General features: G+C 43.5%; 57 protein-coding genes, 1 tRNA gene, 1 rRNA gene, 1 pseudogene and 2 riboswitches (1 of these 62 only partly in view). Of the genes and pseudogenes, 19 read left to right on the forward strand and 41 right to left on the reverse strand.

Features of this window, described 5'->3' with window-relative positions; all coding sequences use genetic code 11:
• Positions 1-94: ribosomal RNA gene (locus tag FB592_RS00005) — 16S ribosomal RNA — on the reverse strand; the annotation flags it as partial.
• 464 nt (positions 95-558) lie between these two features.
• Positions 559-660: riboswitch (TPP riboswitch) on the forward strand.
• Positions 661-759: 99 nt separating this feature from the next.
• On the opposite strand from FB592_RS00005, the gene thiT reads away from it, so the two are divergent.
• Positions 760-1,338: an energy-coupled thiamine transporter ThiT gene (gene thiT / locus FB592_RS00010; protein WP_003228966.1), complete on the forward strand. Its 579-nt coding sequence runs from the start codon at positions 760-762 to the stop codon at positions 1,336-1,338.
• A 41-nt stretch (positions 1,339-1,379) separates the two neighbouring features.
• On the opposite strand, the gene FB592_RS00015 is transcribed toward thiT, so the two are convergent.
• From FB592_RS00015 to FB592_RS00025, 3 genes are read right to left on the reverse strand one after another with little or no spacing between them, the layout of a single operon-like run.
• Positions 1,380-1,901: a GNAT family N-acetyltransferase gene (locus tag FB592_RS00015; protein WP_141949140.1), complete on the reverse strand. Its 522-nt coding sequence runs from the start codon at positions 1,899-1,901 to the stop codon at positions 1,380-1,382.
• Positions 1,902-1,918: 17 nt separating this feature from the next.
• Positions 1,919-3,448 carry a flotillin lipid rafts scaffold protein FloT gene (gene floT, locus FB592_RS00020; protein WP_015384468.1) on the reverse strand — a complete coding sequence of 510 codons (1,530 nt, stop codon included), beginning with the start codon at positions 3,446-3,448 and terminating at the stop codon, positions 1,919-1,921.
• Positions 3,449-3,468: 20 nt separating this feature from the next.
• On the reverse strand, positions 3,469-3,993 hold the full coding sequence (locus FB592_RS00025; protein ID WP_032727091.1) for an NfeD family membrane protein: 525 nt from the start codon (positions 3,991-3,993) through the stop codon (positions 3,469-3,471).
• A 167-nt stretch (positions 3,994-4,160) separates the two neighbouring features.
• Here FB592_RS00025 and FB592_RS00030 point away from each other — a divergent pair, with 167 nt between their 5' ends.
• Positions 4,161-4,649 (forward strand): DinB family protein, encoded by a 489-nt coding sequence (locus tag FB592_RS00030; protein WP_003242867.1) that lies wholly within the window; start codon positions 4,161-4,163, stop codon positions 4,647-4,649.
• Positions 4,650-4,654: 5 nt separating this feature from the next.
• Here FB592_RS00030 and FB592_RS00035 read toward each other — a convergent pair whose 3' ends face one another.
• The 3 genes from FB592_RS00035 to betB all read right to left on the reverse strand — a co-directional run bounded on the left by FB592_RS00035 (position 4,655) and on the right by betB (position 8,018).
• Positions 4,655-5,233, reverse strand: a complete 579-nt coding sequence (locus FB592_RS00035; protein ID WP_141949141.1) for an MOSC domain-containing protein — start codon at positions 5,231-5,233, stop codon at positions 4,655-4,657.
• Between the two features lie 87 nt (positions 5,234-5,320).
• Positions 5,321-6,529: a choline dehydrogenase gene (gbsB, locus tag FB592_RS00040; protein ID WP_014477776.1), complete on the reverse strand. Its 1,209-nt coding sequence runs from the start codon at positions 6,527-6,529 to the stop codon at positions 5,321-5,323.
• A 16-nt stretch (positions 6,530-6,545) separates the two neighbouring features.
• Positions 6,546-8,018: a betaine-aldehyde dehydrogenase gene (gene betB, locus FB592_RS00045; protein ID WP_141949142.1), complete on the reverse strand. Its 1,473-nt coding sequence runs from the start codon at positions 8,016-8,018 to the stop codon at positions 6,546-6,548.
• A 198-nt stretch (positions 8,019-8,216) separates the two neighbouring features.
• Between betB and gbsR the strand changes: the two genes are divergently transcribed.
• The 4 genes from gbsR to ktrB all read left to right on the forward strand — a co-directional run bounded on the left by gbsR (position 8,217) and on the right by ktrB (position 11,879).
• Positions 8,217-8,759, forward strand: a complete 543-nt coding sequence (gene gbsR, locus FB592_RS00050) for a transcriptional regulator GbsR (protein ID WP_080529716.1) — start codon at positions 8,217-8,219, stop codon at positions 8,757-8,759.
• Between the two features lie 196 nt (positions 8,760-8,955).
• A complete protein-coding gene (gene bslA / locus FB592_RS00055) occupies positions 8,956-9,501 on the forward strand; it encodes a biofilm surface layer hydrophobin BslA (protein ID WP_003243556.1) in 546 nt (181 codons plus the stop codon).
• Between the two features lie 144 nt (positions 9,502-9,645).
• Positions 9,646-9,794, forward strand: a riboswitch (cyclic di-AMP (ydaO/yuaA leader).
• A gap of 72 nt (positions 9,795-9,866) precedes the next feature.
• Positions 9,867-10,535 (forward strand): potassium uptake protein KtrA, encoded by a 669-nt coding sequence (gene ktrA / locus FB592_RS00060; RefSeq protein WP_141949143.1) that lies wholly within the window; start codon positions 9,867-9,869, stop codon positions 10,533-10,535.
• Positions 10,536-10,541: 6 nt separating this feature from the next.
• Positions 10,542-11,879, forward strand: a complete 1,338-nt coding sequence (ktrB, locus tag FB592_RS00065; protein ID WP_141949144.1) for a Ktr system potassium transporter KtrB — start codon at positions 10,542-10,544, stop codon at positions 11,877-11,879.
• 35 nt (positions 11,880-11,914) lie between these two features.
• Here the strand turns inward: ktrB and FB592_RS00070 are convergent, their stop codons facing one another.
• The 3 genes from FB592_RS00070 to FB592_RS00080 all read right to left on the reverse strand — a co-directional run bounded on the left by FB592_RS00070 (position 11,915) and on the right by FB592_RS00080 (position 14,831).
• Positions 11,915-12,178 carry a YiaA/YiaB family inner membrane protein gene (locus tag FB592_RS00070; protein ID WP_003222348.1) on the reverse strand — a complete coding sequence of 88 codons (264 nt, stop codon included), beginning with the start codon at positions 12,176-12,178 and terminating at the stop codon, positions 11,915-11,917.
• Positions 12,179-12,286: 108 nt separating this feature from the next.
• Positions 12,287-13,135 (reverse strand): exo-glucosaminidase LytG, encoded by an 849-nt coding sequence (gene lytG, locus FB592_RS00075; protein ID WP_141949145.1) that lies wholly within the window; start codon positions 13,133-13,135, stop codon positions 12,287-12,289.
• 160 nt (positions 13,136-13,295) lie between these two features.
• Positions 13,296-14,831, reverse strand: coding sequence for an MFS transporter (locus FB592_RS00080; protein WP_141949146.1), 1,536 nt, complete (start codon positions 14,829-14,831; stop codon positions 13,296-13,298).
• Between the two features lie 493 nt (positions 14,832-15,324).
• On the opposite strand from FB592_RS00080, the gene cdoA reads away from it, so the two are divergent.
• The gene (cdoA, locus tag FB592_RS00085; protein ID WP_141949147.1) at positions 15,325-15,810 is read left to right on the forward strand and encodes a cysteine dioxygenase; all 486 of its coding nucleotides are present in this window, start codon (positions 15,325-15,327) and stop codon (positions 15,808-15,810) included.
• Positions 15,811-15,916: 106 nt separating this feature from the next.
• Here the strand turns inward: cdoA and FB592_RS00090 are convergent.
• The 3 genes from FB592_RS00090 to FB592_RS00100 all read right to left on the reverse strand — a co-directional run bounded on the left by FB592_RS00090 (position 15,917) and on the right by FB592_RS00100 (position 18,185).
• Positions 15,917-15,989, reverse strand: a tRNA-Ala gene (locus FB592_RS00090).
• Positions 15,990-16,095: 106 nt separating this feature from the next.
• Positions 16,096-16,926 (reverse strand): undecaprenyl-diphosphate phosphatase, encoded by an 831-nt coding sequence (locus FB592_RS00095; RefSeq protein ID WP_014477785.1) that lies wholly within the window; start codon positions 16,924-16,926, stop codon positions 16,096-16,098.
• A 92-nt stretch (positions 16,927-17,018) separates the two neighbouring features.
• Positions 17,019-18,185: an AI-2E family transporter gene (locus FB592_RS00100; protein ID WP_021480467.1), complete on the reverse strand. Its 1,167-nt coding sequence runs from the start codon at positions 18,183-18,185 to the stop codon at positions 17,019-17,021.
• A gap of 181 nt (positions 18,186-18,366) precedes the next feature.
• Between FB592_RS00100 and iolU the strand changes: the two genes are divergently transcribed.
• Positions 18,367-19,353, forward strand: coding sequence for a scyllo-inositol 2-dehydrogenase (iolU, locus tag FB592_RS00105; RefSeq protein WP_141949148.1), 987 nt, complete (start codon positions 18,367-18,369; stop codon positions 19,351-19,353).
• Between the two features lie 40 nt (positions 19,354-19,393).
• On the opposite strand, the gene rhaA is transcribed toward iolU, so the two are convergent.
• The 10 genes and pseudogenes from rhaA to mcpB all read right to left on the reverse strand — a co-directional run bounded on the left by rhaA (position 19,394) and on the right by mcpB (position 33,894).
• Positions 19,394-20,668 (reverse strand): L-rhamnose isomerase, encoded by a 1,275-nt coding sequence (gene rhaA / locus FB592_RS00110; protein ID WP_038828467.1) that lies wholly within the window; start codon positions 20,666-20,668, stop codon positions 19,394-19,396.
• A gap of 25 nt (positions 20,669-20,693) precedes the next feature.
• Positions 20,694-21,008 carry an L-rhamnose mutarotase gene (gene rhaM, locus FB592_RS00115; protein ID WP_021480470.1) on the reverse strand — a complete coding sequence of 105 codons (315 nt, stop codon included), beginning with the start codon at positions 21,006-21,008 and terminating at the stop codon, positions 20,694-20,696.
• Positions 21,009-21,025: 17 nt separating this feature from the next.
• Positions 21,026-22,483, reverse strand: coding sequence for a rhamnulokinase (gene rhaB / locus FB592_RS00120; protein WP_141949149.1), 1,458 nt, complete (start codon positions 22,481-22,483; stop codon positions 21,026-21,028).
• A gap of 4 nt (positions 22,484-22,487) precedes the next feature.
• Complete coding sequence (gene rhaR, locus FB592_RS00125; protein ID WP_009968057.1) at positions 22,488-23,264, reverse strand: rhamnose catabolism operon transcriptional regulator RhaR; 777 nt, start codon at positions 23,262-23,264, stop codon at positions 22,488-22,490.
• A 57-nt stretch (positions 23,265-23,321) separates the two neighbouring features.
• Positions 23,322-25,391 carry a bifunctional aldolase/short-chain dehydrogenase gene (locus FB592_RS00130; protein WP_003244479.1) on the reverse strand — a complete coding sequence of 690 codons (2,070 nt, stop codon included), beginning with the start codon at positions 25,389-25,391 and terminating at the stop codon, positions 23,322-23,324.
• Between the two features lie 137 nt (positions 25,392-25,528).
• Complete coding sequence (locus tag FB592_RS00140) at positions 25,529-27,517, reverse strand: methyl-accepting chemotaxis protein (protein ID WP_038828460.1); 1,989 nt, start codon at positions 27,515-27,517, stop codon at positions 25,529-25,531.
• Between the two features lie 112 nt (positions 27,518-27,629).
• Positions 27,630-28,580 (reverse strand): methyl-accepting chemotaxis protein, encoded by a 951-nt coding sequence (locus tag FB592_RS21255; RefSeq protein ID WP_369877620.1) that lies wholly within the window; start codon positions 28,578-28,580, stop codon positions 27,630-27,632.
• A pseudogene (mcpA, locus tag FB592_RS21260) lies at positions 28,575-29,618 on the reverse strand (methyl-accepting chemotaxis protein); the annotation flags it as partial. The pseudogene mcpA and the gene FB592_RS21255, both read right to left, overlap by 6 nt.
• A 122-nt stretch (positions 29,619-29,740) precedes the next feature.
• Positions 29,741-31,729 (reverse strand): methyl-accepting chemotaxis protein TlpA, encoded by a 1,989-nt coding sequence (gene tlpA / locus FB592_RS00150; RefSeq protein WP_085185966.1) that lies wholly within the window; start codon positions 31,727-31,729, stop codon positions 29,741-29,743.
• 176 nt (positions 31,730-31,905) lie between these two features.
• Positions 31,906-33,894 carry a methyl-accepting chemotaxis protein McpB gene (gene mcpB, locus FB592_RS00155; RefSeq protein ID WP_003243461.1) on the reverse strand — a complete coding sequence of 663 codons (1,989 nt, stop codon included), beginning with the start codon at positions 33,892-33,894 and terminating at the stop codon, positions 31,906-31,908.
• A 157-nt stretch (positions 33,895-34,051) separates the two neighbouring features.
• On the opposite strand from mcpB, the gene FB592_RS00160 reads away from it, so the two are divergent.
• A complete protein-coding gene (locus tag FB592_RS00160; RefSeq protein WP_003228904.1) occupies positions 34,052-34,789 on the forward strand; it encodes a protein-glutamine gamma-glutamyltransferase in 738 nt (245 codons plus the stop codon).
• 13 nt (positions 34,790-34,802) lie between these two features.
• Here FB592_RS00160 and FB592_RS00165 read toward each other — a convergent pair whose 3' ends face one another.
• The 7 genes from FB592_RS00165 to FB592_RS00195 all read right to left on the reverse strand — a co-directional run bounded on the left by FB592_RS00165 (position 34,803) and on the right by FB592_RS00195 (position 39,938).
• On the reverse strand, positions 34,803-35,057 hold the full coding sequence (locus FB592_RS00165) for a hypothetical protein (RefSeq protein WP_038828455.1): 255 nt from the start codon (positions 35,055-35,057) through the stop codon (positions 34,803-34,805).
• A 256-nt stretch (positions 35,058-35,313) separates the two neighbouring features.
• Complete coding sequence (locus tag FB592_RS00170; protein WP_003243483.1) at positions 35,314-35,712, reverse strand: secondary thiamine-phosphate synthase enzyme YjbQ; 399 nt, start codon at positions 35,710-35,712, stop codon at positions 35,314-35,316.
• Positions 35,672-35,806: a hypothetical protein gene (locus FB592_RS00175; protein WP_003243642.1), complete on the reverse strand. Its 135-nt coding sequence runs from the start codon at positions 35,804-35,806 to the stop codon at positions 35,672-35,674. The genes FB592_RS00170 and FB592_RS00175 overlap by 41 nt, the downstream gene beginning before the upstream one ends.
• A 25-nt stretch (positions 35,807-35,831) precedes the next feature.
• Complete coding sequence (locus FB592_RS00180; RefSeq protein ID WP_141949150.1) at positions 35,832-37,496, reverse strand: glycoside hydrolase family 13 protein; 1,665 nt, start codon at positions 37,494-37,496, stop codon at positions 35,832-35,834.
• Between the two features lie 126 nt (positions 37,497-37,622).
• A complete protein-coding gene (locus FB592_RS00185) occupies positions 37,623-38,912 on the reverse strand; it encodes a hemolysin family protein (RefSeq protein ID WP_038828450.1) in 1,290 nt (429 codons plus the stop codon).
• A 43-nt stretch (positions 38,913-38,955) separates the two neighbouring features.
• Positions 38,956-39,633, reverse strand: coding sequence for a zinc metallopeptidase (locus FB592_RS00190; protein WP_003228889.1), 678 nt, complete (start codon positions 39,631-39,633; stop codon positions 38,956-38,958).
• A 41-nt stretch (positions 39,634-39,674) separates the two neighbouring features.
• Positions 39,675-39,938, reverse strand: a complete 264-nt coding sequence (locus FB592_RS00195) for a YuzI family membrane protein (protein WP_015483620.1) — start codon at positions 39,936-39,938, stop codon at positions 39,675-39,677.
• Positions 39,939-39,984: 46 nt separating this feature from the next.
• On the opposite strand from FB592_RS00195, the gene mstX reads away from it, so the two are divergent.
• Both mstX and kbfO read left to right on the forward strand, forming a co-directional pair.
• Entirely contained in the window at positions 39,985-40,317 is a 333-nt protein-coding gene (gene mstX / locus FB592_RS00200) for a biofilm formation protein MstX (protein ID WP_021480479.1), read from the forward strand.
• Positions 40,314-41,300: a potassium channel protein KbfO gene (gene kbfO / locus FB592_RS00205; protein WP_003228881.1), complete on the forward strand. Its 987-nt coding sequence runs from the start codon at positions 40,314-40,316 to the stop codon at positions 41,298-41,300. The genes mstX and kbfO overlap by 4 nt, the downstream gene beginning before the upstream one ends.
• Here kbfO and FB592_RS00210 read toward each other — a convergent pair.
• From FB592_RS00210 to FB592_RS00230, 5 genes are all read right to left on the reverse strand, one after another.
• Positions 41,297-41,701: a YugN-like family protein gene (locus FB592_RS00210; RefSeq protein WP_003228878.1), complete on the reverse strand. Its 405-nt coding sequence runs from the start codon at positions 41,699-41,701 to the stop codon at positions 41,297-41,299. The genes kbfO and FB592_RS00210 overlap by 4 nt on opposite strands.
• A gap of 58 nt (positions 41,702-41,759) precedes the next feature.
• A complete protein-coding gene (locus tag FB592_RS00215) occupies positions 41,760-42,131 on the reverse strand; it encodes a hypothetical protein (protein ID WP_015251349.1) in 372 nt (123 codons plus the stop codon).
• Between the two features lie 58 nt (positions 42,132-42,189).
• Positions 42,190-43,542: a glucose-6-phosphate isomerase gene (locus FB592_RS00220; RefSeq protein WP_003243401.1), complete on the reverse strand. Its 1,353-nt coding sequence runs from the start codon at positions 43,540-43,542 to the stop codon at positions 42,190-42,192.
• Positions 43,543-43,653: 111 nt separating this feature from the next.
• Positions 43,654-44,826 carry an iron-containing alcohol dehydrogenase gene (locus FB592_RS00225; RefSeq protein WP_032726782.1) on the reverse strand — a complete coding sequence of 391 codons (1,173 nt, stop codon included), beginning with the start codon at positions 44,824-44,826 and terminating at the stop codon, positions 43,654-43,656.
• 103 nt (positions 44,827-44,929) lie between these two features.
• A complete protein-coding gene (locus tag FB592_RS00230; protein WP_141949151.1) occupies positions 44,930-46,093 on the reverse strand; it encodes an iron-containing alcohol dehydrogenase in 1,164 nt (387 codons plus the stop codon).
• Between the two features lie 229 nt (positions 46,094-46,322).
• Between FB592_RS00230 and FB592_RS00235 the strand changes: the two genes are divergently transcribed.
• The gene (locus FB592_RS00235) at positions 46,323-46,559 is read left to right on the forward strand and encodes a DUF378 domain-containing protein (protein ID WP_003220771.1); all 237 of its coding nucleotides are present in this window, start codon (positions 46,323-46,325) and stop codon (positions 46,557-46,559) included.
• A 78-nt stretch (positions 46,560-46,637) separates the two neighbouring features.
• Here the strand turns inward: FB592_RS00235 and yugI are convergent, their stop codons facing one another.
• From yugI to FB592_RS00250, 3 genes are all read right to left on the reverse strand, one after another.
• Positions 46,638-47,030, reverse strand: a complete 393-nt coding sequence (gene yugI / locus FB592_RS00240; RefSeq protein WP_003228864.1) for a S1 domain-containing post-transcriptional regulator GSP13 — start codon at positions 47,028-47,030, stop codon at positions 46,638-46,640.
• A 201-nt stretch (positions 47,031-47,231) separates the two neighbouring features.
• The gene (locus FB592_RS00245; protein ID WP_003228862.1) at positions 47,232-48,392 is read right to left on the reverse strand and encodes an aminotransferase; all 1,161 of its coding nucleotides are present in this window, start codon (positions 48,390-48,392) and stop codon (positions 47,232-47,234) included.
• Positions 48,393-48,893 carry an Lrp/AsnC family transcriptional regulator gene (locus tag FB592_RS00250; protein WP_009968070.1) on the reverse strand — a complete coding sequence of 167 codons (501 nt, stop codon included), beginning with the start codon at positions 48,891-48,893 and terminating at the stop codon, positions 48,393-48,395. It lies immediately after the preceding gene.
• Positions 48,894-49,040: 147 nt separating this feature from the next.
• On the opposite strand from FB592_RS00250, the gene FB592_RS00255 reads away from it, so the two are divergent.
• Positions 49,041-49,862: an alpha/beta fold hydrolase gene (locus tag FB592_RS00255; RefSeq protein WP_103804304.1), complete on the forward strand. Its 822-nt coding sequence runs from the start codon at positions 49,041-49,043 to the stop codon at positions 49,860-49,862.
• 24 nt (positions 49,863-49,886) lie between these two features.
• Here the strand turns inward: FB592_RS00255 and FB592_RS00260 are convergent, their stop codons facing one another.
• On the reverse strand, positions 49,887-50,147 hold the full coding sequence (locus tag FB592_RS00260) for a YugE family protein (RefSeq protein ID WP_070547695.1): 261 nt from the start codon (positions 50,145-50,147) through the stop codon (positions 49,887-49,889).
• 86 nt (positions 50,148-50,233) lie between these two features.
• Between FB592_RS00260 and patB the strand changes: the two genes are divergently transcribed.
• The 3 genes from patB to kapB all read left to right on the forward strand — a co-directional run bounded on the left by patB (position 50,234) and on the right by kapB (position 53,241).
• The gene (gene patB / locus FB592_RS00265) at positions 50,234-51,397 is read left to right on the forward strand and encodes a cystathionine beta-lyase PatB (RefSeq protein ID WP_103804306.1); all 1,164 of its coding nucleotides are present in this window, start codon (positions 50,234-50,236) and stop codon (positions 51,395-51,397) included.
• A 125-nt stretch (positions 51,398-51,522) separates the two neighbouring features.
• Positions 51,523-52,809 (forward strand): sporulation sensor histidine kinase KinB, encoded by a 1,287-nt coding sequence (gene kinB, locus FB592_RS00270; RefSeq protein ID WP_103804308.1) that lies wholly within the window; start codon positions 51,523-51,525, stop codon positions 52,807-52,809.
• 45 nt (positions 52,810-52,854) lie between these two features.
• Positions 52,855-53,241 (forward strand): kinase-associated lipoprotein KapB, encoded by a 387-nt coding sequence (gene kapB, locus FB592_RS00275; protein WP_141949152.1) that lies wholly within the window; start codon positions 52,855-52,857, stop codon positions 53,239-53,241.
• A 26-nt stretch (positions 53,242-53,267) separates the two neighbouring features.
• On the opposite strand, the gene kapD is transcribed toward kapB, so the two are convergent.
• Positions 53,268-53,885, reverse strand: a complete 618-nt coding sequence (gene kapD, locus FB592_RS00280; RefSeq protein ID WP_014480688.1) for a 3'-5' exonuclease KapD — start codon at positions 53,883-53,885, stop codon at positions 53,268-53,270.
• 75 nt (positions 53,886-53,960) lie between these two features.
• A complete protein-coding gene (locus FB592_RS20995) occupies positions 53,961-54,164 on the reverse strand; it encodes a hypothetical protein (RefSeq protein WP_003243502.1) in 204 nt (67 codons plus the stop codon).
• Between FB592_RS20995 and FB592_RS00290 the strand changes: the two genes are divergently transcribed.
• From FB592_RS00290 to FB592_RS00300, 3 genes are all read left to right on the forward strand, one after another.
• Positions 54,067-55,275: a multidrug efflux MFS transporter gene (locus FB592_RS00290; protein ID WP_221626016.1), complete on the forward strand. Its 1,209-nt coding sequence runs from the start codon at positions 54,067-54,069 to the stop codon at positions 55,273-55,275. The two genes, FB592_RS20995 and FB592_RS00290, sit on opposite strands and share 98 nt — an antisense overlap.
• Before the next feature lie 92 nt (positions 55,276-55,367).
• The gene (locus tag FB592_RS00295) at positions 55,368-57,242 is read left to right on the forward strand and encodes a transglycosylase domain-containing protein (protein ID WP_141949153.1); all 1,875 of its coding nucleotides are present in this window, start codon (positions 55,368-55,370) and stop codon (positions 57,240-57,242) included.
• A gap of 20 nt (positions 57,243-57,262) precedes the next feature.
• A protein-coding gene (locus FB592_RS00300) for a thiol-disulfide oxidoreductase DCC family protein (protein WP_141949154.1) crosses the window boundary here: on the forward strand, positions 57,263-57,453 show its start. Its footprint extends 223 nt past the window's final position; the window shows 191 of its 414 coding nt (coding positions 1-191); it begins with the start codon at positions 57,263-57,265; its stop codon lies off the right edge, out of view.

Here is a 57,453-nt window from a genome sequence, read left to right on the forward strand (position 1 = left end):
CATCAGGGAGCAAGCTCCCATCTGTCCGCTCGACTTGCATGTATTAGGCACGCCGCCAGCGTTCGTCCTGAGCCAGGATCAAACTCTCCGATAAATGGATCACAGGTTAAGTTCACCGCATCCTGCGGCGACACCTGTGTGGCCTGCGTCGTGCAGGCCCTAGTTTGACTGACTACGCACATCGCTGTGCGATTTATAAAAATGAATTAACAGGTACGTTTTGTCTTGTTTAGTTTTCAAAGATCATTTCGTTACTTCTCAATGAAGCAGCTTTACTAATATAACATTCATCTTCTTTTTTGTCAACAACTTTTTTCAAGTTGTTTTGAAGCATCTAGTTTGTGTCCGCTGTGCATCAGCGACGTTTAATAATATAACACCTGTATTTATTTATTGCAATAGTTTTTTTAAAAAATCTATAAAACAAATAAACTATAATCCTCGCCATGATTTCTAAAGCGTGTGTATCATATAACTTTCTTAAAAGAACATATACATCAGTCATGTGATCTTGTTGTTTTTTTCATTTTCTTGTATAGTAGAAACGAACTAAATACTGATGACCACAAGGGGAGCATTAAAGCTGAGAGTGAGCGGTTTCGTTCTGACCCTTTGAACCTGTTAGTTAACGCTGGCGTAGGGATGTGGCAAAGTCAAATGAATTGCAGATCGTAAAGCAGTGCGTGGAACTTTTCTCATCCTTCCGCGTGCTGCTTTTTTGTTGTCCTTTTGGTTGTCTGTCAATGGAAGGAGATAGATATGAATCAATCTAAGCAACTGGTTCGCCTTATTGAAATTGCCATTATGACAGCGGCAGCCGTTATTTTAGACATTGTCTCAGGAATGTTTCTTAGCATGCCTCAAGGAGGCTCGGTCTCCATCATGATGATTCCGATCTTTTTAATTTCGTTTCGCTGGGGTGTCAAAGCAGGTCTTACTACAGGTTTGTTGACAGGTCTAGTACAAATAGCAATCGGAAACTTGTTTGCTCAACATCCTGTACAGCTATTGTTAGATTACATTGTCGCTTTCGCAGCAATCGGCATAAGCGGCTGTTTCGCTTCTTCTGTCCGTAAAGCCGCTGTATCAAAAACAAAAGGGAAATTGATTGTTTCAGTGGTCAGCGCAGTTTTTATCGGCAGTTTGCTGCGCTATGCCGCGCATGTCATTTCAGGAGCTGTGTTTTTCGGCAGCTTTGCTCCAAAAGGAACACCGGTATGGATTTATTCTTTAACTTATAATGCGACTTACATGGTACCTTCATTCATTATTTGTGCAATTGTCCTATGTTTATTATTTATGACAGCACCCCGTTTGCTTAAAAGTGACAAAGCGTAAAAGTAACAATCCCCCAGCGAATTCCGCTGGGGGATTTTTCGTTATCTGTTAAGAAGTGTTTTTAAAGCTGAAAGATCCGGCCAGCCAAGACCTACTTCTTTCAGCCTTACTCCGGCAATTTCAAAGTTGTCCTCCGCTACTCTTTCAGGTGAATAGGCCTGATAAAATATAATCGAGGGATTCTGCTCAATAACCCAAACAAACATACTTGAAAAACCATGTTGATGCAAAAACTCCGCTCCTTTTGCTAAGAGCGCCCTGCCTGCACCTTGCCGCTGGCGCTCTTCCAGAAGATAAATAGCGTATAACTCGCCGTCATAGCCTTCTTGTTCAGAGCGAATAGGTCCAAATGAAGCAAAGCCGAATACTGAACCCATTTCGTCCTGAGCAACAAATACTCCTTTTAACGAGCGACTTTTCCATTTGTCTTCAAATTCCTTATAGTTCAGGCTGTTTAAATAATCAATCGGGATAGTTTCGTGGTATGTTGTCCTCCAGCTGTCTACATGCACTTTTGCAATGTCCTTTATATCCTCTAACTTCGCTTCACGTACAGTTACCATACGGTTCTGCCCTTTCCTTACTCTGATTTTTGGATCGTTTTGGCTTCTTTGATTTCATTTGTTAATTCATTAATGCTTTGTTTTACGTTTCCTTTTCCTGAAAAGTTCTCAAGCATTTCTTTTACATCAATTCCTGAGGATGCTTTTAAACTTTCTTGCAAACTTGACATTAAGTTCGTCGCATAGCTGGTTACTTTGTTTGCTCCGCTTGATTCACCGCTTCCTCCTGTATCGACAACGGTGATTTTATCAATATTTGAAAGAGGTGCGGCTGCTTGTTTCGCGTATTCCGGAAGCATTTTGACAATCATATCGAAAATCGCCGCCTGCCCGTACTGTTCAAAGGCAGCCGCAATTTTCTCTTTTGCTTCCGCTTCTGCAAGACCTTTCAGGCGGATAACCTCTGCTTCTGTCTCTCCTTTCGCTTTTTCCGCTTCTGCTTTTGCTAGCCCGTCAATTCTTACTTTTTCCGCCTCAGCCTTTGCCATTGCTTCTATACTGTACTTCTTGGCATCGGCTTCCGCGAGCTGTTTGGCTTTCTCAGCTGCTGCGGACTGCTCAACAGAATAACGGTCTGCATCGGCTTTTTTCTTTACCTCTGAGTCGTATTGACGTTCACGGCGAAGAATTTCTTTTTCTTCTAGTTCTATTTGTTTTTGGCGTTCGATAATTTTAACCTGCATTTCCTGCTCTGTGACTTGCTGGCGCGCTCTGGCAGTCTCTAAATCATATGCTTGGTCGGCATTCGCTTTTGCCGTATCTTGTTCTCTGCGAAATTCAGCCATTTTGAGCTGATTGAGTTTTTCAGCTTCAGCGATTTCCGTCGCCCGTTCAAGTTCTGATTTTTTTGCGTCTTTATCGGCTTCTGCCCGCTTAATTCGAGTTTCTTTATCAGCCTCTGCTGTTGCGATATCAGCATCGCGTTTTACTTGGGCAATTCTCGGTTTCCCTAATGATTCAAGATAACCGTTTTTATCACGAACATCTTTAATGGTAAACGAGACGATTACAAGCCCCATTTTCGCGAGATCCTGTGAAGCGACACGCTGCACCTCTTGAGAGAATTTTTCTCTGTTTTTATAGATTTCTTCTACTGTCATTGAGCCGAGAATGGAACGAAGGTGGCCTTCTAAAACCTCCCGCGCTTCCTGCTCACGGTCGTCTTTTGATTTCCCTAAAAATTGTTCGGCTGCTGTAGCGATTTCTCCTATAGAACCGCCGATTTTAATAATCGCAGTTCCATCGGCCATTACTGGCACTCCTTGTTCTGTATAGACTTCAGGTGTCGAAACATCGAGTTTGCTTGATAATAGGCTTAGCGGCTCTGCCTGCTGGAAGACGGGAAGGACAAAGGTTCCTCCGCCGCGGACGATTTTAATACGGTTGCCGCCTTCATCGACATGAACATTTTTATTGCCCAGATAGCTCCCCGTTACAATTAACGCTTCATCAGGCCCTGCTGTACGATACTTCGTAATAAACACAGCTATTAGTGCAATTAATAAAAAGAATACAACTCCGATGATCATTATAATCGGCATTGTCATATCAAATTCCTCCTTGTATATTAAATGGGTTCATGCGGAGTAACCGAAAGAACTCCGTTGTTAATATCTACGACTAACACCGTTGTCCCGTAACTGATCTGCTGATTATCAAAACTGACCGCTGACTTTGAAATGGTCCCGCCTATCCCTTCTATGACCACTTCACCAAACCCGTCAACCGGCACAGCTGTAATCACTTTACCGAGTCTTCCTCTGAGATCATCTTCTCTATATGCCAATGATTCTTCTGCAGATGATAATGGTACCAGTACAAAGATGTGAAGCAATACCACCAGCATGATCGAAAGGATGCAAGATAAAAGCGCAATCAGCAAGCTTGACAGAGGCAATACAAGTTCACCTATATATCCGCCCGCTGAAAAACATGTGAAAAATGAGAGCACTAATGTCGGATTAAGAAACGGAATGCCTTCTGACAGTCCTGCAAATACATCTCCGAAAAACAGGAATAATAGCGTGAGGCTGCCCGCAATAATAAGCGTATAAAGATAAATTGTTTGTATAGGTACTCCAAATAACTCCAATTTCCTCATCCTTTCTTCATCAATGCATTGATGAACGGCCGCCGTTACCATTTATACGAGACACCACGGGAAAGGTTTCAAAATTTTAAGACAAATAACCCATTTGAAGTGCTTTATAAATGATAATTGCTTATATATATGGTAATGTCATTTTAGGAGGAGATATGATGAGTATCTTTAATGAAGCCAGATTAGAAACGTGGAACGAATTGAAAGGACTTTCTGACGAAAAGCTGAACCAAAAGCCTTCTGCTGAAGAATGGAGCATACGGGAAGTTCTTGACCATTTGAAAAAAATCGATATGACCGCACAAAAAATGTTGAAGGAACGTGTAAAGGACGCTCCGATTAAAGAAATTGAAGAAAAACCGCTTGAGGTAGCACAGGACAGAAATAATAAACGGAAAGCCCCGAGTCATCTTGAGCCTGCGCATGATTTTATTTCAGGCAGCCAAATGAAACGTGAGCTTGATGTGGTAAGAGAGCAGCTGACTGCTGCGATTGCCTCTCTGAAAGAAGAAGATTTTGAAAGAGTGCTTCCGCATCCTGTGTTTCAAGAGCTGACTGTCAGACAGTGGATCGATTTTATCGGCCATCATGAAAAACGGCACCTCAGCCAAATGAAAGAAATTAAAGAAAAGATAGAAAGGGCCTGATTTCATCAGACCCTTTCTGCTTTTCGTTTGACTTTTCGCTGATAGGAATGAACTTCTATTTCATCACCTGTGTAAACAGCACCAGGTCTTTCCACAATACAGACAATCCCTCTAATGCCCAGTGCGTGGCGGACGAAAGCCGGCGCCAGCTTCGGTTTGTCCGGATAATAAGACTGAATGACTTCTCCCGGCTGGATACACGGATCATTTTCGCCCTCACACAGCAGAGCCGCTCCGCTCGGAAAAATAATCCGGCTTCCTTCTTTTAATGAAGTAAGATCTTGCATACCGCTGACTGCCACATTCGCCCCGAGCCATTCCGGCAAAATTCTCGGCACTCCCATTTTTAAAGCGATTTCGTTGCATTCCTCTATTGAAACAATTGAAATTTGTCTGCGGTTGAAAATTTCAGTCCCTCTTGAAAACATTGGTTCTCTGGCTCCCGCTTTTTTGGTCAGGCCAAAATGCAAATCGCCGGGGATGCCGCCATAATCAAAATCAAGCTTGTCCATTTGCTTTGTTACGAAGCTTTCTGTATCTGCGATATATAAGCCTTCCGCTTTTGCAGTCATACGCTTCCACATCAGCTGGCACCTTCTTTCTTATCTAAAATTTCCACCTATGCTTCATTATCCCAAAAAATCCCGCTCTGTAAAGGAGCGGGATTTTGATTATACCGTTTTAGGCGTAAGGTTAAAGCAGCGCTTGTAGATCCAGTTGTATGCTTTTTCATTTAAATCTCTAGGGTTTCCGAAGGTTTGCGGATCTTTCATAGCTTCTTTAGACAAGCGTTCGATCATATCAGGTGATACTCCCTGCTCTTCTAAAGTCGGCACTTCTAAATCTTCGACCAGATCATACATCCAATTGACAGATGCTTTCGCAGCTTCTTCTGTTGTCATCTTGCTTGTATCAATACCGAACGCTTTCGCAATACGCGCAAACTTCTCAGGATAGCCCTTCCAGTTGTATTCCATGACAGGGCCCATCATCGCCGCTACACATTGGCCGTGAGCGACTGGGATAATACCGCCAAGCGTTTGGCTCATCGCATGAGCCGCGCCCGCTGATTCACTTCCGTAAGAAAGACCGGCAAGCATCGCAGCCTGCGCCATTCCGTACCTTGCTTCCAGATCCTCTCCGTCAGCAAATGCCCTCTTAATGTAATGAGCGGCATACTCAATCGCCATTAAGGCAACCGCATCCGTGATTGGCTGTGCAAATTTCATTGTATAGCACTCAATGGCATGGGCGAGCGCATCAATTCCCGTCATAGCTGTTACATGCGGAGGCATTGAAACATGAAGCTCAGGATCAATGATGGTCAAGTGTGCTGCAATCAGCGGACCGCCCGTGTTGAATTTGAATTCTCTTTCTTCATCTGTGATAACCGCCCATTGGGTTACTTCTGATCCTGTTCCAGCTGTAGTGGGAATTGTCGTCAGCGGAGGAATGCGGTTTTCCAGCGGTTTTTTCCCATCTGCCGCTTCATAATCAAGCACGCTTCCTTCGTGAGTTGCTTCTACTCCGATTGCTTTTGCTGTATCCATGGAGCTTCCGCCTCCGACTGCCACCAAACCATTACAGTTCTCTTTTTTGTAAAGCTCAGATCCTTCATTCACCAGACGGACAGGCGGGTTTGGCTCAACTTTATGAAAGAGCACCACTTCAATGCCTGCTTCTTTAAGTGATTCGATTACAGGATCAGCAACACCGGCTTTATAAATCCCTGGGTCTGTGACAAGGAGCGCTTTTGAAACGCCCAGTGCAGCTACTTCCTCACCCGTATGCTTGATGGCTCCGATTCCATGCTTAATCACAGTCGGAATTTCAAATGTGTGGAATTTCTGCATGCTTTCTACCTTCATATTTAATGTCATCATCAATCTCCCCCTCTTATGAATTAAACCAGTTAACCGCTGCCGGTTTTGTATTGCGGTATACATGTTTGACTTCTGTGTATTCTTCAAGGCCTATTTTTCCAAGCTCGCGTCCGAACCCGGATTGCTTATATCCGCCCCATGGCGCTTGTGCAAAGTACGGATGAAAATCGTTGATCCAAACGGTTCCCATTCTCAAGCGGGCAGCTACCCGTTCGCACTTTTCAATGTCTTTTGACCATACCGCTCCAGCCAAGCCATAGATGGTATCATTCGCAAGCTCGATTACCTCTTCTTCAGAGCTGAAGGTTTCGACTGTCAATACAGGACCGAAAACCTCTTCCTGAACGATTCTCATGTCAGAATTACAGTTTGAGAAAATAGTAGGTTCATAGAAAAAGCCGTTTTGAAGCGCAGGATCTTCCGGGCGTTTGCCTCCTGTCTCCAGCTTCGCGCCTTCCTCTATTCCGATCTCAACATATTTTTCTACCTTTGCCCTGTGCTCCGCCGAAATAAGCGGACCGCTTTCTGTCTCAGCATGAAAACCGTTTCCGAGTTTTATGCGTTTTGCCCGTTTGACCAGCTCCGCCAAAAGTTGATCATGAATGGCATCCTCAACAAGCAAGCGGGAACCTGCAGAGCATACTTGGCCGGCGTGGAAAAATACAGCGTTTAAGGCCTGATCAACCGCAACTTCTAAATCCGCGTCCTTGAAAACAATATTTGGGTTTTTCCCGCCAAGTTCAAGGGCGATTTTTTTGACGTTTCCGCTTGCCGCCCGCATGATTTTTTTGCCTGTTTCAATTCCGCCCGTAAATGAAATCAAATCGACGTCTTTGTTTACGGCAAGCTCGTCGCCCACTGTGGCTCCCGGTCCAAGAACAAGATTTGCGACACCTTTTGGAACACCGGCTTCTTCCATCAGCTTAAAGACTTTGATTGTCGTCAGCGGCGTAATCTCACTCGGCTTCATGACGATTGTGTTTCCTGCAGCCAGTGCAGGGGCGATTTTCCAGCTCGCTTGAAGGAGCGGATAATTCCATGGAGTAATCTGGCCGCAAACCCCGATTGGCTCCCTAATAATTTTGCTTTCTGAATCAGGAATCGGAGATGAAATGATCTCTCCGCCATCTTTGTCTGCCAAGCCGGCGTAATATTGAAAAACATTGGCGATATCGTCCATATCGGCCTTGCTTTCTTCGAGTGTTTTTCCTGTATCAAGAGATTCAAGCTCAGCCAGCTCCTCAAGATCGCGTCTGATTAATTCCGCAATTTTCAGAACAATTTTCCCGCGTTCAAGCCCGGATAGCGAAGACCATTCTCCTTTGTCAAATGCTCTGCGTGCGGCTGCGATTGCTTTGATGGCGTCCTCTCGCCCTCCCTCGCTTACAGTTGCAATTTCTTCTTGATTAAATGGGTTGATAATACTGCGGATCTGTTCTTTTTCGGCACTGATCCATTCTCCGTCAATGAATAATGTTTGACTCATATAAGCCTCCTTGACGTAAATAAAGTTTGTTAAATAAAAATTTAATGTTTTTAACAACCTTAATCTAACATATGGTTTTTAAACTGTCAAAGTCCCATTTCAATTTTTCTTTTTGACTTTTCCTCATGTTTCGTTAAGATAAAGAACATAAAGAAATAACTTAACGAATTTAATTTTCTAAAGGAAAAGAGGGTCAGTATGGATGAAAATCCAGAATTTGCAGCTATAGAACAGGCTCGGGATCTTGTTATTGACTCCATTGCTGAAACGATGGATCTTTACGGAATTACCCGCAGTGTCGGGATTTTATATGGGACGATGTATATGAGGGATGAGATGACGCTTGACGAAATGCGTGAGGAGTTGCAAATGAGCAAACCAAGCATGAGCACAGGCGTCAAAAAGCTTCAAGACTTAAATGTAGTGAAAAAAACATTTCACCGGGGCATCCGCAAGCATACATTTGTGGCTGAGAAGGATTTCTTTAAATTTTTCACAAATTTCTTTCCACCTAAATGGGAGCGGGAGGTTCAAGTGAATGTAGCAGCGATCGAGGAAGCTCAAGCTGATTTACAAAAGGTTTTAAGCAAGGAAGATCTCAATGATGATATCAAAAATGAAGCACTGCAGTTATATGATCAGCTGGAAAGCTCTAAAGCTTACTATGACTGGCTGAAACGGCTTGCTGAATCGGTGCAGACCGGAGAAATTTTTAAATTTATACCGATCGAAACAAAGTAAAGCAAAAAACGCCTGGGAAACCAGGCGTTTTTTGATGTAACTACTACAAATTTGAAAAATACGGGAAAAACACCCCATTTACTTCCAAAATATTTGATGGTAATTTTATGTAGGTAAAATTTGTATTTGGCCTTTCAGAGGAGGTGAAAAGCGGGCAGGCCTGTTTAATTTATCATTTTTTAGGGGGAATTTTGTTATGAAACGCAAATTATTATCTTCTTTGGCAATTAGTGCATTAAGTCTCGGGTTACTCGTTTCTGCACCTACAGCTTCTTTCGCGGCTGAATCTACATCAACTAAAGCTCATACTGAATCCACTATGAGAACACAGTCTACAGCTTCATTGTTCGCAACAATCACTGGCGCCAGCAAAACGGAATGGTCTTTCTCAGATATCGAATTGACTTACCGTCCAAACACGCTTCTCAGCCTTGGCGTTATGGAGTTTACATTGCCAAGCGGATTTACTGCAAACACGAAAGACACATTGAACGGAAATGCCTTGCGTACAACACAGATCCTCAATAACGGGAAAACAGTAAGAGTTCCTTTGGCACTTGATTTGTTAGGAGCTGGCGAATTCAAATTAAAACTGAATAACAAAACACTTCCTGCCGCTGGTACATATACTTTCCGTGCGGAGAATAAATCATTAAGCATCGGAAATAAATTTTACGCAGAAGCCAGCATTGACGTGGCTAAGCGCAGCACTCCTCCGACTCAGCCTTGCGGTTGCAACTAATGTAAAAGACCGGTTAACGCCGGTCTTTTTTGCGTTTTACCCTCCCCTTTTTCTCTAATCCCCGTTATCTTTTTTCTGGTTTAAAATTTAAATTGACAAACACTAGAAACAGGAGTAAATTCTTGAGTGTTCAATTTCATACAGTCTCTTTTACCGCTTAATCAAACACGAACGGGGGAACCAACGATTGGCTGTTTTATTAACAGCCTTGGGGTGAATCTTACTAAGTAAGAGGGGGTACTCTGAATCCCTAATCCGACAGCTAACCTCGTAGGCGTATACAGAGAGGAGGTCTATTATCGGCCATTCTTTGCAATGGTCTTTTTTGTTTCAAAAACGTTAATTCACTAAGGGAGATATGAACATTGGGAAGAATTAAAAATAAGCAATTTGCCGTGATCGGGCTGGGCCGGTTTGGCGGCAGCATTTGTAAAGAACTTCATAGAATGGGGCATGAGGTCCTTGCGGTTGATATCAACGAAGAAAAGGTCAATGCATATGCTTCTTACGCCACTCATGCGGTAATTGCCAACGCCACCGAAGAAAACGAATTGCTTTCATTAGGAATACGCAATTTTGAATATGTGATTGTTGCCATCGGAGCAAATATTCAAGCGAGTACGCTGACCACCCTATTATTAAAGGAGCTTGATATTCCAAATATTTGGGTGAAGGCTCAAAACTATTATCATCACAAGGTGCTTGAAAAAATCGGCGCTGACCGGATTATTCATCCTGAAAAACATATGGGAGTTAAAATCGCACAAAGCCTTTCAGACGAAAATGTTTTGAATTACATTGATCTATCTGATGAATACAGTATTGTCGAGCTGCTGGCTACGCGCAAGCTTGATTCAAAATCGATTATTGACCTGAATGTAAGAGCAAAGTACGGCTGCACGATCCTGGCCATCAAACATCATGGAGATATCTGTCTTTCCCCCGCGCCTGAAGACATCATTCACGAGCAAGATTGCCTGGTGATCATGGGCCACAAAAAGGATATTAAACGTTTTGAAAACGAAGGGATGTAGACAAAGGTGACACTTCAAAAGGATAAAGTGATCAAATGGGTTCGGTTTACACCGCCTCAAGTGCTTGCCATTGGTTTTTTCCTTACCATTATCATCGGGGCTGTCCTATTAATGCTTCCGATTTCCACTACGAAGCCATTGTCATGGATAGATGCCCTTTTTACTGCGGCTTCCGCTACAACTGTTACAGGGCTTGCTGTTGTCGATACCGGTACTCAATTTACGGTATTCGGGCAAACAGTTATTATGGGGCTGATTCAGATTGGCGGGCTTGGATTTATGACATTTGCGGTCTTGATCGTCATGATATTAGGAAAAAAAATCGGCTTAAAAGAACGAATGCTCGTCCAGGAAGCCTTAAACCAGCCGACAATCGGCGGTGTCATTGGCCTTGTCAAAGTCCTGTTTCTGTTTTCGATCAGTATTGAATTGATAGCAGCACTCATTTTATCCATCCGGCTTGTACCTCAATACGGCTGGTCATCCGGCTTGTTTGCAGGTTTGTTTCACGCAATATCTGCTTTTAACAATGCCGGGTTTTCGTTGTGGCCTGATAATTTGATGAGCTACGTTGGCGATCCTACAGTAAACCTCGTGATTTCTTTCTTATTTATTACAGGAGGGATCGGATTTACAGTTCTGTTTGATGTGATGAAAAATCGGCGTTTTAAAGCTTTTTCTTTACATACAAAGCTCATGCTTACAGGAACGCTGATGTTGAATGCGATTGCTATGCTTACGGTCTTTATTTTAGAATATAGCAACCCCGGCACGCTCGGCCACCTGCATATAGTGGATAAACTGTGGGCGTCCTATTTTCAGGCAGTGACGCCGAGAACCGCAGGCTTCAATTCTCTAGATTTCGGAAGCATGAGAGAAGGAACAATTGTATTTACTTTATTATTGATGTTTATCGGAGCAGGAAGCGCATCAACGGCGAGCGGCATTAAGCTGACTACGTTCATCGTGATTTTAACATCTGTTATTGCTTACTTGAGAGGTAAAAAAGAAACGGTTATTTTCCGCCGTTCCATCAAATATCCGATTATCATTAAAGCTTTAGCTGTGAGCGTCACCAGTTTGTTCATCGTGTTTTTAGGGATTTTCGCCCTGACGATCACAGAACAAGCGCCATTTCTTCAAATTGTGTTTGAAACCTTTTCCGCATTCGGAACTGTCGGCCTTACGATGGGGCTTACTCCTGAACTGACAACAGCTGGCAAGTGTATCATTATTGTCATTATGTTTATCGGAAGAATTGGTCCTTTAACGTTCGTGTTTTCATTCGCAAAAACAGAGCAATCAAATATCCGTTACCCTGACGGCGAAGTGTTTACAGGGTGATATCAAAAAATCCGGCGTGCAGTCGCCGGATTTTTTTATGATTCGATATGAGATTGATTTTGTCTTTTTTCCTGTTCCGCGATGATTTCGTTATCCTCCGCGTTATCACGGGTCACTTTTTGTGTAAGAATCGCACCAACTGCTACAAGTATCATAACAGCGATGTAATAACCTTTTTCATTGAGTTCCAGGTTATCAGCATTATAGAGTCCGATACTAAACAAAAATACTCCCGCAAAAAAAGTAAAATAAGCTAATACTGTAAAGGCAACCGTGTTTCTGCGTCTATATTTCTGCACCTTTGTTCCCTCCCGAAAGCATAGTTAAAAAGTGATAACTTCCGTGGAATATTATACCTCAAATTCCCCGTAATGGAACAAAGAATTAAAAATACCAGTAAAAAGGGCTTAGGTTGTCTCCTTTATTTCAACAGCTGAATCATCAATCCAGCCGATAAGTTTATCATTGATTTGGAATTGGTACCATACAGACTGGCCTTTCTGTTTTTTAGACACAACCTTTATGTCTTTGCCGACGTAAGATTGGGCAGAGGTAAGCCTTATGGACCGATCATCAGTAGAAGGCTTGGACCATACGTCTTGAACGGCACTGTCTTTAATAGAGGCGTTTAAATCCACAGATTTGAGGGATGGATTTACCTCATCGTACTCATCTAAATCGTATTTTTCCACAATAGCGCTGATTTTGTCAGCATAGTCAGGATCTGTAGCATATCCTGATGTTTGCAGGGCGGTTGCCGCTTCCTTATAATTCCCTGCCTCAAGCACCGGTTTATACTTCTTTTTATTCCACGATGTGCCACGAACGAACAATTGGGCGTGATCATCCATAGATTCAAAAAACGTGCTGTATTTTCGAAACTTCGCGCGAATGGTTTTTCTTTTCCCTTTTTCAACTTCGTCCGTTTCCATCGTGACATGATGGCCTTTATAATTCCCTTTTACGCCAAAAAGGTTGTTGGCCTTAGCAGCCAGTTCACTGTTCCCCCAGTCCGATTCGAGAATGGCCTGAGCAATTGTGATGCTGGGGAGAACATGGTATTTTTCATACAAAATTTGGGCATGTCCGGACAGACTGTCTATAAATACTTGCTGTTCATCGATTTCTTCAGTTTCTTTGGATGTTTCAATCGGTTTTGATAAAGTTGTCGCTAAAACAAACAGAGCTAGCGGAATCGATACAATGAAAAATAGTGAAATCAAGAGTTTACGTTTTTTAAGTTTTTTACGGGCCATGAAAACCTTCCTTCGAATTAAAAGATTACGAATGTAAAAGAATCTACCTTTTAGAATTTTACTTGCACTTCTAATATTTTTCAATTCTTTAGGGATAAAGTTGGGAAAAGATTGCAAAATAAAAACCTTTTCGCTCAATGAAAAGGTTTTTACCATGTTTCTATTTTTGTAAATTTCTGAGTGCATTACGATATTCCGTATCATTTATTACTTTATATGATTTGACAGTTGCCTTCGACAAACCTTCTGCTGAAACGGCCGGTTTTTCCGGAGCTGTTTTCGCTTTATCATGTGGTTTATGTGCCAGCTTGTGCCCCATTCCAGTGGCATTCATACAAAATGACAGGCAGACGAGCAGCACGCTAAGGATAAAAGAAATGAAGAAGAGATCATGATAAGCAGTCATCATAGAATCCTGTACCGAACCGCTTTGTCTGGCAGCATCTTTTTTCGTGAAAAAGCCGATGAGAATAGGAACTCCCATATAGACAAACAATCTTAAAAACTGAACAGCTGTCATTCTCTTGACCAAATCAGGCAGCGGGCCTCCCATGGCAGCTCCCATCAGCCCTGCGGCGACTGTCAGGCCTGTTCCCGCTGCAAGCATGATAAACAGTGCCGCGAACATATAAAGAGATGATCGATCCTGCATATGCAGCCATTGAAAATTCACAAAGACGAGAATGAGTCCGCCGATAATACCGAGCATCCCTGGTCCGACTTTATCGTATAACAGAGCGCTTAAAATGGCCGCGATCGCCACTCCGATTAAAAGAGTCAAGTTTAAAAATATGAGATGCTCCTGAGAAATATCATACATTTGACGGAGCAAGCCTTGAAAAGCAGACAGGCTGACAGCTACCGTTATCGTCCCTGCAGCTATGATCAATAAGCCAAGCACCGGTTTTGGCAGCAGCATCAGTTTAATAGATATGAATGGTTTTTTCACTTTATATTCCACAATCAATAGACCAATGAGCAAACATAACGTCACCCCGAAACCAATCCATACATAACCCGATGACAGCCCCCATTTTTGCAGAAAAATGAATGAAACCGCTGAGGCTGCGGCAAGGAAAACAGATAAAAGAATTCCCGCACGATCAAGCGGCTGTTCTTGATCCGACGCTCCGTGATGCTCGTCATGAAGAAAGAAATAGCTCACCGCGACACCGATCAGGGACAAGGTGCCAAAGATGAAAAACAGCCATCTCCAATGCCCGCAGCTTGTTGCAATGGTTCCCAGGATTGTGCCGATGATAACAGAACCATAGAATCCCCCGATCAGCACAAGCAGTGCATAGTTCCTGCGTTCAATCGGGAATGACAGTACAAGCATTGGAATCATAATCATCAGCATGACGCCTGTTGCCGCTCCCTGTAAAAAGCGCCCTGCCGCCATCCATGCAATATCGCCTGAACATGCGATGAGCAGTGAGCCTAGTATAAAAACAGGTAATGAAGCCAGATAGACGGGACGAGCACCGAATTTTTTCCTCAGCAACGGTCCTGCCGGAACTAACAAGGCAAAGGCCATATTGCCGATCAATATCGGATTTACTGATGTGAAGACACTTGTTCCAACCGCTTTCTGAACAAGGCCTTGAACTGACGACAATGCCGTGTTAGACATCAATCCCGGCCCGACCGCTAAGACGGCGAGCAAAGAAATCACCCAATAGTGTTTTGTCTTCATGTTGTCATTCCTTCCTATATGAATACATGCGAAACACATCATTTTTTGAAAACAAAAGAAGCTAATAGATTTTGCATACCATTAGCTTTCATTCTAATATTCTCCCTTTCAGGGGAAATGATATTATTTTATTATAATTATGTGAATGAATGAGCATATAATCAAATATTATTTCAAATCGATTGTGTTTTGTCAATGGAGTAAATTTCAAGCACAACATAGAAATCTTGAAAGCTTTTCCCCGATATTGTGTCTAGAACTGCACTTATGAATCCCTGCTCGTTCCCTCAAGCGAATTAAAGCAGACCGTTTTAACCCTTTCAACCCACTAATAAACTCGGATAAGTTGGTGATAAGACAACATTTTGGCCGCACATTTTTTTGTGTTTACTGGGCGTTTGCCGCCTCTAAATTGTATATGGGTAAATACCATGAATTAACCTATGAAATACCAATGTAAGGAAATTCTAAATATTCCGGGAGGCAAAAACGAATGGAACTGTATGAGTGTATCCAAGACATTTTTGGCGGCTTGAAAAATCCATCGGTTAAAGATTTAGCAACGTCTTTAAAACAAATTCCAAACGCAGCAAAATTGAGTCAACCGTATATTAAGGAACCAGACCAGTACGCTTACGGCCGAAATGCCATCTATCGAAATAATGAATTGGAAATTATCGTGATTAACATTCCGCCAAACAAGGAGACAGCAGTACACGATCATGGTCAATCCATTGGTTGTGCAATGGTGTTAGAAGGAAAGCTTCTTAATTCTATTTATCGCTCAGCCGGCGAACACGCAGAACTCTCCAATTCATACTTTGTCCACGAAGGAGAATGCCTTATTTCAACCAAAGGTTTAATTCACAAAATGTCCAATCCAACATCTGAACGAATGGTGTCTCTTCATGTCTACTCCCCTCCTTTGGAAGACATGATGGTCTTTGAGGAACAAAAGGAGGTATTGGAAAATTCATGATTGACAGATAAGCTGCTCACTTTGACTTCGCTCAACTGGAGGATTCAGAGAATGAAACCTTTTCCTCAAAACAAAAAAACCCTTATAGAATAAGGGTTTACAGGTATGGAGCCAAGGGGGCTCGAACCCCTGACCTCTACGCTGCCAGCGTAGCGCTCTCCCAGCTGAGCTATGGCCCCGTATGTAACGTCATGTTTATTATAGATGATTTTATTTTGAAAAACAAGCTGTTTCCTCTTGAATTGACAGAAAAAATAAGGCTCGTAAAAGAGCCTTATTTTCGACTTACATCATGATCAAAAGTAAAATCACACCGAGAATAATTCGATAGATTGCAAATGGGACAAGTTTGATTTTGTTAATCAGCCTTAAGAAGAAACGGACGACAAACAGTGCGACCACAAAGGCACAGATAAAGCCGACGATGAAAAACGGCATCAGATCCGAGCTTAAGCTGTCCCAATGCTTCACAAGGCTTAGAAAGCTGGCTCCCATCATGATCGGCATCGCCATAATAAACGTAAAGTCGGCTGCAGCTCGGTGGTTTAATCCGAGAATAACACCGCCGGAAATGGTTGAACCCGAACGCGAGAAACCCGGCCAAAGGGCAAGACATTGGAATAAGCCGACGGCTATCGCCTGTTTATAGGAAATGCGGTCGAGTGTGTCTGTCGCTGTTTTCCGTTTATTGACCCAGTCAGCAAAAAGCATGAGGATTGCCCCGGCAATTAAACCGATGGCCACAGTTTTAACGGAAAATAAATATTCATCAATGTAATCTTCAAACAAAAAGCCGAGAACAGCTGCAGGCACGAGTCCGACGGCAATTTGGGCAATGCTTAATTTATGTCCCTGTTCCTGGTCGCTTGTAATATTTTTTTTCAAGCCCAGTAAATTTAAAATTCGGTCTTTAAACACGATAGCTACTGCTAAAATGGAGCCTAGCTGAATAACCACCTTGAATGAGTTAGCAGCTTCTTCTGACATCAGATTACTTGATTTAAGCCAGATGTCGTCTACTATGATCATATGTCCTGTCGAAGAAACCGGCGCGTACTCTGTTAATCCTTCTACGATTCCTAAAATGGCGGCTACAAACAATTCCCATAGAGTCATGATTTTGATTCTCCCCATTAGACATTTATTTTTTTACATAACGGGAGCTTCCCATAAATGGAAAGCCCGTCTTATATAACTATAAACGAAAATCACACTTTATGACCCGACGTATTTTCATTTTTTTCTTCATCGTATAAATGTGACTGCATTTTAAACCAGTCAAATAAATGTGTCGTAATGACTTTGGCAACTGCATAGCCAGGAATGGCAAGAATGATTCCAACAACACCAAACAGCTTGCCGGCTGTTAACAGCAGAAAAATAATCGTAATCGGATGGATGTGAAGGTTTTTTCCCATAATTTGCGGAGAGATCAGCTTCCCTTCAATCAGCTGAACAATCGTCCAAACGATCACCAGCTTAAGCAGCATGAGCGGCGATGTCACTATGGCAATGATAATCGCAGGCGTAATGGCAATCGTTGGCCCTAAATATGGAACGATGCTTGTGCAAGCCGCAATGACTGCAAGCAATGAAGCATAATCCAGCCCGATAATCAAATAACCGATAAACAGCAAAAACCCGATACAGAAGCTGACAATGATCTGGCCTCTGATATAAGAGCTTAACCGATGATTCATTTCGCTTAAGACTGTATATGTCTGTTCTTTCAATCGAGTCGGCACAAACTTCAGTATGTAGACCGGTAATTTTCTTCCGTCTTTTAGCAAATAAAATAGAATAAACGGAACCGTGACGATCGAAATGATAATCTCAGTCAGTGCGCCGATAAAATTCCCAACACCGGTAAAGGTGCTGTTCACGATCGTCGCTGCCTGATCCGAAACCTTTGTAGCAAGATCAGATATATTAATGTTCATCGTTTGCTGGGCCTGATTGACGAAGTTGCTGCCGATCAGCTGTTTCGTCTGATTTTCTACGACGTCCACATATCTCGGGATATTGTCAATTAAACTCATAATTTGTTCTTTTAAGAAGGGAATGATCGACACGATCGTGATCGTGATCAGCCCGATAACTAATAGGTATAGCAGCAATATAGAATAGATTCTTCTTATTCTTCTTCTCTCCAGAAAATCGACGACTGGGTTTAACAAATAAAAAACAATGCCTGTCAAAATAATCGGAAGTGATATCGTTTTGAGCAGAACAATAATCGGGGTGAAAATAAATGATGTTTTTGTAAATACTAGAATATTTAAACCAATCAGCAGCAGCACAAGCAAAAATAAAACAAACTTATTATCCAAGAAGAATCGCTTGAATCTGCCGCTCCATGTTTGCAACGTCTCCACTATCGTTCCTCCGTCATACATAGTTTAATTAAATTGTACACTATCGTCCCTATAATGAAAAATAAAAACCGTTAATTGCTGGAAAAGCTTTCTCGGTTTTAACATTCTATTTATATCTATCATGTGATTTTGTTCTTTTTAAGCTATAATTTAGCTATATCATGCAAAAGGAGCGATACGAGTGATACGTTTTGCAATAGTAGGAACCAACTGGATTACAGACCGCTTTCTTGAGTCAGCAGCGGATATCGAAGATTTTCAGCTGACTGCTGTTTATTCAAGATCGGCTGAACGCGCTGGCGAGTTTGCTGCTAAACACAACGCTGCGCATGCCTTCTCAGACCTTCAGGAAATGGCGGCGAGCGATTGCTTTGATGCCGTATACATAGCGAGCCCGAACGCTCTTCACAAGGAACAAGCCGTTCTCTTTATGAACCATGGCAAGCATGTGCTTTGTGAGAAGCCGTTTGCTTCGAATACAAAAGAAACAGAAGAGATGATCTCAGCGGCTAAGGCAAACGGCGTTGTTCTCATGGAAGCAATGAAGACCACTTTCCTGCCGAATTTCAAAGAGCTGAAAAAACACCTGCATAAAATCGGAACTGTCCGCAGATTTACCGCAAGCTACTGCCAGTATTCCTCACGATATGACGCGTTCAGAAGCGGAACTGTTTTGAATGCGTTTCAGCCTGAGCTTTCCAATGGGTCATTAATGGATATTGGCGTCTATTGTATTTATCCGGCTGTTGTGTTGTTTGGCGCGCCGAAGGATGTAAAAGCAAACGGATATGCTTTATCCTCCGGAGTGGACGGAGAAGGAACTGTCATTCTGTCTTACGACGGGTTCGAAGCTGTTCTGATGCATTCCAAAATCTCTACTTCCTATGCCCCGGCTGAAATCCAGGGTGAAGACGGGACGATTGTAATCGATACGATTCACCGGCCTGAACGTGTTGAAATCCGCTACCGGGACGGCCGCCTTGAAAACATCGCGATCCCTGATCCTAAACCGGCGATGTTCTATGAAGCAGAAGAATTTGTCACGCTCATAAAAGAGAATAAGCTGGAATCTGAAGAAAATACATTTGAACGGTCTTTGACCACCGCAAAAATTATGGAAGAAGCAAGAAAGCAAATGGGGATTGTATACCCTGCTGATCAAGCTTAAAAAAATCCGCCCGCGTGCAAATGCCGCGGCGGATTTTTTATTAGACAATCGGAGAAGATGCCTTCCTTTTTAAAAGCACCTGTTGCTCATATTCATTGATGTCATGAAGCCATGCCTCTTTTACCGGAACGCCCATTTGCTCACAGTAGGAATCCCAGATGGCTCCGAAAGGATATGTTTTGAATTCCTCCATCAGGGCCAGCCTTTCTGTATAGCGGCCCTCTTCTTGCAATTGTTTTAAATATCCGTTCGGGAGAAGCAGGGCATACAATAAAGCTTTGATCATATTTCTCGTTCCGATGGTCCAGGCGGCTACACGGTTAATGCTGGCATCGAAAAAATCCAGACCGATGGCGACCTTCTCAAGAGCATGATTTCGTACAATTTCAAGAGCGATTTCTCTCAATTCATCATCCAAAACCACTACATGGTCGCTATCCCAACGAACAGGCCGCGATACGTGCAAGGCAAGCTTGTCTGTGTAAAGCAGCATGGACGAGATCTTGTTTGATACCGTCTCAGTCGGATGGAAATGGCCTGTATCAAGTAAACAAAGCTTATGATTCATCAAAGCATAAGCTAAATAAAATTCATGAGATCCGACAACATATGATTCGGAGCCAAGCCCGAACAGCTTGCTCTCGATTGAATCAAGATTGTGATGTTCACTGATCTCCTCTGCGAAGATCCGATCCAGTGATTCTTTTAGTCTTTTACGCGGTGTCAGCCTATCACTCGGGATATCCTTATAGCCGTCGGGAATCCAAATATTCGTCAAGCAAGGTGTTCCTAATTCTTTCCCGAAGTATTCCCCGATACGGCGGCAAGCGATGCAATGCCTGATCCAAAATTCTCTGATGTCCGGATCAGGGTGTGAAAGGGTGAGTCCGTCAGCCGCTTTCTCATGCGAAAACAAGGTTGGATTAAAATCTAAACCGAGACCAAGGTTTTTTGCCCATTTCACCCAGTTTTCAAAATGCTGCGGCTTCAATTCGTCACGTTCTACCGCTTCCCTGTTTGTTTCTGCGTATATCGCATGCAGGTTTACGCGGTGCTTTCCAGGAATGAGAGAAAGAGCCTTCTCCAAATCTCTTCTTAATTCTTCAGGAGTTTGCGCTTTTCCGGGATAATTGCCAGTCACGTCAATTCCGCCTGAAAGCTCGCCCTTATTTACTTCAAAGCCTTCAATGTCGTCACCCTGCCAGCAATGGATCGAAATGGGCACTTGCTCTAATTGCCGAAGCGCCTCTTCAACATCAATTCCCCATTTTTCATATGCCTGTTTTGCACTGTCATAATTGGCTTTTATGGTCATACGGCTCTCTCCCTTTATCAGTTTTTCAATCCAAATAAAAAACTTCCTTTAGATCTATCGCAACAGGACTGAAATCCGAATTTGTTTTCATTAATGGCGCCATCGATTTCCACCATCTTTGGCAAACTTCCGTGTCCGCCATCTTTCTCCATTTCTCTTCATCCTCTATTTCTAAATATGCAAAAAGCCGGCCTGTTTCCTCATCTAGAAAAATGGAATAATGGTGGGCTCCATGAGCTTTGAGTGCTTCTGCCATCTCAGGCCAAATGTCATCATGCCGCTGGTTGTATTCTTCGTACTTGTCTTGATGGACAAACATGATACTGGCTTTTCTTTTCAAACCTTTTCACCTCTTCATCATTTAGATAGCGCTTTCAAAACGGTTTGCTGAAAGGACTGAATGATGGTGCTTCTGTCAATGTCTTTAGGTGTAAACACTTTGATCGGAAAGGAATTTCTGACGACTTGCCGGGCTTCTTTTATGTCTTTGACTTCTTTGGCAGCAATCATTTGCATCAAAAGATTTCCGGTGGCAGTTGCCTCTATCGGCCCTGCATATACCGCTTTTCCACTCATGTCTGCCGTTAATTGATTTAAGAAATCATTCCGGGCTCCGCCGCCGATGATATGAAATTGCTCGATCGGTTTTTCTGTGATTGTTTCGAGCTCTTTGATGGCTATCGCATAGATGATGGCTAAATTGCTGTAGATGCAGCAGGCAAGTTCGCCTGCAGTACGGGGAATCTTTTGGCGGGTTTGTCCGCAATAATGTTGTATTTCCTTTATCATGTTTTCTGGATTCAGGAAACGTTTATCATTTAAGTTTATAAATTGCTGGAATGGTTCTGTTTTTTTGGCTTCTTCTGCAAGCTGCTGAAAAGAATAATCTGCTTGTAGCTGCTGTTTGACTTCTTGTATCACCCACATGCCGATAATGTTTTTGAGAAAGCGAATGGTGTTGTTTGCGCCGCGTTCATTTGTATAGTTGTTTTCTAAAGCAAGATCAGTTATTATCGGTGTTTTGTTTTCAACCCCGATTAACGACCATGTTCCGCTGCTGATATACGCCCAGCCATCATGTACGCCTGGCGCCGCAATGACGGCCGAGGCCGTATCATGTGTTGCGACTGTCATCACCTTGCACGCCGGGAGATCATAATCCGGGAACCACTCATTTCTTAGCTTCCCGAGTTCACACCCCGGTTCAGTGAGCGGCGCAAATTGCTGTTCCAGAACAGACACGGCTTCAAGCAATTCAGGATCAAGATTTCCCGTTGAGACGTTTAAAAGCTGTGTTGTGGACACGTTTGTGATTTCCGTTACAGCTTTTCCGGTTAAACAATAGCCTAAATAATCAGGAATCATCATAATTTTGTCTGTCTTTTTCAGCAGCTCACGGTCTTCTTCAAACAATTGATAGATCGTGTTGAAAGGCTGAAATTGTATTCCTGTTTTTTGATAAATTGCGGCTTTTGAGAGGGTATGTTCCAGTTTGTCTATTGTGTGATCTGTTCTTCTATCACGGTAGGAGATTGCTTCCCGCAACCGATCGCCTTTTTCGTCCAGTAAGACATAATCAACTGCCCAAGTATCAATGCCTACGGTGCAGTGTTCATACCCAAGCGTCTTTACTTTTTGCAGTCCTTGCAGGATTTGTTTTAGCAAATGATCAATATCCCATAAGCAATGCCCGTCTCTTTGACTGAAACCGTTAGCGAACCTGTGAATCTCTTGTATGTCAAGCTTCCCTTCATTCAGTTCACCTACCATGATTCTCCCGCTTGATGCGCCTATATCAATGGCAGTATAAATCATCCTTTCACCCTCTCTTCGAAAGAGGAACAGCTGTCACCTTCACCTTTTTGTCCTCAAGAGCTTTTACCGATGCCGGATCAAGTCCAGAATCCGTAATAAGGCGGCTGACATCTTGCAGCGAGGCGATATGTGAAAACTCGCGGTTCCCCCATTTGCTTGAATCGGCCATCAAAATGGTCTGGTCCGACCTTTCGATCATCCGTTTTTTGAGCAGCGCCTGCCACTCATTTGAATCACTCATCCCGTTGTGTACGTCAAATCCCTTACATGACAGAAAGGTTTTATTGACATGATAGGTCTCAAGTGAACGCTCTGCTAACGGGCCGGCAAACGATAATGATTTTTCCAGCAAAATGCCGCCTGTTGAAATGACTGATATGTTTTCTTTATTGCTGAGTTCAATAGCTGCTTTCATTGAGTTTGTAATCACGGTGAGCTCAATGTCAGGGAGTATTTTCGCCATGTACCAGGCAGTTGTGCTTGCATCGAGAATGATTCGGTCTCCGCTTTTTACATATTTGGCCGCTTCGTGAGCGATGGCTTTTTTTTCGATGACATTCGTAATTTCCCGTTCAGAAAAATGAATTTCTGATTCCTTCTGCTGAATACTGACCGCTCCTCCGTGGCTCCGGCTCAGTTTATGTTCTTTTTCAAGCTTTTCAAGATCACGTCGAATGGTTTCCTCTGTGACTGAAAATATGTCACTTAATTCGGAAACGCGGATGCTTGAACGCATATTTACTATTTCCACTATTTTTTGCTGCCGTTCTGCTACTAGCATCGGTAACGCCCTTCCTCATATCGTAGTCCGTCTTATATTTTTTATCATAACATATTTCTAACGCGTAAAAGCAGCAGGGACGCCGCCGTCTACCGTGATCATGCAGCCCGTTGTTTTTTCGGCTTTGGAAGAAGCGAAGAATGCAATGGCTTCGGCAATATCCTCCGGGTAAATATTGACGAGCAATGCTGTCCGTTTCCGGTAATGTTCCTCCAGCTGATCCGGTTCAATCCCGTACGCCGCGGCTCGTTCCTCACGCCAGCTTGAACCCCAGATTGCCGATCCTTGAAGAACTGCATCAGGCAAAACGGAGTTGACCCTAATGCCGAATTCTCCGCCTTCTGCTGCGATGCATCTTGCTAAATGGGTTTCAAGCGCCTTAACAGAGCTGTAGGCAGAGGCGTTTTTTCCCGCATAAACCGAATTTTTCGATCCGACAAATACCATGCTTCCGCCTCTATTTTGATGTTTCATCTGTTTAAACGCTTCACGGGCTACAAGGAAATAGCCTGTTCCTAAAACATTCATATTAAGATTCCATTCTTTTAGACTTGTTTCGTCAAATGGGCTTGATGTGGCCAGCCCGGCATTATTGACGACGATATCAATGCCGCCGTAAGCAAGCGCGGCTCGTTCAAAAGCTGACTGTACGTCTTCCTCCTTTGTCACATCCATTTTGACAGCCATTGCCCGTCCTTTTCCGTATGCATCGTTTATTTCCCCGGCAATTTTCTGTGCGCCTTCTATATTCAGATCAGCTACGATCACGTGCCCTCCCTCAGCTGCAAATCGGCGGCATGCTGCACTGCCGATTCCGCCGGCTCCTCCAGTTATCAGCGCTACTTTTCGGGAAAATTCTGCTTCCGGCGGGGCCAGCGTGAGTTTATATAGTTCGAGCGGCCAATATTCGACATGGTAGGATTCATTTTCATGTAAAGAAACAAATTGCCCCAGAGCGGTTGCTCCTTTCATTACGGCGATGGCCCTCCGATATAAAGCCCCGCTTACTTTAGACATCGCATAACTTTTTCCTGTATTCACCATTCCGATTCCAGGAATCAATATCACCCGCGGGGCGGATTCAAAGATTTGATCCCCATCCTGCTGATTGCGTGTAAAGTAAGCCTGATACTCTGATGTAAAGGTCTCGACTCCTGACTTGATCAGATCCGCAAGCTTGTGCACATCTTGAGTTTCCGGATTCCAATCAATGTACAGCGGAACCCGTTTTGTGTGAACAAGGTGATCCGGGCATGCCGCACCGATTTGCGAAAGTGCTGGCGCTTGGACACTGTTTACAAATTCCAAGACATCGTCATGATCATCATAGGAAAGGATCATTTTCTTTTCTTCACTTACTGCTCCTCTGATCACAGGCATGATGCCTGCCAAGATTTGTTTTCTTTTATCCTCCGGCAGAGGCTGATACCTTTTGCCTCCGAATACCTCATGCTGATTGATACGATCGTTAATATACTGCTCGGCTTCTTGAATGATGGATATCGTTTTTTGATAACATGTTTCAGACGTCTCTCCCCAAGTGACTAAGCCGTGTTTCTCCATTAATACAAGCTCGGCGTGGGGATTGTTTGCTACGCCTTCAGCGATCATTTTAGACAAAGTAAATCCAGGACGGACGTATGGCACCCATACAAACCGATTTCCGTAAATGTCTTCAGCGATTTGTTTTCCATTATCCGCACAGCATATGCTGATAATCGCATCTGGATGGGTATGGTCAACATGTTTGTATGGCAGAAAAGCGTGTAATAGCGTTTCAATTGAAGGGCGGGGATGTTTGCTGTCTATCATACAATGAGACAGGTAGTCTACCATTTCTTCATCGGGCATTTGGTCCCTTTTAATCAGCGGGCGGATATCATCTAATTTCAAACCGGAAAAGTTATGCGCTTTCATTGTTGCCAAATCCGAACCGCTTCCTTTTACCCACATGACTTCTATTTCACGGCCTCTAAAATCCTTTTCCGTTGTTTTCATAGATGTATTCCCCCCGCCCCAGTTGCAGACAGTGCGGTCTGACCCGATCAGATTGGACCTGTACACCAATTCCTCTACACCTTTAGGTAGCTGTGCAGCTCGCTCTGAATCCCATATATGTTTCACCATATTTGATATTCCTCCATACCCTTTTATTTGTATCCGTTTTCATTATATATGATTTCTGTTTGTTTTTGAATCTTTTTTGTTTATTTTTGCTTTTTAACAAAAAAAGAAAGCAGCAGATATGCCGCTTTCTCGTTTCATTATGATTCTATTTTAAATTTCTTCGTAATGTCCTGAAGTTCTTCCGCCATGTTTGCCAACGTTTCCGCTGAAGAGCTGATTTCTTCCATGGAAGCAAGCTGTTCTTCCGCCGAAGCTGCGATATCCTGAATGCCTGCTGAGCTTTCTTTCGCCACTGCAGAAATATCTTCAACAGCACTTGACACTTCCTGTGATCCGGCTGACAGTTGTTCAACCGTCGCGTTCAAGTTTTGCAATTCGCCGGAAATTTGGGTTGTCATCTCATAGATTTGTTTAAAGCTTTCCGCTGTTTGATCCGTAATCTGCAAGCCTTCTTTCACTTCATGATTCACGGATTGGAACATTGTAAGTGAGGTGCTGATTTCCCTGACAATCTCTTGAATTAATCCTTCAATTTCCTTGGCGGAGTCTGCTGATTGTACAGCAAGTTTTCTAACCTCTTCCGCAACTACTGAGAAACCTCTTCCGTATTCTCCCGCTCTTGCCGCCTCAATCGCAGCATTTAATGCAAGCAGGTTGGTTTGATCAGCAATGCCGTTAATCACATTCAAGATGCTTGTGATGTCTTGCGATTTTGTTTCAAGGCCCTTCACAACAGCTTCCGCTTTTTGAACGGATTGGTCAATTGTTTTCATCTGGCCGACTGTATGCTCCACCAGCTTTTCTCCGCTGCCCGCTGCCTCAGAGGACTGAATCGATGATTTCGTAATGGTTGAAGAGGCCTGAGCCACTTTTGAAATCCCCTCGTTCATTTGAGAAAGATGATTTGAGCTTGTTTCCAGTTTCTCGCTTTGTGCCTCGTTGCCATCTGAGAACTGTTCGATGGCAAGTGTAATATGTTCAGTTGCCTTGCTTGTTTGGGCTGCGCTTGCTGTCAGCTCCTCAGAAGATGAAGCGACGTTTTCTACAGACGTTTGAATAACGCCGATTACAGAACGCAATGATGCAGACATTTCATTAAAGCTTTCGCCAAGCTGGCCAAACTCGTTTTTCGAGTGAATGTCAATGACTTCTGTGAGATCTCCGCTGCTGATTTTTGCAGACGTTGAGACAAGTTTTCTTAACGGCTTGGTGATGGCACGGATAATATAGAGTATGAGTATGCCGCCGATTACTATTGACACGCATAGAATGATAACCGCAGTGTTCAGCACCGGGCTTGAAGCATCTTGCAATTCACTGACAAAATATGTGCCCGCGATTTTCCAGCCAGTCAGTTTATTTGTCGTAAAGGCCATTTTCTTTTCTTTGCCTTCGAATGTATATTCAAATGAGCCTTCTTTTTTGGAATATACTTGGTTTGTCCAATCGCCGGAACCGGTTGTCCCCGGCTTAATGGTCGGATGGGCGATATATTTTTTGTTGCCTGTCGTAATAAATGCAAAGCCTTCTTTACCGATTTTGATTCTTTTTGATGCAGTAAGCACTTCATCCAGGTTTAAATCCAGCGCTATAACCCCTGAACCGTCTTTTAATTGTTTTGAAATTGTGACAACGATATCTCCTGTCGCTTCATCGGTATACGGTTCTGAGAAAACAGCCTGTCCTTTTTCCGCAACCGCCTGTTTGTACCAGTCACGTCCTGTCGGATCGAAACCTTTCGGAACACCGCTATCCGGATATTTATAAAGCTTCTTATCTTCTGAGGCAGCATAGATTGCGCCTACATCGTCGTTAAGTGTCGTGTACTGCTTAAATTTCTCTTTCAGTAATGTTTTGTTTTTGCCTAACAATATGTCTTTATCAACTGTCTCACTATAATAATCTATTGCTTTTACTTTATCTTCTAATTTATTTTGCAGCGTACTGTTTAGTTCTTCAACATTTCCCTTCGCACTGCTTATGAGCTCTCTGTCTAACGCGTTCCAAGCTGATTGATAACTGAAATATGCTAAAACCCCAACCGGCAAAATAAGCACTGCCAGAAACGCAGCGATTAGCGGTTTGCTGATCGATGGCTGTTTGATCCATTGTATGAATTTTCCCATTCTCGTTGACTCCTCCTTTAAGATAAATCTAATATCGTCAAACTAGGATAAAAGGTTTAATAAAAAAACTAAAAAAAACACCCAAGCGCAAAAGCTTGGGTGTTAAGGCTTATTATTCAATTTTGAATCGTTTGGTCATATCCCGAAGCTCTTCCGCCATAGAGGAAAGGGTCTCTGCAGACGAGCTGATTTCTTCCATGGAAGCTAGCTGCTCTTCAGCTGACGCCGCGATATCTTGTATATGCGCTGAGCTTTCTTTTGAAATCGATGCAATGTGCTCAGACGCTCCCGAAACTTCTTCGGAGCTGGCAGAAAGCTGCTGAACCGTCGCACTCATATTTTGCAGTTCGCCGGCGATTTGGTTCGTCATTTCAGAAATGCGTTTGAAGCTCATTTCTGTTTTATCTGTGATGTCAAGTCCTGTCTGCACCTCTTGATTGACAGATTGGAACATGCCGAGTGATGTATTGATTTCCTTCACAATTTCGATGATTAATCCTTCAATCTCTTTTGCTGAATCTGCTGACTGTACTGCCAGTTTTCTTACTTCTTCCGCTACAACGGAGAAGCCGCGGCCGTACTCGCCTGCGCGCGCTGCTTCAATTGCTGCGTTTAAGGCAAGCAGGTTCGTCTGGTCTGCGATGCCGTTGATCACACGCAAAATGTTTGTAATATCTTTCGATTTCGTTTCCAATCCGCGTACGACTTGCTCCGCTTCTTTAACGGACTTGTCAATGACATTCATTTGGCCGACGGTTTGATGAACAAGCTTGCCGCCTTCACTTGCAATTTCTGTCGATTGAACAGATGAATCAGTGATCACTTCAGAAGCTTGAGCCATATTCGTCAACCCGTCATTCATTTGATATATGTGCTCTGCTGCCGTTTCAATGTTTTCGTTTTGTTTTTCATTGCCGTTAGAAAATTGTTCAATCGCCAATGTAATGTGCTCTGTTGCCTTGCTCGTTTGCGCAGCTGATGCAGTGAGCTCCTCAGAGGAAGCGGCAACATTATCTACGGAATCCTGGATGGCGTGTATGAGAGAACGAAGTGACGACGCCATATTGTTAAAGCTTTTGCCGAGCTCGCCCAATTCATCTTTTGAACGGATATCAATGGTTTCCGTCAAATCTCCCTCGCTGATCCGCTTAGAGGAACCGACAAGCTGTTTCAGCGGTGTTGTAATCGACCGAATGATCAATGTCATGACGATAATCCCTATGATAATAGCTGCGGCCAAGACAATTAAAGCAAGGTGAAGGACAGGCTGGGCTGCCTCATGGATTTCATCCAAATACATGGTGCCGCCGATCTTCCATCCCGTCAACTTGTTTGTGTCAAAGGCCATTTTTTTCTTATCGCCATCCATGGTGTATTGAAAATCGCCTTTATCAGCGTTCAGCATCTTATCGAGCCAGTCGCCTTTTAATTCAGTTCCTGATTTTTCATTCGGGTGTGCGACAACTTTTTTGTCCTTCGTCATGATAAATGCGTAGCCTTGTGTGCCGATGTTGACTTTTTTGGTTGTTTTCAGCAGATTTTCAATCGTCATGTTGATTGCAATAACGCCTGAACCATCTTTTGTCTGCTGGGCGATTGTCACAACCATCGTATTTGTCGACGCGGTTTTATAAGGGTCTGTGATCACGACTTTCCCTTTATTTGCAACCGCTTTTTTGTACCAGTCGCGTTCAACCGGATTATAGCCGCTTGGCATCGGAAGATCCGGATAACGGGTAAAGTGTCCTTTTGTGTCGCTTGTATAAATGGATTCTACATCCTTGTTAAGGCTGATATATTGTGAGAATTTCTCTGCAATGCTTGCATTGCTTTTTGCATTGTATTTCTCTTTTGTCAGCCATTCGCTGAAATAATCAGCACTGTTTTCTTTTTCGCCGATGCTGGTGTTAATGATTTCGTTTAATTGCTGTACATTTTCCAATGCGCTCCCCATCATCTGTCTGTCGAGTGAGCTGCTAGCCGATTGATACGCAAAGATCGCCAATATGACAACCGGTATGATGAGGATCGACAGAAAGGAAACGAGAAGCTTCCGTGTAATTGATCTTTGTTTTATGAGTTGGAGTATTTTTTTCATCATTCATTTCTCCTTTTTTATGCTACCCTTCATATCGGCTGGAAATGGGTAAATATATACAGCAAAAAAGAAGAAATTTAACAAAAGTAACTAATTTCCCATAAATAAATAGTATTTTAGACCTATTATTTATCTACTTTAAATTGTTTTGTCAGATCACGGAGTTCTTCAGACATTCTTTCAAGCGTCAGTGCAGATGAACTAATCTCCTCCATGGATGCCAGCTGTTCCTCAGCTGAAGCGGCGATATCTTGGATGCCATCCGAGCTTTCCTTAGAAATTGCTGTGATATCATTTGAAGCTGCGGAAATTTCTTGAGCTCCCGCTGACAGCTCCTCAACCGTCGCATTCATGTTTTGCAGCTCGGAAGCAATTTGATTGGTCATTTGAGATATATGTTTGAAGCTCTGTTTAGTTTCATCCGTCATGACAAGCCCTGTTTCAACTTCTTTGTTTACGGACTGAAGCACGTTCAGTGATGTGTGAATTTCCTTTACGATTTCACTGATCAGCGATTCAATTTCTTTTGCCGAGTCAGCCGACTGTACCGCGAGCTTTCTCACTTCCTCAGCGACGACTGAAAAGCCACGGCCGTATTCACCCGCTCTGGCCGCTTCAATGGCAGCATTTAAAGCCAAAAGATTGGTTTGATCCGCAATACCGTTGATGACACGCAAAATATTTGTGATATCCTTTGATTTGATCTCCAGCCCTTTCACCACTTGTTCCGCTGCTTTTACGGAATGGTCAATTGTGTTCATTTGACCGGCTGTTTTCTGGACGAGTGTCTCCCCTTTACTTGACACTTCTGTTGAATCTGCGGATGTTTCTGTAATCACTGCTGCAGCCCGCGCCAGCTCTGCCAATCCGTCATTCATTTCATTAATTTGTTCGGTTGTCGTTTCTATTTTCTCGCTTTGGCTCTCACTGCCGTTTGAAAATTGCTCGATAGCCATCGTAATGTGCTCAGTGGCTCTGCTTGTCTGGTCTGCCGATGCAGTCAGCTCTTCAGACGATGAGGCAACGTGTTCTACTGAGTCTTTGATCCCGTGAATGAGCGAGCGAAGCGAGTGTGCCATATGATTGAAGCTCTCGCTCAGAACACCGAGTTCATCTTTTGAATTGATTTCAATCGTTTCGGTTAGATCGCCTTCACTAATTTTTTCAGCGGATGCGACAATGCGTCTCAATGGCTTTGTGATGGATCGAATCACAAAATAAATCGCCGTCATTCCAGCTGCGATGGCAATTGCCAGAACGATTGAAGCCATGATCAGAACCCTGCTTGCAGCATCGTGAATCTCGTTTGCATACATCGTGCCGCTAATTTTCCAGCCTGTTGTTTCGCTTGTTGCAAATGCCATTTTTTTCTTTTTGCCTTTGTACGTATATTCAAAGTCCCCGCTTTTATCCTTGTAGAGCTTATCAACCCAGTCCCCTTTTAGCTCTGTTCCCGCTTTTTCTCCGGAGTAGGCGATGACTTTCTTGTTTTGGCTCAAAATAAAAGCATAGCCTTCTTTTCCGATATTGATTCCTTTCGCGGTAGTGACTAAGTCATCAATTTTCATATCAATGGCGACAACGCCTGACCCATCCACCGTTTGACGGGCGATGGTGACGACCATTTTTCCTGATGAAATCGATTCATAAGGCTCAGTGACAATTGTTTTGCCTTTATTGGCCATTGCTTCTTTGTACCAATCTCGTTCCAAAGCATTAAAGTCGCTTGGCATGTCAGCGTACGGATAACGTGTGAAGTCCCCGTCTTTGCCGCTTGAAAATACCGCAGCGACATTATCATTCATTTGGATAAATTGTTTAAATTCCTGTTTCAGCTCTGTTTTCTTTTTATCCTGAAATTTTTCTGCTGTAGCCCAATCGCTGAAATATGCGAGGCTTTTTTCAGTAGTGCTGATTTTATCATCAATGATGTGATCTAATATCTGAACATTTTCCTTTGCGCTTTGCGTCATCTGTACATCAAGTGAGGCAACTGCTGATTGATAAGCGCTAACCGAAAGGGCGGTTATCGGAACAATTAAGATCAGCAGGAAAGAAATAATAAGTCTCCTTGCAATTGATGATCTGCGAATAGTGGTGAGTGTTTTTTTCATTTCCTTTTGAACCTTCTTTCAATAATTTACAAATTATATCGGCGGATCTTCCTTTAAATTACATTGAAAATGGAGGAAAAAATGAAAAATAGTTCTAAATTCACCTGTTAAACTAGGACTTTATTATTGTTTACCATATAAAAAAACAGCGCTTTGATAGCGCTGTTTTTCGGTTTTTACTCGATTTTAAATTGTTTCGTCAGATCGCGAAGCTCTTCTGCCATCTGCGCAAGAGTCGTCGCTGAGGAACTGATTTCTTCCATGGAAGCAAGCTGTTCTTCAGCTGATGCGGCAATGTCCTGGATGCTTGCCGAGCTTTCTTTCGACACGTCTGCAATGCCGCTGACTGCTGCTGAAACATGCTGTGAACGGTCTGACAGCTGCTCGACGGTGGAATTCATCGTCTGCAGCTTGCCCGCGATTTCGTTTGTCATGCTGAAAATGCTCTGGAAGCTTTCTTTTGTATTGTCTGTGACAACAAGTCCGGACTGTACTTCCTGATTGACCTCTTTAAACATGTGAAGAGAGGTGTCGATTTCTGCGACGATTTCTTGGATCAGCTTTTCGATTTCTTTCGCTGAATCGGCTGATTGGACAGCCAGCTTGCGCACCTCCTCCGCTACGACAGAGAAGCCGCGTCCTGACTCTCCGGCACGCGCCGCTTCAATGGCTGCATTTAGTGCAAGCAGATTTGTTTGGTCAGCGATTCCGTTGATGACTCTCAAAATGCTTGTGATGTCTTTTGATTTTCCTTCTAAGCCTTTGACAACAGCTTCAGCCTGCTGAACAGATTGATTAATCGAGTTCATTTGTCCGACTGTCTGCTGCACAAACTTCTCACCCGTTCCGGCGATTTCCGTTGATTGGATAGATGCCTTTGTAATATCTGACGATGTTTGTGAGACTTGCTGGAGTCCTTCATTCATTAAGTTCAGCTGATGAGAGCTGGATTCAACCTTTTCGCTTTGCTCCTCGTTTCCGTTTGAGAACTGCTCAATCGCCATCGTAATATGCTCGGTGGCTTTACTCGTCTGCCCGGCAGATGCGGTAAGCTGTTCGGAAGATGCGGCCACATTGTTCACCGAGTCCTGAATAGCGCTGATCAGAGAGCGGAGAGATTGTCCCATTTCATTGAAGCTTTCCCCAAGCTCTCCAAGCTCATCCTTTGAATGGATTTCGATCGTTTCGGTCAGATCCCCCCTGCTGATCGTTTTCGATGATTGAACAAGACGTTTTAACGGTTTTGTAATCGAACGAACGATAAACAGAATTAAAATTCCGCCTGCCACAATGGAAGCAATCAGCACAATCATTCCTGTTGTCAGCACAGACTTTGAGGCATCCTTAATTTCATCCATATACATTGTGCCGGCTATTTTCCAACCAGTCAGTTCGTTTGTAGTATAGGTCATCTTTTTATCTTCGTTATTAAGAGTATACTGGAGTTCACCGCTGTCATTCGCATACATTTTGGCTACCCAGTCGCCTGAAAGCTTTTCTCCAGCCTTATGGTTCTTGTGGGCGACATAGGTTTTGTTTTTTGTTGCAATGAAAGCATAACCTTCTTTTCCGACCTTGATTTGTTTCATTTGTTCTAACAATTTATCAATGGTAATATCCATGGCGACAACGCCAGATCCGTCCTTCAGCTCCTGTGCAATGGTAATGACCATGCTTCCGTCACTCGCAGCCACGTAAGGATCTGTCACGACAATTTCACCGCCGGCCTTCATCGCATCCTGGTACCAAGGGCGTTGTCTCGGGTCGTATCCTTCCGGCAATTTTTCTTTTGGCGCTTGTACATAAGTGCCGTTATCTGCGCCCCCATAAATTCTGGCTACTCCTTGATTAATAGATACATATTGTGAAAATTTAGCTTTGATCTCTTCTTGATTTGATTTCCCTTTGAATGCGGATCTTTTAAGAGATTCACTGAAAAAGGTGACTGCTTTCGCTTTTTCTCCCAGATCATTTGTAACAGTTGTATTAAATGTATCGACACTGTTTTTCGCATTTCCCATAATTTCCTGATCCAGCTTTCCGCTGGCGCTTCGGTAAGAGCTAAATTCTAATATAAGAATAGGGATAATGAGAATCGCAATAAATGAGACGATTAATTTCTTTGAAATAGACGGTTTCTTCAGCCAATTGATAAAAGTCTTCATGTCACTTGCTCCTTCAGGTTTGATACAGTATATATCGGCTGCTTAAAAAAGTTTTAAAATAAAAAATGGAAGAAGTTCTTTTTGGCTGTCTTCTGCCTTTTTAACTTTCATTGCCCAAGCTCTTTGCATATCTTATAAAAAACAAGGGGGGCTAAACATGATTATTGTATCAGGACAATTGCTCCGTCCCCAGGATATTGAAAATTGGCAGATTGATCAAAATCTGAATCCGCTCTTAAAAGAGATGATTGAGACGCCTGTTCAGTTTGATTATCATTCAATTGCTGAACTGATGTTTGAGCTTAAACTGCGGATGAATATTGTAGCAGCGGCAAAGACGCTGCACAAAAGCGGGGCGAAGTTTGCCACTTTTTTAAAAACATACGGGAATACAACGTATTGGAGGGTTTCACCGGAGGGCGCCTTGGAGCTGAAATACAGAATGCCGCCTTCAAAAGCGATTCGGGACATTGCAGAGAACGGCCCGTTTTATGCGTTTGAATGCGCAACCGCAATCGTTATCATTTATTACTTGGCCTTAATCGATACAATCGGAGAAGATAAATTCAATGCCAGCTTTGACAGAATTATTTTATATGACTGGCATTATGAGAAATTGCCGATATATACGGAAACAGGACACCACTTTTTCCTTGGAGATTGTTTGTATTTTAAGAATCCTGAATTTGATCCGCAAAAGGCGCAATGGAGAGGCGAAAATGTGATACTACTGGGGGAAGATAAATATTTTGCCCATGGTCTTGGAATCTTAAACGGAAAGCAAATTATTGATAAGCTGAATTCTTTTAGGAAAAAAGGAGCCTTACAGTCAGCCTACCTTCTGTCTCAGGCGACCAGACTGGATGTTCCGTCTCTTTTCCGCATCGTCCGCTAAAAAGCCCCATCGCCTATTTTCCGGACGATGGGGTTTCAAATGCCTTTCGTTTTCGATAGAAGGGGGCTGTGCCGAAATATTGGTTCACAGCCCACTCCATTTTTTCAAGGTCATTTCTTGTCACGATTGGATCCTGGCTGCTCCATTTGATAAAGCGGACAAAATAGTAGCCTTTGATAGGAACCATTGTAACTTTTGAGTGAGGCCAGCCTTCAAATACAAACTCAATTTTCCCTCTTTTTTTATAAGAATATTGAAGAATGTTCATATCTGTCACCTCAGTTTATCAAGTTACGTTCGGCAAAGCTCGGTACGTTTACATCCATTGATTGACTATCCCTCATGCAGGCTTTCCTGGAAACAAAGGGTGAGGCGCGTGTCTCTTTCCCTCGCTTTTTATTTCGCATATGGACGAATGCCAAGCGCGCCTTCATTCGATAAAGCGGCAGCCGGGGCGGGTGTGACAAGCCCTCCGGCTATCGGCGTTTGTTCAGCGATCATGCTTTTGTCAAAAAAACAGCCTATTATCCCATCATTTTGATATAGCATGTCCGGGTGCGAGGGCCGTCAAATTCACAGAAATAAATGCCCTGCCACGTTCCAAGAATGAGCCGGCCGTTTTCCACAATGACATGCTGTGAAGCTCCGACTGTACTCGACTTCATGTGTGCAGCTGTATTGCCCTCCATATGGCGGTCCAGCTCATGTTCCCACGGATAAACCTCATCAAACCTTCTGAGCATATCTTTTTTGACGTCCGGATCGGCATTTTCATTAATTGTAATGCCCGCAGTCGTATGCGGACAGTAAATCAGCGCTGCGCCGCTCGTTATACCTGTTTCTTGAAGAAACGCTTCCACCTCCCGGGTGATATCAATCATTTCATCTCGTTTGGTTGTTTTGATTTGCAGTGTTTTCAGCATTTGTTTCTCCTTTCGTTTGTCCGCTCTCATCGCTTAATTCGTTCTGTGTTCTTTTTTTTCCTGTTAAACCGCTCTCATAAACCCGATAAAACAAAAAAACTCCAGTCTAAGGCTGGAGTTTAGCACCATAGATATATTCTTGCTTCATACGGCTTTAAGAGTGCTGATGTCATATGCTTGTGCGGCTCTGTTTCAATATTTGACAAGACGAGTGCATCTGATGACAATGGCAATCCAGAGTGCCTGAACAACGCCGGTGTTCCTGTCAGATTGGCCGCAATCAGTGCAGTATGGCTCTCGTTTTTCCGAAGATATGCAAAGATTTGCTGATCTTCCGGTAAAATGAGCTCGTATGTCCCGTTAATAAAAACATCATATGTTTGGCGCAGCTTGATCAAGCTTTTGTAAAAATGGTAAACGGATGTTTTATCGTTTTTTTGCGCCTCGGCATTCAGCCATTTGTAATTCTCATTGATTCCGATCCACGGTTTGGCCTCAGAAAATCCGGCGTATGGACCAGCATTCCATTGCATCGGCGTTCGCGAATTGTCTCTTCCCTTTTTCCAGACAATCTTCATCACATCCTCGTGTGATGTGCCTTTCGCCGTTTTTGTTTCATACAGGCGTTTCATTGCGACATCATCATAGTCATCAATAGATGGAAAAGCCACGTTCGTCATCCCGAGTTCCTGTCCCTGATAAATAAACGGTGTGCCTTTCATGAGAAAATAAACAGCGGAAAGCGCTTTTGCACTTTCTTTCAGGTACACTCCGTCGTCTCCCCACACAGAAACTGAACGGGGCTGGTCGTGATTCTCCATAAACAAAGCATTCCAGCCGATCCCTTCCAGACTGTCCTGCCAGTCAGTTAAAATTCGTTTAAATGCAACGATATCAATACTTTCATTGATCTCTACATCCCACAGGCCGAGATGCTCAAATTGAAAAATCATGCTGAATATGCCGTTTTTTTCTCCAGCCCAATCAGCTGCTTCTTTTGCAGCGACGCCGTTTGCTTCACCAACTGTCATAATCGGATAGCGGGAAAATGTGTTTTCCTTCAGCTCTGTTAACAAATCCATAATGCCGTCAGCATTCATATGATAAGGAAAGGAAGGGACATAGTCCAGCCCCTTTGGATTCGGCATGTCGGGAAGCCCTTCTTTTTTCTTAATATGCGTAATGGCATCCACCCGAAATCCGTCAATTCCTTTATCAAGCCACCAATTGATCATGTCATAAACGGCATTCCTCACCTGTTCATTTTCCCAATTCAAATCAGGCTGTTTTTTATCAAAAAGGTGCAGATAATACTGGCTTGTCTTTTGATCATACTCCCAAGCCGGCCCGCCGAAAATACTTTCCCAATTGTTGGGCGCTTTTCCGTTTTTGCCATCTTTCCAAATATACCAGTCGCGCTTTTCCGAGTGTATGGATGAACGGGATTCTATGAACCATGGATGTTCGTCGCTTGTGTGGTTCACAACGAGATCCATAATCAGCTTCATCCCCAGATCATGAATGTCACCAAGCAGTTCATCAAAATCTTCCATGGTGCCAAACTCGCTTAATATGTTTTGATAATCCCGGATATCATAGCCATTATCAGCATTCGGTGAGTCATACAGCGGGCAAATCCATATGACGTCAGCGCCCAGCTCTTTTATGTAAGAAAGCTTGGATCTGATTCCTTGAATATCCCCAATTCCGTCGCCATTTGAATCTTTAAAACTGCGGGGGTAAATTTGGTAAACAACGGCTTCCTTCCACCAAGCCTTTTTCATACAGCCACTCCTTCCCAGTGTACCGGTCTTATATATCCTATGTAGAAAAAAGGCTACACAGCATTGCTTTTTAAGAAATGACTTGATGACACAAAAAACAGCCGTTCGTTCCCCGGCTGTTTTTTATTAAAAATCAGTTTTTTTAATTTCTACAAAACGGATGTGATGATCTTCGGCGTCGAGGATTTTAAATTCACAGCCCTCCGCATGTATCACATCCCCTGCTTTCAGCTCCATTTTTTGCGTTAGAAGCCAGCCTGCAATCGTATCAATTTCTTCATTTTCAATCGCAATGTCGAGAAGGTCATTCACTTCGTCTATTAGCGCTTTTCCATCCATCACATAATGGTGCTCGCCCTTTTTCAGGATGTGCGGTGTTTCATCCTGATCATACTCATCGCGGATTTCCCCGACGATTTCCTCTATAATATCCTCTACAGTGACAAGCCCCGCCGTTCCCCCGTATTCATCTACGAGAATCGCCATGTGAATCCGCTCCTTCTGCATGCGGATTAAAAGCTGCTGAACAGGAATGCTTTCAATGACTCTGATAACGGGCCTCATGATTTGATTCAGCTTTATCGGCTGGCCGAGAAAATAAGCTTTAAACATATCTTTGCTGTTGATGATCCCTAAAATATGATCCTTGTCATCTTTGATGACAGGGTAGCGTGTATACCGTTCATTAATGATGTGATGAATTGCCTCTTCAAGCGACTGCTCCAGAGAGATAACCGCAATTTCTGTCCGCGGAATCATAATCTCTCTCGCTACCCGGTTGTCAAATTCAAAAATCTTATTTACATAGCGGAATTCAGACTGATTGATTTCTCCCTTTTCATAGCTTTCAGAAAGGATCAGCCTTAGTTCCTCTTCGCTGATGACAACCTCATGCTCCTTTACTGAATGAAAGCCAAACAATTTCACAAGAAAGCTTGCAGAGCCGTTTAATGCCTTAATAAACGGGTACGTGATTTTATAAAACCAGATCAGCGGCTTTGCAATCCATAAGCTTACAGCTTCAGCTTTTTGAATAGAAACCGTTTTCGGGGCAAGCTCCCCCATCACCACATGCAAAAAAGTGACGATGATAAATGCAACTACAAATGTGACAATGTGGTTAAACGGTTCCGGCATGCCTGTCATTGTAAATAAGGGATGAAGAAAACGTTCAAATGTAGGTTCACCAAGCCACCCAAGGCCGAGGGCTGTAATCGTAATCCCGAGCTGGCAGGCTGATAAATACTCGTCAAGATTGGAGATGATTTTATGTGCGGCTAGTGCTCGGCTGTCACCGCTTTCGATGAGCTGATTGATTTTTGAACCTCTGATTTTGACGATCGCAAATTCCGCTGCAACGAAAACAGCCGTAATGCCAATCAAAACAAAAATGGCGATCAATTGTAAAATAAGCAAAAAAAGCCCTTACCATAAATGGTAAGGGGCCACCTCCTTAACGTTAATTCTCATCACGACCGTTTAAGAAAATCATCACAAAACGAAGTAGTTCAAACAGGGAAACCAGGGCGGCGGCCACATACGTTAAGGCAGCAGCACTCAGCACTTTATTTACCCCATTTTCTTCATTGTTTCGGATGAATCCTTCTGACACAATAATCTGCTTCGCACGTGAACTTGCATTGAATTCGACAGGCAATGTAATCAGCTGGAAAAAGACTGCCGCTGAAAACAGTATGATGCCAAGCCCGATCAAATTCAGGCTGCCGAGAAGCATGCCTCCTAAGAAAAGCAAAGGAGCTACACCGGATGCAAAATTCACGACTGGGAAGATTTTATGTCTCAGCACAAGCGCACCATATGACTCCTGATGCTGCAAGGCATGTCCGACTTCATGGGAAGCTACGGATATGGCGGAAATTGAGCGGCCGTAATAGACCGGCTCAGATAAACGCACCACCCGTCTTGTCGGGTCGTAATGGTCTGTTAAAGTGCCTCTTACCGGTTCGACCGGCACGTCGTAAAGACCGTTTATATCTAAAATCCGTCTTGCCGTTTCTGCCCCTGTACGTCCGCTTGAGGCTTCCACTTTTGAATATTTTTCAAAGTTGCTCTTTACTTTAAATTGTGCCCAAAACGACAATCCCAATGCGGCTATTGTTAAAAATATAAACAGCATTTTTTCATCATCCTTTTTCCATGATCATTTCTCTATTACGATTATTTTAATGAGTTTTCTTTCCCGTGTACAGAAATGCGCTTTTTCTTCCGGCTTGGAGCACACAATCCAATCAGCAAAAAGAACAGGCCTGCTGAAAATAAATAAAAGGCGAAACTGCCGGCCAGTTCTTTCAGAAAATGAAGCCAGGAGAAGCTTCCGGAAAAGTGATTATATGAATTCAAATCGAAAATAAATAAAATCACCGCGGATGCCGCCAGCTGCGTACCGATTAAAACCACGATCGTTCTTTGAAAGATCGTCATCTTTTTCATCCTTTTTGTTTTAGTTTATGGAGAAATCCGGTTTTATATGTTTTGTACATTTTTTGAAAAACATCACCGGAAGTGGGACATACTGTTAGAAAAAAGCACGGGTGTGATGGAAGCTATGAAAGTGACGAGTGAGGAAAAGGAACAGCTGAGCACAGCAATCGACCGAATGAATGAAGGACTGGACGCGTTTATCCAGCTGTATAATGAATCGGAAATTGATGAACCGCTTATTCAGCTTGATGATGATACAGCCGAGTTAATGAAGCAGGCCCGAGATAAGTACGGCCAGGAAAAGCTAAATGAGAAATTAAATACAATTATTAAACAGATTTTATCCATCTCAGTATCTGAAGAAGGAGAAAAAGAATGAAATCAAATCGGATATTTATTTCATGGCTCAGGTGGCCGTTATTTATCCGAATCGGGGTTATTATTTTATGTCTGATTCTTTTGTTCGGCCAAATCATTTATATACTTGAGCCTAAGCAGTTCACTTCGGTATTCGAAGGCATTTGGTGGGCTGTCGTTACGGTTTCTACAGTCGGTTATGGAGACTATGTGCCGCACACGCCGCTGGGACAGGCAGCCGGAATACTGCTGATTTTGAGCGGAGCAAGCTTTGTCACAGCGTATTTCGCTACGTTATCAGCGGCCGCATTCAGCAGACAGCATCGCTACATTGAAGGAAAAGTTGCTTACAAAGGCCGGGACCACATCATTCTGATCGGGTGGAATGAAAAAACAAACCGGCTTTTGAAGGACCTTCAGCTTGCCGCCCCTTCCAAAACAGTCGTACTAATCGATGAATCCTTAACAGAAGGCCCGCTTATTGAAAACGTTCATTTCATACGCGGGCACGCTGCCGATGATGGGACACTGAAACGGGCCAATATTACTGAAGCGGAATCAGTAATGATTACTGCCGATCAGTATAAAAGTGAAACTGATGCTGATATGCTGTCAGTGCTGACTCTTTTATCTGTTAAAGGGCTTAATCCCCTTGCTTACTGCATCGTCGAAATTTTGACTGATCGTTTTGTCACCAATGCGGAGCGGGCAGGCGCAAACCAAATCATCGGAACTTCAGAATTTATCAGCCGGGCGATGCTGCAGCATTACCAAGTCAAGTTACGGCCGTCTAAACAGCAGAACGGAATCAAGCTGACACTTGATCAGCATGTGGAGCTTCTTGCTGTTCCTGACGAACTAAAGGGAGCGGCTTACAAAACCTGTGTTCTCTATTTCCTTGATCACAACACAACAATTATAGGCGTACAAAAAAAGGAGGGACCGATGCTTTCCCCTCCTCTTACATACAAGGTGCTCGAAACAGACCAATTCCTTGCCATCTAGTGTAACAGAACATCCTCCAATTCTTTCACGAGAGAGGCGCCGATATCCAAAAATGCCGGATCAATTTCCGCGTCCCGCCTTTCCGGTTCGGAAAATTGATTAAACAGTGATTGGAAAGGCCCTCCCTCGGCGTGATCGTCAACATCCGCCTGAAACACCTGTCTCAGCATAAATGGCGTTCCGATCCGGACGGCCGCCCCTCGTTCATCGAGACTGCCCTGTACCGCATTGACGGGAATTCTTAAAAATAAATAGCCGTCTCTATCATCAATTTTATAATCAAAGTAGCCATGATCGTATTCCCAGCCGCCGTTTATCACATAACCGAGCGGCTTCATCACTTGTTCCAGTTCTTGAAGCAGAAAAGACTGCCCATCTATCGCGGAAGGTATTGGTATCATCAGAATGCCCCTTTTTTCACTTATCCTGTCCCGCCGAACAAGACTTCATTCAGAGCGCCTACATGGAAATCGTTGTTTCTTTCGCGCGGCCAACAGAAAAGAAAGCGCATTCAATTAAGAAGTAAACAGCCATTGCCGCTGCAAGCCATACAGCTGAATCCCAAGACACATAAACAACCGTTGCATAGAGTCCTAATTTAGTGAAAAGAGTATGGGTTCGTTTTAAATGCAAAATCCGATGTACCGCATCGGTAAAAAGGGCAAGCGGCAAACCAATGAGAAGAAAGGCGTGGATGAAAAAATGTGACAGCGTGCCGCCAAAGCTTGAAGAAAACTCTGTATACACGGCATCAAAGGAGATAAGGAAACTTAAAATAGCTGCAGAAAAACCGGCAATGATGAGATGTTTAACCAATTGTTTCATGAACATCAGCACCTTTCTGATTTTATAAAAAGCCGACCGGCAAATGCCAGTCAGCTTTCTCACATTAATCTTCCAGACGTTTTTCAAGCTCTGCTTTTTTCTCTTCAAAGCCAGGTTTGCCGAGTAACGCAAACATATTGACTTTATACGCTTCTACACCAGGCTGGTCAAACGGATTGACGCCAAGGAGGTAACCGCTCATCGCGCAGGCTTTTTCGAAGAAATATACAAGGTATCCAAAAGTATATGCATTCAGCTCAGGAATGTTAACGATTAAGTTCGGAACATTTCCGTCTGTATGGGCAAGCATTGTACCTTGGAATGCTTTTTTGTTAACGAAATCAACAGTTTTACCGGCTAAATAGTTCAAGCCGTCAAGATCGTTATCCGCTTCCTCAATTGTCAGTTCATGTTTAGGCTTCTCTACGTTCAGGACCGTTTCGAATAAATCTCTGCGGCCTTCTTGTACATACTGGCCTAAAGAATGAAGGTCTGTTGAATAGTTCGCTGAAGAAGGATAAATGCCCTTCTCATCTTTCCCTTCGCTTTCTCCGAACAGCTGCTTCCACCATTCCGCAAAGTATTGAAGCGCCGGTTCGTAGTTGATGAGCATTTCAATTGTTTTGCCCTTATTATAAAGGACATTGCGAACAACCGCATATTGGTATGCTGGGTTATCTTCCAGTTCAGATGTTGCAAAATCTTTGCTCGCATCCAGGGCGCCTTTCATCATGTCATCAATGTTGACGCCGCTGACAGCAATCGGCAAGAGACCTACAGCTGTTAAAACTGAATAACGGCCGCCGACATCGTCAGGAATAACGAATGATTCAAAGCCTTCTTCGTTAGAAAGCGTTTTTAATGCGCCGCGCTCTTTATCAGTTGTTGCATAAATCCGCGCTTTCGCTTCTTCTTTACCGTATTTCTCTTCAAGAAGCTTGCGGAAAATACGGAAAGCGATTGCAGGTTCAGTTGTCGTACCTGATTTAGAAATCACATTAATAGAGAAGTCAACATCTTCAAGAAGATCCATGACGTCTCTCATATAAGATGAACTGATGTTGTTTCCGATAAAAATGACTTGCGGATTGCCGCGTTTTGCTTTTGGCAAAGTGTTATAAAACGCGTGATTCAGCGCTTCAATCGCTGCCCGCGCTCCAAGATAAGAACCGCCAATGCCGACAACAAGCAAGACATCAGAGTCAGATTTGATTTTTTCCGCGCTTTTTTTGATGCGCGCGAATTCTTCTTTATCATAATGTTCAGGGAGGTCCACCCAGCCTAGAAAATCGCTGCCCGCGCCTGTTTTTTCATGGATATTATGATGTGCTGTTTTTACAAAGTCCCGCAGATATGTAAGTTCATGTTCGTTGAAGAAAGTCAACGCTTTTGAGTAGTCAAAGCGTACATGCGTCATTGCTTGTCCCTCCATAACGGTATAATGTTTTCATCTTTCACTTTATATGAACTTATCTGTGAAATCAAGTCAAGAAGAAAGGGCGGAATGACTGGATTCCGCCCTTTGGGTTTATAGAGACGCGCGAAGGATGGCAAGCACGTCATCTTTGTTCAATTTTTGGAAGTTGCCGAAGCCGCCGTGTTCCATTTCCTTGGCTGCGATATCAGCAATCAGCTCAAGCTTTTCTTCTCCAATATTGTAATCAGCAAGACGAGAAGGTGCACCGAGGCTTGTCCAGAACGCAGACAGTTTATCGATTCCTTCAAGCGCAATTTCTTTATCTGTTTTGCCTTCAGTATCAATGTCAAACATGTTGAGCATAAGGTTTTTAAAACGGCCTACATTTGTATCAAGCGTGTATCTCATCCAATTTGGGAACAGTATTGCCAAACCGCCCGCGTGCGGAATATCATATACAGCTGAAACAGCGTGTTCCATTGTATGAGAAGCCCAGTCACCGAAGTATCCCATTTGGAGCGTGCCGTTTAAAGCAATTGTACCAGCATACAAAATCGTTTCACGAAGTTCGTAGTTTTCCAGATCTTCAAGAAGCTTAGGAGCTGTTTCGATGACCGTCTGCAAAACAGCAAAGCACATTCTATCCTGAAGCGGCGTGTTTTCAACATTGTGGAAGTATTGTTCGAATACGTGGCTCATCATGTCAACCATGCCGTATACTGTTTGATTTTCTGGAACGGTGAACGTATTTTCAGGGTCTAAAATAGAGAAACGCGGATGAGTGACATTGCTGCCCCATACAAATTTCTCGTTTGTTTCCCAGTTTGTAATCACGGAATCAGGGTTCATTTCAGACCCTGTTGCAGCAAGAGTTAAAACAGTGCCAAACGGCAGCGCATCCTCCGCTGTTACTTTTTTGCTGAAAATATCCCAAGCGTCGCCATCGTATTTGACGCCAGCTGCGATTGCCTTTGTACAGTCAATCACACTGCCTCCGCCGACAGCAAGCAGAAAATCAATGTTATGCTCTCTGCAAAGTCCTATGCCTTTTTCCACTGTCGCAAGACGCGGGTTCGGCTCTACACCTGACAGCTCATGAACAACAGCGCCCTCTTCTTTTAAAATGCCTGTGACTTGATCATAAAGGCCGTTGCGTTTAATGCTGCCGCCCCCGTAAACAAGCAGTACATTCTTGCCGTATCGTTTGAATTCTTTTCTTAATTGTTCAAGCTGACCTTTTCCAAAAATCAGCTTTGTCGGATTATAATAAGTGAAATTTTCCATAGTAAAACCTCCAAATGATGCTGGTAAAAAACAGATTTTCCATTGTAACATAAGTTGACAAAAAAGAAAAAGGGAAGCAGCCAAACGGCTATTTCCCCTTTTTTTATAGAGATGCTTTCAAAATTGACAGCACATCTTCTTTGTTGAGTGATTTAAATTGGCCGAATGTACCGTTAGCCATTGCCTTGTCAGCAATTGTGTCAAGCTGCTCATCATTAATATCATAATCAGCAAGACGGTTCGGAGCGCCAAGGCTTGTCCAGAATGCGGACAGCTTATCGGTACCTTCAAGGGCAATTTCTTCATCCGTTTTACCTGCTTCTTCAACATCAAACACGCGAACTGCAAGCTGTTTCATGCGGGCAGGGTTTTCAGACAATGTGTGTCTCATCCAATTCGGGAACAGAATCGCCAGTCCGCCGGCATGCGGAATATCATAAACGGCTGATACTGCATGTTCAATATTATGAGTAGCCCAATCCCCTCTTGCCCCCATAGAAAGCATGCCGTTTAATGCGATTGTTCCTGTGTACAGGATCGTCTCACGCAATTCGTAATTTTCGAGATCATTGATCAGCTTAGGCGCTGTTTCAATGACTGTACGCAAAAGTGATTCACACATGCGGTCCTGATACGGCGTGTTTGATACATGATGGAAGTATTGTTCGAATACGTGGCTCATCATGTCAACCATCCCGTAGATCGTGTGGTTTTTAGGTACGGTGAATGTATTCACCGGATCAAGAATCGAAAATTTAGGGAATACGAGCGGGCTGCCCCAGCCGTATTTTTCTTTTGTTTCCCAGTTTGTAATAACAGATCCTGAGTTCATTTCTGAACCAGTTGCAGCGAGAGTCAATACCGTTCCGAATGGCAAAGCATCTTTTGGCTGATGCTTTTTCGTAACGATATCCCACGCATCACCATCATACTTCGCTCCTGCGGCAATCGCTTTTGTACAGTCGATTACGCTTCCGCCTCCGACAGCCAGCAAGAAATCAATGTTTTGTTCTTTACAGATGGCAACACCTTTATTAACAGTCGACACACGAGGATTCGGTTCCACACCTGCTAATTCATGCACGGTCGCCCCGGCTTTATTCAGCTGTTCAATCACTTGATCATACAGGCCGCTGCGTTTAATGCTGCCGCCTCCGTACACAAGCAATACGTTTTTTCCGTAAGGTTTGAGTTCCTCCGGAAGTCTTTCCACTTCGCCGCGCCCGAAAATTAATTTGGTCGGATTCCAGTATGTAAAGTTTTGCATGACATCTCCTCCTTAGATTTTTTATTATGCAGAATGTCCTCACCACATGTAAAGCAATCAGCTCTCACCGATCAGCATACCAGATGGTTTTATTTTGCAGGATGCTGGGAAAGAAGCTGATATAAGCGAGGGCAGGCCAGCTTCCCTCATATGGAGAATGCATGTATAGATTCTCCAATATGTCACAATCTATAACTGTTTTAATAATTCATGGAGGAGGTTGCAAAACATGAGTACCATTCAAAGAATTTGTCTTGTATTAACCATCATTGGCGCCATTAACTGGGGACTGATCGGATTTTTCCAATTTGACTTAGTAGCGGCTATCTTCGGCGGCCAAGGGTCAGCTCTTTCCCGAATCATTTACGGACTTGTCGGAATCGCCGGCTTAATCAACCTCGGTCTGCTATTTAAGCCAAACGAGGAAAGATCACGTGAAGAAGCAGCAAATCCTGAAATGCGATAGGATATCAATCACGCTGAAATAGGATTTTGCATGAAATCAAAAGCACCGAACATTCCTGTCCGGTGCTTTTTTTCATGCTTATTTTTTGATAAGGTCTTTGCGGTTGGACATTTCGATCCACTCTTCAAGCTTATCTTTTAATGTGTTGAAACCTTGTGGTGTAGAAGCTTCTTCGCTTACTTGAGCAGCTTTAGGTTTTCTTGGTTTGCTTTCTTTTTTCTCAGGCGCAGCTTGTGTCGCACGAATTGAAAGGCTGATTTTGCCTTTTTCTTCATCAACAGCAAGTACTTTTACTTGTACTTCGTCGCCAACTGAAAGGTGCTCGTTGATATCTTTTACGAAACCGTGAGTCACTTCAGAAATGTGTACTAAACCTTGAGTTTCTTCATCTAATGCAACAAACGCACCATACGCTTGTAATCCTGTAACTTTACCAGTGTAAACACTGCCCACTTCAAATTTTGCTGCCATTCATAACAACTCCTAAGTTAAATTAAATATCTGTTTATACGCAATTTAAAATTATATCACACATGTCTTATTTCCGCAAAGAAAACTTTTTTATAAAAAATCAGGTTTATGCACAGCAAAAAGGGGGTAAACTGAAAATACCAAAGGCTTTCTAGTATTCCCCCCTTTTATTGGATGCGAACAAAAGGTTCGTATCTTTTTTTATGTTGTTTTGTGCAGGAAGCGTTTCATTCTGACTAACGCTTCTTGAAGCTGTTCAATCGAGGTTGCGTATGAACAACGGATATATCCCTCACCGCTCGGACCAAACACACTTCCAGGAACAACTGCCACTTTTTCCTGCGTCAGTAGCTCCTCGGCAAACTGTTCTGAACTCATTCCCGTGCTTTTAATAGATGGAAAAGCATAGAAAGCGCCGCCCGGATGATGACAGCTGAGACCGATTTCATTGAGCGATTCTACAAACAGATTCCGTCTTCTTCGATAGCTTTTTTTCATTTTTTCTACGTCTTCCATGCCGTTCTTCAGGCCTTCAAGGGCGGCAAACTGCGCCATTGCGGGCGCGCACATCATCGCATACTGATGAATTTTAAGCATGGCATCCCGAAGCAAGGATGGTGCCGCGGCAAAACCGAGCCTCCAGCCCGTCATTGCAAATGCTTTTGAAAAGCCTGAGATGACTACCGTCCGTTCCTTCATTCCCGGTAATGCCGCTATACTTGTAAATTCCTCATCATATGTCAGCTCCGCGTAGATCTCGTCGGCTAAGACGATGACATCATGTTTTTTGGCAAACTCAGCAATCTCATTCAGCTCTTCCTTCGAATAAACCGAACCTGTCGGATTCGATGGTGAGCAGATGAGAATGGCCTTTGTTTTTTCAGTGACTGCCGCTTCAAAATCAGCAGCCGTTGCTTTAAATCCTTTGTCTGCCGTTGTATGAACGTGAACCGGGATACCGCCTGCCAAAGAAACAAGCGCATCATACGCCACAAAACACGGCTCAGGAATGATGACTTCCTCACCTGGATTCACAATGGCGCGGATCGCAATATCCAAAGCCTGACTTGCCCCCACTGTCACAATCAGCTCATTATCTGGCGAGTAGCTAAGATCAAACCTGTTGCTCAAATAACGGCTGATTTCCTCCCGCAATGAGTATAAACCCGCATTGGCCGTGTATGACGTATATCCTTGTTCAAGAGAGAGAATGCTTGCTTCGCGGACATTCCACGCGGTAACAAAATCAGGCTCGCCGACGCCTAAAGAAATGACGCCTTCCATCGTTGCCGCCAAATCAAAGAATTTGCGGATGCCGGATGGTTTTATTTGTTGTACATAGTCTGATAAATACGAAGTCATTTACGGTGACACCACGATTCTTTTGTCGTCGTCTCCTGTTTCAAACACTTTGCCGTCATGCTTGTATTTTTTCAGGATAAAATGGGTTGTCGTAGATACAACTGAATCAAGCGTTGACAGTTTATCCGAAACAAAACGCGCTACGTCAGACATCGAATTGCCGCGAATCACGACAGACAAATCGTATACGCCTGACATCAGGTAAACTGATTCAACCTCTTGGAATCGGTAAATCCGTTCCGCCACTTCATCAAAACCGACGCCCCGCTTCGGCGTTACTTTGACGTCAATCATGGCCGTAACGCCCTCATGTCCGTCGACTTTTCGCCAGTCAATCATAGCGGAATAATCGATAATAACCTTTTCTTTCTCCAGTTTGTCAATAATTGTTTTCACTTCATTTACAGGGATGCCCGCCATCTTTGCGATTGTTTCTAAATCGGCGCGGCTGTTTTCGTCTAAAATTTCTAATATTTCTGTTTCTTTTTCTGTCAATTTCATTTGATTCACACCTTTGCAATGTCAAGAAATCTCATGACATTATATCACGTTTTTTGACGAATGCTAAGAAAAAACGAGGAGAAACTTCCGCTAGAATTGACAATTTCAGGGCATAATACAACCATCAAAAAAAGGGAGTGACACAGAATGGAGGCGGTTTCACCAATAAGGCGGTTTACGGTCGATGGAGTCAATGTATACTACGAACATTATCAAAATCCCGGCAGGCAAACGCTGGTCTGCGTACACGGTTTTTTATCATCTGCATTCAGCTTCAGAAAAGTAATTCCTCTCCTTCGGGACAAGTACGACATCATCGCGCTTGATTTGCCTCCTTTCGGCCAATCTGAAAAATCAAGAACGTTTATCTATACCTATCAAAACCTTGCTAAGCTTGTCATTGGGATTTTGGAGCACTTGCAAGTGAAACAGGCTGTGCTTGTCGGGCATTCTATGGGCGGGCAGATATCGCTGTCTGCTGCTCTCCAAAAACCTGAGCTTTTTTCAAAGGTTGTGCTGCTTTGCAGTTCAGGGTATTTAAAACGTTCACACCCGACGATCATTTTCGGGACCCATATCCCGTATTTTCATCTTTACATCAAACGCTGGCTCTCGAAAGAAGGCGTGATGAAAAATTTATTAAATGTGGTGCATGACAAATCGCTGATTGATGAGGAGATGATCGACGGCTATGGCAGACCGTTTCAGGACGAGCAGATTTTCAAAGCCATGACAAGGTTTATCCGCCACAGAGAAGGAGATTTAGAACCCGAGCAATTGAAGAAAATGAACAAGCCTGCTCTATTGATTTGGGGCGAGGAGGATCGAATTGTCCCAATGGAGATCGGTAAACGGCTGCACGCAGATTTGCCTAATTCCGTGCTGTACTCACTTGGCCAGACCGGACATCTGGTGCCTGAAGAACGGCCTGAACTTATTTCTGAACACATTGCTGATTTTATCAATTAAAAAAACCGGTGCTGAACCGGTTTTTTAAGGCGTGCAGGAGCTGCTGTTTTTAATGAATAAAAGCTGGCCTGCCACTTCCCGGCAGCTGGCGATCGGCAGCGTTTGTTCAAAAGAAGTTTCAAATATATGCTGAATGCTTTTCGCCAGCACGTCGGGATCGTCTTCATCATAGACTGCCTGCACGACATCAACAGCCTCCGTTTCGTAAAACTCTTCTCCATATTTAAACGGGTCCCATTTGGCAATGATCTTAATCATTTCCCTGACCGCTTGACTTTCTTCCATATTCATCACCGCTTATAATAAAATTTGCAGTTCTATCTTATCATAGTGAAGCTTAGAAGAATAAACATACATGAGGGGGTAACAGAATGAACTTTGATAAACGAGAAGAACGCCTTGGCACCCAATCGGTCAAATGGGATAAAACAGGCGAATTATTTGGCGTGACAGACGCCCTCCCGATGTGGGTGGCAGATATGGATTTTCGCGCCCCGGAAGCGATAACTGAAGCGTTAAAAGAGCGTCTTGACCACGGTATTTTTGGTTATACAACTCCAGATCAAAAAACGAAGGATGCTGTGTGCGGATGGATGCAAAACAGGCACGGCTGGAAGGTAAATCCGGAAAGCATCACATTCAGCCCCGGCGTTGTAACAGCTTTGAGCATGGCGGTACAAGCTTTTACGGAGCCGGGCGATCAAGTAGTTGTTCAGCCTCCAGTTTATACGCCTTTTTACCATATGGTGGAGAAAAACGGCCGGCACATTTTACATAATCCGCTGCTAGAAAAAGATGGCGCTTATGCAATGGATTTTGAAGATTTGGAGACGAAGCTTAGTGACCCAAGCGTTACATTGTTTATTTTATGCAATCCTCATAACCCTTCTGGGCGTTCATGGGGCCGGGAAGATTTACTGAAGCTAGGCGAATTGTGCCTTGAGCATGGCGTCACAGTTGTATCGGATGAAATCCATTCCGATTTAATGCTGTACGGACATAAACACACGCCGTTCGCTTCGCTCTCTGACGATTTCGCTGATATTTCCGTAACATGTGCTGCTCCAAGCAAAACATTTAATATCGCCGGATTGCAGGCTTCAGCAATCATTATTCCGGATCGCCTGAAGCGCGCCAAGTTTTCCGCAAGCCTTCAGCGCAATGGTTTAGGCGGACTGAACGCGTTTGCCGTCACTGCAATCGAAGCCGCGTATTCAAAAGGCGGACCGTGGCTTGATGAATTGATCACTTACATTGAGAAAAACATGAACGAAGCGGAAGCCTTTTTGAGCAACGAGCTGCCAAAGGTCAAAATGATGAAGCCGGATGCATCATACTTGATTTGGCTCGACTTCAGCGCTTACGGCTTGTCCGATGCAGAGCTTCAGCAAAGAATGCTAAAAAAAGGAAAAGTTATTTTAGAGCCCGGGACGAAATACGGGCCTGGCGGAGAAGGATTTATGCGCCTGAACGCGGGATGCTCTCTTGCAACCCTGCAGGACGGCCTGCGCCGCATCAAAGCCGCATTATCGTAAATATAGCTGTAAACGCCTTTACGTCTTCATTTGTAAAGGCGTTCTTAATAAAGGAATTTTATATTTTACTTCTAATATTTAGTGTTATAATAGATTCATATTTTATACGAAAGGATTTCACACGAATGGAAATTCTAAAAGACTATCTTCTGCACATCTGCTTTATTTTGTTTCCTATTCTTCTTTACCAAGTGTTTTGGCTTGGAAAACCTGCGATTCTTGTGCCAAAAATAAACAGCGGTTTGGTCACGCTCTTCGCCTGCGTCGCCTCCGTTTTATGCATTATTTTCCCGATTCATGAAATGGACTACATACAATACGGCCTTCAGATGATTCCCGTTATCATTTGTTTATTTTACATTAGTACCGCTTCCGGACTTACAGTCGCCGCATCTGTCCTATGTTTTGAACTGCTTTTTTACGAACCTTCCGCAATGTTTGTTTTCACTTTGCTGCCTTTTCTTATCATTATCCCAATCTTATTTCAGAAAAAATGGCCATTCATGTCCAAAGCGAAAAAACTGCTGCTGTCTTTATTGATCAGCTGCGTGGAGATTTTCCTATTTTTCGCCTCAAGCTGGATTCTTTCCGCCTTGAATATTTTAAATTTTCAAAAATCAGGAATTTTCGTTTGCGAGGCGGCAGTCTCAGGGCTTTTCCGCTCCATTGTTCTTCTATTAAGCATCTATATTATCGAAAGCATCGCCGAAAATATCGCCCTGCGCTCACAGCTTATCCATTCTGAAAAAATGACGATTGTGAGTGAACTGGCAGCGAGTGTCGCCCATGAGGTCAGGAATCCGCTGACAGTTGTCCGCGGGTTTGTCCAGCTGCTTTTTAATGATGAAACCCTACAAAACAAGTCGAGTGCAGATTACAAAAAGCTTGTACTGTCAGAGCTTGACCGGGCGCAAGGCATTATTACAAACTATCTCGATATGGCCAAACAGCAATTATACGAAAAAGAGGTTTTTGACCTATCAGCCCTTATCAAAGAGACAAGCTCCCTTATGGTGTCGTACGCCAATTACAAGTCAGTAACCGTCGAGGCTGAAACAGAACCGGACCTTTTGATATACGGAGACGCAACAAAGCTGAAGCAGGCTGTCATCAACCTGATGAAAAACAGTATTGAAGCGGTTCCTCACGGGAAGGGTGTGATCCACATATCAGCCAAAAGAAACGGCCATACGATCATGATTAACATCACAGACAATGGGGTCGGAATGACAGACCATCAAATGCAAAAACTCGGCGAACCTTATTATTCCTTAAAAACGAACGGAACGGGACTCGGCCTCACCGTAACCTTTTCCATTATTGAACATCATCACGGGACCATTTCATTTAACAGCAGCTTCCAAAAAGGCACTACGGTGACCATTAAGCTTCCCGCTGATCTTCCTCACTAGCAAATCGATTGGAACTTTAATAGAATGAATGCGAGGTGATGACAGATGAGCACGTTTGAGACAGGCTCTATCGTTAAAGGATTTTACAAAACAGGTGTATACATAGGAGAAATCACGGCTTGCAGGCCGCAGCACTATTTAGTGAAAGTGAAAGCGGTTCTTACCCATCCCTCTCAAGGAGACCTTCATCATCCAAAACAGGCGGATGTGCCATTTTTTCATGAGAGAAAAGCGCTCGCATATGGTGAACAGACCAATATCCCCCACCATATGGTGAAGCCTTATGACGGTGAAGTGCCGGATTATACTGAATCTCTGCGGGAGGCGACAGTACAGCTGAGAGCCAAATTGAATGAGGATGGTTCGGAGTGGGCAAAGCGCTCCCTTCATAATCTGGACATTTTAGAAAAAGAATATTTTAACCGGCCATAACCCAGTCTGACAAAAGATTGGGTTTTTCACGTCGCGCGCTTGAACAGTTCGGTTAAATCGATTCTTTCGCCGATTGTGGGCGGTTTCGGCTTTTCGAGATACTGCTTATCCTGCTCAACAAGCTTAAAAAGTTTATATGCTGTGAGAGCATCATCAAGCGCTTTATGATGGGTGCCGGTTCCGGAATCTCCATACTCTTCGGCAGCTTTCCATAAACCCGTCAATGTCCGGTCTCCAAAAAAGTTTTTGTATTCAAGCGATAAATCTCTCATTTCTCCCTTAAACGGGAAAGGGATATGGTTAAACATACAGTTTTGCTTCAGCACTTTCATATCCATGTTTCCCCACGTAATAATTGTGCTGTTTTTCTCAGGATCCAGCTCGTTTAGTTTACGGATGAAATCCTCGAATCTCATTCCTTCGTCTACCTGTTTTTGGGTTATTTTTAAAAATGATTTGCAGCGTTTCGTAAGCTTCGGGAACTTTTTCGGTCTAACATAGCTAGAAAACGTCTCAACCACTTCATCATCAATCGACTTTACAATTCCGGCTTCAATGATTTCCGGGAAGAAGTTTTGAGGACTGTACTTTCCATCAGGCATTGTAAATTCGAAATCAATAATGAGTAAGCTGTTTGTCGTCACCTTTTTACACCTGCCTTTCCTCCGATCAGAAAATGCTATCTTTATAGTATATCAATTCCCCTTCTCGACATTTCTTCATTTTCTAAAAATAATGAATTTTCCCAGCCGCTTCGTTTCTTTTAAATTATGAATCGTTTCTTTATAATTAGTAAGGAACCCGAAATAATAAGAAGGTGATGTTATTTCTATCCGTAAGAAAAACTTTGTCATTGTGTGGCTGGCGAACTTTTTTGTCTCCGCTAGCACAACGATGATCGTTCCTTTTCTCTCCTTATACATTGAGACGCTCAGCTCTTTTTCAAACGGCTTTGTGCAAAGGTGGAGCGGCTATGTGTTCGGCATTACATTTCTCATGGCGTTTTTGGTATCCCCGTTTTGGGGACGGTTCGGAGACAAACGCGGATACAAGAAAATCCTTATGGCAACCGGAACGGGCATTGCCCTCAGCATTTTCTTCATGGGCTTTGTTACATCGGTGTACCAATTGTTTTTTCTGCGTATGGCAATGGGTCTTGTAACCGGATTCATTCCGACTTCTCTTGCGATGATTTCGGCACAGACTCCGAAGAGCTCAGCCGGCAAAACACTTGGCACGCTGCAAATGGGGCAAGTGTCCGGAAGCTTGTTCGGCCCGCTTTTGGGAGGCATGCTTGCTGATCGTTTCGGCTTTACGTATACCTTTTTTATCACATCCTTTGTGATTTTCTCGTCTGTTCTTCTCGTGTTATTTGGTGTCAAAGAAAAGCCTCTTGCAGAGAAAACAGCCAAACGTACGTCTTACTCGAGAAAAGAAGTGCTCTCCTATATTTTTCACCATCCGGCGCTGTGGGTCATGATGCTGTTAACCATGCTGATTCAAACAGGCAATTTCAGTATCCAGCCTCTGCTCGCTTTATATGTAAATGAGCTGCACGGACCTGTCAATCTTGCCTTTTTCTCCGGCATGGCATTTTCAGCAACGGGGCTCGGAAGTTTGCTGCTGGCTAGAAAATGGGGTGATCTGGGCGACCGCTACGGCCACCGCCGCATTTTAATCGGACTTTTGATCGCCGCCTCTTTCTTTTTTATTCCGCAGGCGCTCGCGTCCTCACTCAGCGTGCTCCTTGTTTTCAGATTTTTATTCGGAATGGCGATGGGCGGTTTGCTGCCATGCATTACGGCAGCGATCCGCGTTCAGGCTCCCGGCAGCATTCAAGGTGAAGTTCTCGGCTACAATGTCAGCTTTCGCTTTTTAGGCAACGTGCTCGGGCCTCTGCTGGGCGGAATCATATCGAGCCATTTTACCATTTCGGCCACCTTTTACGTCACGGCGTTTCTCTTTTTCGCCGGCGCCTGCATGCTTTGGATCATGCAGAAACTTCGGAAAGATTCTTATGCCAAAGCAAGCTGATTCCGAGAAAAAACTGAGGAATCTTCTAAATTTAACCTTCTCGTAATCTCAAAAGAATGGTACGATATGGCTAGAATTTAGGAGAAAAGAGAGTGACCATGTTACGAAAAATAATCGGATGGATTTTGCTCCTTTGCATAATCCCATTGTTTGCATTTACAGTTATCGCTTCCGGAAAAGAAGTAAAACAAATGAAGTCCCTGGATCAGGTGCTTGATAAAAATATTGATCTGAAAGATATCAGCCTTGTTCAGAACAGCTACATGTATGACAGGGACGGCTCCCTTGTCTCGGAAATCGTTAGCGACCACGAAAACCGTGTGCTCGTTCCATTTAACAAGATTCCCGAGGAAGTCAAACAGATTTTCTTAACATCTGAGGACCGCCATTTTTACGAGCATAAAGGCTTTGACTTTATGGGAATGGTGCGGGCTACTGCTTCTAACGTAAAAGACAAGAAAATTGACCAGGGTGCCAGCACCATCACACAGCAGCTTTCAAGAAACTTGTATTTGAGCCACGAACGCTCCTTCAGCCGCAAGCTGACAGAGCTCGCGTATTCCTATCAGCTAGAGAAAAAATATACGAAAAATGAAATTCTTGAAGCTTACTTAAATACCATTTATTTCAACAACGGTGTTTACGGCGTCGGTTCAGCAGCTCAATTCTATTTCAGCAAACCGCTGAAATCTCTCACAGTGGGAGAAATGGCTTTTATCTGTGCTATACCTAATAACCCTACATTATATGATCCTCTCAAGCATTTTGACTACACGAAAAGCCGTCAAGAACGTTTGCTTAAAGGGCTAAAAGATGCCGGGGTCATTACGGACAAAGAGCTGAAAAAAGCCGTAAAACAAAAAATCAAACTGGATGTTGAAAAAAGAGAAGACAAATATCCTGACTACGTTTCCTACGTCAATGAAGAATTCACTCAGCTGGTGTCTGAATCAGAAGGCTTTGATAAACGCCTTCAAAAAGCATCAGGAAAACAAAAAGAAAAGATCGAGAACGAGCTGTCCGCAAGAGTCAGCACGCTGATGAAAGACGGTGTGAAAATTTATACTGCACTTGATCCGTACATGCAAAATCAAGTTGTGGCACAAATGAATTCCAAGCTCCCGTATACGGACGTACAGGGCGGAGCGGCTGTGATTAATCACCAGACGCATCAAATCATCGCTCTATCCGGCGGGAAAAACTATCAAAAATATGACTTTAACCGCGCCTACCAGGCGTACAGGCAGCCGGGTTCATCCATTAAGCCGCTTCTTGATTACGGCCCTTATATTGAACAGACCGGCGCGACAACAAGCAGCACCATTGATGCCAGCAAGTTTTGCAGCAAAGACTACTGTCCGCAAAACTACAATAACCGCACTTACGGCACAGTGACGCTTGATACGGCGTTTAAAAATTCATATAATACCCCAGCTATTAGAATGCTCGACCGCGTCGGCATCCAAAAGGCATTCAGTTATATTGAGCCGTATCATTTTGCCAAACTTGTCGACAGTGACTATCTTCTTCCGGCGGCGCTTGGCGGATTTACAAACGGCATGACGCCTCTTGAGATGACAAAGGCTTATACGACATTCGGAAACAGCGGAAGCTATACGCCGAGCCATGCGATTACAAAGGTGACAGACCTTAAAGGAAAAACGCTTTATAAATGGAATGATAAAGCGACTCAAATATTCAGCGTCCGCACGAACATGCAGCTGAAAAAACTGATGTCTTCCGTTGTGAAAAGCGGAACAGGGAAAAAAGCATATTTCAATGCGCCTTACATCGGCGGTAAAACCGGAACATCAAATGATTATCACGATATGTGGTTTGTCGGCCTGACTGATACGTATACAATGGGTGTCTGGGTCGGAAAGGATACACCGACCAGCGTTGAATATCTTCACAGCATCAGCCCTCAGCTTTCCATCTGGAAAGGAACGCTGCAAGCGGCTTATTAAAGGATCGGAGGGGATATGGGGTGACTTCAGAACAAATTCCAAATCGCGTTTTGCTGTTTGACGGTGTCTGCAATTTATGCAATGGCGCCGTGCAGTTTATCATTAAACGTGATCCGGACGGATTGATTTCTTTCACATCGCTGCAGTCGGAAACAGGACAGAGCCTGCTGAAAAAAAGCGGGCTTCCGACTGATCGGTTTGACAGCTTTGT

The sequence above is a fragment of the Bacillus sp. SJZ110 genome, assembly GCF_006715455.1.
GTDB classification, from domain to species: Bacteria; Bacillota; Bacilli; order Bacillales; family Bacillaceae; genus Bacillus; species Bacillus subtilis.

Excerpts from the sequence above, each read along its gene's own strand:
- thiT (WP_003228966.1), top strand. The coding sequence starts at position 760 with ATGAATCAATCTAAGCAACTGGTTCGCCTTATTGAAATTGCCATTATG.
- FB592_RS00015 (WP_141949140.1), bottom strand. The coding sequence starts at position 1,901 with ATGGTAACTGTACGTGAAGCGAAGTTAGAGGATATAAAGGACATTGCA.
- floT (WP_015384468.1), bottom strand. The coding sequence starts at position 3,448 with ATGACAATGCCGATTATAATGATCATCGGAGTTGTATTCTTTTTATTA.
- FB592_RS00030 (WP_003242867.1), top strand. The coding sequence starts at position 4,161 with ATGAGTATCTTTAATGAAGCCAGATTAGAAACGTGGAACGAATTGAAA.
- FB592_RS00035 (WP_141949141.1), bottom strand. The coding sequence starts at position 5,233 with ATGTGGAAGCGTATGACTGCAAAAGCGGAAGGCTTATATATCGCAGAT.
- gbsB (WP_014477776.1), bottom strand. The coding sequence starts at position 6,529 with ATGACATTAAATATGAAGGTAGAAAGCATGCAGAAATTCCACACATTT.
- betB (WP_141949142.1), bottom strand. The coding sequence starts at position 8,018 with ATGAGTCAAACATTATTCATTGACGGAGAATGGATCAGTGCCGAAAAA.
- gbsR (WP_080529716.1), top strand. The coding sequence starts at position 8,217 with ATGGATGAAAATCCAGAATTTGCAGCTATAGAACAGGCTCGGGATCTT.
- bslA (WP_003243556.1), top strand. The coding sequence starts at position 8,956 with ATGAAACGCAAATTATTATCTTCTTTGGCAATTAGTGCATTAAGTCTC.
- lytG (WP_141949145.1), bottom strand. The coding sequence starts at position 13,135 with ATGGCCCGTAAAAAACTTAAAAAACGTAAACTCTTGATTTCACTATTT.
- FB592_RS00080 (WP_141949146.1), bottom strand. The coding sequence starts at position 14,831 with ATGAAGACAAAACACTATTGGGTGATTTCTTTGCTCGCCGTCTTAGCG.
- cdoA (WP_141949147.1), top strand. The coding sequence starts at position 15,325 with ATGGAACTGTATGAGTGTATCCAAGACATTTTTGGCGGCTTGAAAAAT.
- FB592_RS00095 (WP_014477785.1), bottom strand. The coding sequence starts at position 16,926 with ATGACTCTATGGGAATTGTTTGTAGCCGCCATTTTAGGAATCGTAGAA.
- rhaA (WP_038828467.1), bottom strand. The coding sequence starts at position 20,668 with ATGACCATAAAAGCCAATTATGACAGTGCAAAACAGGCATATGAAAAA.
- rhaB (WP_141949149.1), bottom strand. The coding sequence starts at position 22,483 with ATGATTTATACTGCCATTGATATAGGCGCATCAAGCGGGAGAATCATG.
- rhaR (WP_009968057.1), bottom strand. The coding sequence starts at position 23,264 with ATGCTAGTAGCAGAACGGCAGCAAAAAATAGTGGAAATAGTAAATATG.
- FB592_RS00130 (WP_003244479.1), bottom strand. The coding sequence starts at position 25,391 with ATGGTGAAACATATATGGGATTCAGAGCGAGCTGCACAGCTACCTAAA.
- FB592_RS00140 (WP_038828460.1), bottom strand. The coding sequence starts at position 27,517 with ATGGGAAAATTCATACAATGGATCAAACAGCCATCGATCAGCAAACCG.
- FB592_RS21255 (WP_369877620.1), bottom strand. The coding sequence starts at position 28,580 with ATGGCGTCGTCACTTCGTTCTCTCATACACGCCATCCAGGATTCCGTA.
- tlpA (WP_085185966.1), bottom strand. The coding sequence starts at position 31,729 with ATGAAAAAAACACTCACCACTATTCGCAGATCATCAATTGCAAGGAGA.
- mcpB (WP_003243461.1), bottom strand. The coding sequence starts at position 33,894 with ATGAAGACTTTTATCAATTGGCTGAAGAAACCGTCTATTTCAAAGAAA.
- FB592_RS00160 (WP_003228904.1), top strand. The coding sequence starts at position 34,052 with ATGATTATTGTATCAGGACAATTGCTCCGTCCCCAGGATATTGAAAAT.
- FB592_RS00165 (WP_038828455.1), bottom strand. The coding sequence starts at position 35,057 with ATGAACATTCTTCAATATTCTTATAAAAAAAGAGGGAAAATTGAGTTT.
- FB592_RS00170 (WP_003243483.1), bottom strand. The coding sequence starts at position 35,712 with ATGCTGAAAACACTGCAAATCAAAACAACCAAACGAGATGAAATGATT.
- FB592_RS00180 (WP_141949150.1), bottom strand. The coding sequence starts at position 37,496 with ATGAAAAAGGCTTGGTGGAAGGAAGCCGTTGTTTACCAAATTTACCCC.
- FB592_RS00190 (WP_003228889.1), bottom strand. The coding sequence starts at position 39,633 with ATGCTGTTTATATTTTTAACAATAGCCGCATTGGGATTGTCGTTTTGG.
- FB592_RS00195 (WP_015483620.1), bottom strand. The coding sequence starts at position 39,938 with ATGACGATCTTTCAAAGAACGATCGTGGTTTTAATCGGTACGCAGCTG.
- mstX (WP_021480479.1), top strand. The coding sequence starts at position 39,985 with ATGTTTTGTACATTTTTTGAAAAACATCACCGGAAGTGGGACATACTG.
- kbfO (WP_003228881.1), top strand. The coding sequence starts at position 40,314 with ATGAAATCAAATCGGATATTTATTTCATGGCTCAGGTGGCCGTTATTT.
- FB592_RS00210 (WP_003228878.1), bottom strand. The coding sequence starts at position 41,701 with ATGATACCAATACCTTCCGCGATAGATGGGCAGTCTTTTCTGCTTCAA.
- FB592_RS00215 (WP_015251349.1), bottom strand. The coding sequence starts at position 42,131 with ATGTTCATGAAACAATTGGTTAAACATCTCATCATTGCCGGTTTTTCT.
- FB592_RS00220 (WP_003243401.1), bottom strand. The coding sequence starts at position 43,542 with ATGACGCATGTACGCTTTGACTACTCAAAAGCGTTGACTTTCTTCAAC.
- FB592_RS00225 (WP_032726782.1), bottom strand. The coding sequence starts at position 44,826 with ATGGAAAATTTCACTTATTATAATCCGACAAAGCTGATTTTTGGAAAA.
- FB592_RS00230 (WP_141949151.1), bottom strand. The coding sequence starts at position 46,093 with ATGCAAAACTTTACATACTGGAATCCGACCAAATTAATTTTCGGGCGC.
- FB592_RS00235 (WP_003220771.1), top strand. The coding sequence starts at position 46,323 with ATGAGTACCATTCAAAGAATTTGTCTTGTATTAACCATCATTGGCGCC.
- yugI (WP_003228864.1), bottom strand. The coding sequence starts at position 47,030 with ATGGCAGCAAAATTTGAAGTGGGCAGTGTTTACACTGGTAAAGTTACA.
- FB592_RS00245 (WP_003228862.1), bottom strand. The coding sequence starts at position 48,392 with ATGACTTCGTATTTATCAGACTATGTACAACAAATAAAACCATCCGGC.
- FB592_RS00250 (WP_009968070.1), bottom strand. The coding sequence starts at position 48,893 with ATGAAATTGACAGAAAAAGAAACAGAAATATTAGAAATTTTAGACGAA.
- FB592_RS00255 (WP_103804304.1), top strand. The coding sequence starts at position 49,041 with ATGGAGGCGGTTTCACCAATAAGGCGGTTTACGGTCGATGGAGTCAAT.
- FB592_RS00260 (WP_070547695.1), bottom strand. The coding sequence starts at position 50,147 with ATGGAAGAAAGTCAAGCGGTCAGGGAAATGATTAAGATCATTGCCAAA.
- patB (WP_103804306.1), top strand. The coding sequence starts at position 50,234 with ATGAACTTTGATAAACGAGAAGAACGCCTTGGCACCCAATCGGTCAAA.
- kinB (WP_103804308.1), top strand. The coding sequence starts at position 51,523 with ATGGAAATTCTAAAAGACTATCTTCTGCACATCTGCTTTATTTTGTTT.
- kapB (WP_141949152.1), top strand. The coding sequence starts at position 52,855 with ATGAGCACGTTTGAGACAGGCTCTATCGTTAAAGGATTTTACAAAACA.
- FB592_RS20995 (WP_003243502.1), bottom strand. The coding sequence starts at position 54,164 with ATGTATAAGGAGAGAAAAGGAACGATCATCGTTGTGCTAGCGGAGACA.